The sequence below is a fragment of the Flavobacterium sp. GSB-24 genome (assembly GCF_027924665.1).
Taxonomy (GTDB): domain Bacteria; phylum Bacteroidota; class Bacteroidia; order Flavobacteriales; family Flavobacteriaceae; genus Flavobacterium.
In genome coordinates this window covers 3,171,309-3,228,979 of record NZ_AP027043.1, presented here as the reverse complement: position 1 = coordinate 3,228,979, position 57,671 = coordinate 3,171,309, and the positions used below count along the sequence as shown (strand labels likewise).

The window sequence follows — 57,671 nt, the reverse complement described above, 5'->3', positions numbered from 1 at the left end:
CAAAGCTTTTGGCGGGTAAAACAAAAAAATAAAGTTTCAGGTTTCAAGTTTCACGCTCTGCAGCAACTTGAAACCTGAAACCTGAAACAAAAAAAAAACAAAAACATAAAAAAACAAAGCAAATTGAAAAAACTAATCTTCCCTCTCCTATTCCTGCTGGGTTTGTCGGCTTATAAAAGCGTTGAAGAACCAGATTATATTGATGTTCAGGAATTACGAAAAATTTATTCTGGCGGTGATGCTTCAAAATGGCCTGCTGCGGAATTGCATGAAAGTGTCGATAAAACTAAATTTCAGGATATTGGAGTACTTCCTGCGGTTCCTTATCCAGCTTATAATCCATATTCTAAGGAAAAAGAAAGTTTGGGAAAGATTTTATTTTTTGATCCGAGGTTATCCCGAAGCGGACAAATTGCGTGCGCTTCCTGTCATAATCCGGAATTGGGCTGGACGGATAATTTGACGCGTTCTTTCGGGCATGATCGCCAAACGGGAAAACGTAATTCGATGACAATTTTAAATTCGGCGTATGCCACTTCCTTATTTTGGGACGGACGCGCATCCAGTTTAGAAGATCAGGCGCAGTTTCCTGTTTCAGATCCGCTAGAAATGAATGAAAAACTGACGATTGCCGTTGATAAAATTGCGAAGATTAAAGGTTATAATAAACTATTTACTGCCGCTTTTGGAAATAAAAAAGTGACTTTAGAACGAATTCAATATGCGATAGCGACTTTTGAAAGATCAATCAATAGTCCGAAAAGTAAATTTGACCAATTTGTGAGCGGAAAATCAGAGGCTTATACTGATTCTCAGGTTAAAGGAATGCATTTGTTCAGAACTAAGGCACAATGCATCAATTGTCATAATACGCCTTATTTCAGCGATAATCAGTTTCATAATGACGGTCAGACTTTATTCGGAACAAAAAATGAAGATTTTGGCCGTTATAATGTTACCAAAGATGTAAAAGATATTGGCAAATTCAGAACGCCAACATTGCGTGAAGTCGTAAACACAAAACCTTGGATGCATCACGGGCATTTTCCTACTCTTTTAGATGTGGTAGAATTGTATAATGGAGGAAATCCTTCGCCAGTTCAGAAAAAATATCTTGGAACAGCGAGAGATTCCTTAATTCCGAAAGTAGATCCTGCACTTAAAAAACTGAATTTAAATAAAGAAGAAATAAGCGATCTTCTGGCTTTTATTGAAACTTTGAGTACGCCAACAAGAAGAATTATGGTTCCTGAAATGCCGAAATAATTTAGTTAGTTTGTAAATTGTCCTAAATCTGTAAATCTAATCAGCCCATTTTCTTTGGGAAATGGGCTTTTATTTTTTGGTACAAATTAAAACTTCATCTTCTGAATTCTAACAGCATTCAAAATTGCTAGTAAAGCTACTCCAACATCAGCAAAAACAGCTTCCCACATTGTTGCCAGTCCGCCCGCGCCGAGAATTAAAACAAAAGCTTTTACGACGAAAGCTAAAGTGATATTCTGCCAGACGATTTTTTTGGTTTGCTTCCCAATGTTTATGGCCATTGCAATTTTACTCGGTTTATCATCCTGAATGACAATATCAGCAGTTTCAATTGCGGCGTCGCTTCCTAAACCTCCCATTGCAATTCCCACTGTGCTTAAAGCGATTACGGGTGCATCATTTACGCCATCGCCCACAAAAGCAATAGTTTCGTTTCTGGCTTTAATTTCGTTGACTTTGTTGACTTTATCTTCTGGAAGCAAATCCCCAAAAGCTTTTACAATTCCGAGTTTATCAGCTACAAATTGAACCACATTTGTTTTATCGCCGCTCAGCATGGTTAGTTTAACCCCTAAAGTTTTTAGTTTGGTAACCGTTTCTTGGGCATCAACTTTGATTTCGTCGGCAATGGTTAAATAACCTGCAAATTTCTGGTCGTAAGCAATTGCAATTGTAGTGTACACTATTGATGTCGGATCAATGTCGTAAGCAATAGAAAACTTATCCAGAAGCTTAAAATTCCCTACATGCAGTTCTTTTCCATTATATGAAGCTTTTAAACCGTGTCCCGAGATTTCTTCAATATCTTTCAATTCAACTGAAGTATCAATTTGTCCCGCATAATTATGAATTGCAGTTGCAACGGGATGTGTACTTCGGCTTTCTAAAGCATTGACCATCTTCAGGATTTCTTCTTTATCAAATTCAGGTTTTATAATGACTTCCTGCACTTTAAAAACACCTTCGGTCATAGTTCCGGTTTTATCAACAACAACATTCTGAATCGTCGAAATACTGTCTAGAAAATTACTGCCTTTAAACAGAATTCCGTTTTTACTGGCAGCACCGATTCCTCCAAAATAACCCAACGGAATACTGATTACCAAAGCACAAGGACAAGAAATTACCAAAAAGACCAAAGCTCTGTACAGCCAATCGCTGAAAACATAATTATCTACGAAAAGCATGGGAAGCAGACAAATAGCAATCGCCAGATATACTACAATTGGTGTATAAATTTTTGCAAATTTTCTAATGAATAATTCCGCAGGAGCTTTCTTTGTTGCTGCATTCTGCACCAATTCAAGAATTTTAGACAATTTGCTGTCGTTATAAGCAGTTGTTACTTTTACTTCTGCAATAGTGTTTCTATTTATCATTCCTGCCAGAACAGTTTCGCCTTTCTTTTTAGTGTCGGGTTTGCTTTCTCCTGTTAAAGCCGCTGTATTGAACGAAGCCGAATCTGATAATAATTCGCCGTCTAATCCTAGTTTTTCTCCTGCTTTAAGCTGAATAACAGCGCCAATTTGAACGTCTTTGGCTTTGACTTTTACTGACACATTATTTTCTAAAACATGAACCTCATCAGGACGTTGGTCTAATAAACTTTTAATACTAGATTTAGCCCGATTAACTGCCATTCCTTGAAAGGTTTCTCCAATCGTATAAAATAACATCACGGCAACACCTTCTGGATATTCTCCTATAGCAAACGCACCAATTGTGGCAATACACATTAAGAAAAATTCTGAAAAAACATCTCCTTTTACGATACTTTCATAAGCTTCTTTCAAAACAGGAAGCCCAACTGGAAGATAAGCAATGGCGTACCAAATAGTTCTCACATATCCTGTAAACCAACTTTGTGGAAAGTAATTATCAAAGGCAATTCCGATCAATAATATAACGAATGAAACTATGGCAGGTAAAAACAATTTAAACCAGCTGCCTTCTACATTATGTTCATGATCGTGTCCGTCGTGGTCGTGGTCGTGCCCATCATTATCAGAATGCTCGGGTTCGTCATGCGAACAACAGCAGGTAGTTTTGGGTTTACTTTTTATATTTTTAACTTCTTTATCTTGATGCATCATGGGAAAGTTTCAAGTTTATTTGTTTCAGGCTGCAAGTTTAACCTTTGAATAAATTAATGTTCTAAATTTAAGCATTTTGTTTGTTGCCACAAAGGCGCTAAGGCACTAAGTTTTATATTTTGAATTGCCTCCATCTAAAGCTGTAGGCAATTCAATTTAATTATTAAATGAAAAATTGGAGAATCTGCTACTTTGCTACCAAATCTCAGCATTAAAAAAACTTAGCATCTCAGAATCTTAGCACCTCAGAATCTTAAAACAATCAATGCTCATGCTCGCCTCCGCCTTTCATTGCTGACAGCAGATAAAAAGCACCTTTGGTAACGATTTTAGCATCAGACGCGATTTTGTCTACAAATTTCACTTCTGTAAAACCTAAATCTGTTGTTCCTGGCATTACTTCAACTGCTTTAAAATGAATTTCTTTTTCATGAGATTCTTCTTTTTCGCCTTCGGTATGCTTGTGTTTTTCTTCAGTATGCGATTCTTCTTGTACAAAAACAAAATACTTATCTGCATTTCGAACTACAGCATCTTTTGGTAATGCAGGAACGGTTGCATTTGTAATATTGATATTGGCAGAAACATACATTCCAGGAATCAAACCTTTGGCATCGGCAGGATCGATTTTGGCGTGAACGGCAACGGTTTTACTTTCGTTAGAAAAAGATTTATTGATTCCGAAAATCTTTCCTTTAATGGATTTATTGGACTGATTCGTTAATACAAAATCAATTACCTGCCCTACCGAAATAGAACCCAAATCTTTCTCGTAAACATTCAAATCCAAATGCATCTGGCTGTTGTCAACCACTTCAAAAAGCGAAACTCCAGTATTGGCAAAAGCGCCTTTCGCAATATTAATTTTCCCAACGTAACCATTTATCGGAGCTACAATTGGAACTAGAGACGAACTTCCTTTTATGGAAACATGTAAAGCTTCTAATTTGTTTTTGGCTGCCTGCGCACGCGCTCTTTCGGCTGCTAATTTTGCTTTTACTTCCTGAAATACTTTTCTCGGATTTACATTTTCATCGCTCAAGGTTTTCTGGCGGTTGTATTCTAACTGCAAATATTCGACATTGGCAGAAGCCGAATGATAATCTTCCTGCATTTCAATTACTTCAAGATTTTGAATGGTTGCTAAAACTTTTCCTTTGTTGACGAATGTTCCTTCCAAAACATAAATATCTTTTACCGTTCCCCCAATTAAAGTCGAAACTTCAGCGGAATTTTGCGGTGGAACTGTCGTGTAGCCATTGGCTTTGATGATTTTATTCAGGTTTCTGTTTTCTACAAATCCTGTTTCAATACCTACAGTTTTATATTGAGATTCGGTTAAAGCAACTTCCGTTTGTGATTTTTCTTCTTCGTGTATTTCCTCTGTCTTTTTTTCATTGCAAGAATTTAAAATTCCGCAGTAAGCTATAAGCAGTAAGCTGTAGGCTAACTTTCTTTGCGGACTCTGCGATAAAATCTCTGCGATCTTTGCGGTTAAATTTATTTTCATTTTAATTGTTTTTGATGGTTGGAAATTGGAGTTCGATGGCGCTTTGATTATAGCTGTGAGTCGCTTCTGCAAATTGTTTTTTAATATCAATCGCCTGATTTAAAAAACTGATATACGACCAATAACTCATATCGCCATTGGCATAACTTTTTTGTGCTGTATCAATAATCTGATTGGCATACTGCAAACCTTCATTTTGATAATAAGCTAAGTTTTTCTGGTGCTTTTTAAAATTATTCTGTAATTCTTCTTTTTGCAGATTTAAAATCATTTTATTTTTATCCAAAGCCATTTGGGACTGCGAAATACTGATTTCAGCCGCTTTCGCTTTGGTTGTGTTAACACCTCCAAACAACGGAATCTGTAATCCTGCTGTAAAACCTTGAAACAACGATTCTGTATTAATGGTTTGCGCAAAATATCCTAAACCTACTTTCGGAGTTCGCAAAGCTTTAAAAGTCCCAGCTTCTTTTTGATAAACCGAAATTTGCTGTTGATAGAAATCGGTCATCAGAAGTTCTGCTTTCGAGGTTTCTTGATTTTCTACGAAAGTATATTGCAAAGCTGTATTTTCATCTGGAATAATGTTTTTATTGGTCTGAACAAAAAACTGAAGCTGTTTCTGGTAAATAGCCAAGTCGTATTCTAGCTGTGCTTTTTGGGTTTCTATTTCTTTTACTTTGGCTTTGGCGCTAATCACTTCGATATTACCGCTTTCTCCCGTTTTAAAACGGAGTTCGGCGTTTTTTAAAAATTTGGTGTAAATTTCATTTAATTCTGAGTTTAATTTCTGAATTGAAACTCCATACAAATATTGATAATACGCCAGAGTTACTGCTTTTTCGACTTCATAAGAAGATAAAGCTTTTCGTTTTTCAGCCAATTTTGCGAGTTCTTCCTGTAATTGCCTATTGGCTTTGGTAATGTTTCCCAACGGAAAAAACTGCTGTACAGAAACATTATGATCAAAATCAACGCTATTGAATTGCCCGCCCTGATACTGCACTTGTAACGGATCTGGCTGAAAAGCAGTTTTCTTTAAAACGGTTTGTTTTTCTATTTCTTTATCAGCAATTTTTAAGTCGATGTTGTTTGATTTGGCAAGTTCTATTGCTTTTTCTAAAGATATTTTGGTTTGCGCTGATATTAGCGTGCTTGCTAACAGGAATGCAATTAACCGCAAAGATCGCAAGGGATGCGCGAAGTTCGCAAAGGTTGTTTTTCTTAGATTGTATGGTAATTTTTTCATTTCTTTAAAATTTTTCTTTGTGTGCTTTGCGTAAACCTTAGTGTTCTTTGCGTTTAAAACCACTTTCCAGCATTAAATACAAAATCGGCAAAACGATTAATGTCAATATTGTTGCTGAGAATAAGCCGCCGATTACTACTGTTGCTAAAGGTTTCTGCACTTCTGCCCCGCCGCTTGTCGATAATGCCATTGGCAGAAATCCTAAAGAAGCTACAGCAGCTGTCATTAAAACGGGACGTAATCTTGTTTTGGTTCCGATAAAAACTCTTTGAAGCGGATCTAAAATTCCCTCTGATTTCAATTGATTGAAATACGAAATCAATACGATTCCGTTCAGCACTGCGATTCCGAATAAGGCGATGAATCCAATTCCTGCCGAAATACTAAAAGGCATTCCTCTCAGCGAAAGCGCAAAAACACCTCCTATTGCAGACAACGGAATTGCGGTAAAAATTAAAAGGGCTTGTTTGATACTTTTGAATGTAAAATAAAGCAATACCAAAATCAGCCCTAGCGCAATTGGCAAAGCAACAGAAAGCCTTTGTGTGGCTTCGATTAAATTCTCAAACTGTCCGCCATACGTTACGTAATATCCTACTGGAAGCTTGAAGTTTTTATCGAGTTTTGCTTGAATTTCTTCAACTACACTTTTAATATCTCTTCCGCGAACATTTAAGCCAACCGTAATTCTTCTTTTTCCGTCTTCGCGGATGACCTGTACAGGACCTTGCTCATATTCAACTGAAGCGACTTGAGAAAGCGGTACCTGCTGGCCGTTTGGAAGCGGAATAAACAAATTGCTGACATCTGTAATATCGGCTCGGTTGTTTTCATCCATTCTCACCACGACATCAAATCTTTTACTTTCGTCGTAGATTTTTCCAGCACTTTCTCCCGCAAAAGAAGAACGAATGATTTGATTGATATCTGAAATATTGAGTCCGTAAAGCGCAATTTTGTCATAATCGTATTTAACGGTAATCTGAGGCAGTCCTGTAACTTTATCGGCCTTTAAATCTCCTATTCCCTCAATACTTTTTATTTTCGAAATTAATTCTGCCGCTTTCGCGTCTAGAATCTCTAAATCGTCGCCAAAAATCTTGATGGCGATATCAGATCGGCTTCCGGTCATTAATTCGTTAAAACGCATCTGAATGGGCTGAGAAATTTCAATATTCGCTCCGGGAATCACTTCCATTTCTTCTTTCATCGCATTTGCCAATTCCTCCCAATTACGATATTTGCTTCTCCATTCTTTTTTGTCTTTCAAAACAATAATCAAATCACCGCTTTCAATCGGCATAGGGTCGGTTGGGATTTCACCGCTTCCAATTTTGGTTACGATGGTTTTTATTTCAGGAAATTTTGCTTTTAGTAGCTGTTCATATTTGGTTGCAGTTTCTACCATCTGCGTCAGCGAACTTCCTGTCATAATCGTAGCATTTATTGCTAGATCACCTTCTTCAATTGTCGGGATAAATTCGCCTCCCATATTTTGGAAAATAATAAATGCTAAAGCAAATAATGCCACTGCAGTTGTAAGAACAACTCTTTTAAATTTTAAAGCCTTATTAAGCAAAGGCGTATAACTATTTTCGAGCCACGCAATCATTCTATCACTAAAATTGGATTTGTGCTCTGTTTTTTTAGACAGAAATAAAGCACTCATCATCGGGATGTAAGTCAATGAAAGTATAAAAGCTCCAATGATGGCAAAACTAACCGTCATTGCCATTGGTTTAAACATTTTTCCTTCAGTTCCAATCAAGGCTAGAATAGGTAGATAAACAATCAAAATAATGATTTCTCCAAAAGCAGCGCTATTCCTGATTTTTGAAGCCGAATTATACACTTCATCATCCATTTCTTCCTGCGTCAATTCCTTTTTATTTTTGATTTTCTGAAGATGATGCATGGTTGCTTCTACAATAATAACGGCACCATCGACAATGATTCCGAAATCTATTGCCCCCAAACTCATTAAATTCCCGCTTACGCCAAAGGCATTCATTAAAATCACCGCAAATAACATTGCCAGCGGAATTACAGATGCTACAATAAGTCCTGCGCGAAGATTTCCTAAAAATAAAATCAGCACAAAAATTACGATTAAAGCACCTTCTAGCAAATTCTTTGCAACTGTTTTAATAGAATTATCAACGAGTTTTCCTCGGTCGATAAAGGCTTCTGCAACAACTCCTTCGGGAAGACTTTCATTAATTTGAGCCATTTTGTCGTGAATCCTGTTGACAACAGCGCTTGAGTTTTCTCCTTTTAGCATTAATACCAAACCCGAAACGATTTCGCCTTTTCCGTCTTTTGTAGAAGCGCCGTAGCGCAATGCAACACCTTCGCGAACCTGAGCCACATTACGCACCAAAACTGGTGAACCGTTTCGGTTTTTCACTACAACATTTTCAAGGTCTTTAACACCTTTTGCCATTCCAACGCCACGGATGAAATAAGTATATTGATCTTTCTCAATATAAGCCCCGCCGGTATTTTGATTATTCTTTTCTAATGCCTCAAAAATTTCAGTAATCGTAACTCCTAAACTATTCAGCATGTTAGGGTTAACGGCAATTTCGTATTGTTTTAGTTTTCCGCCCCAGGCACTTACTTCAGCAACACCACGGACTCCCTGTAATTGCGGAATAATAATCCAATCCTGAATGGTTCTTAATTCGACGGCGCTGTATTTGTTTTCATACCCTTTTTTAGCGTAAACATCATATTGGTAAATTTCTCCCAAACCAGTTGAAATTGGTGCTAATTCTGGAGAATCTACATAATCTGGAATATTTTCTTCGGCTTGTTTTAAACGCTGGAAAATTTGTTCGCGTGCCCAGTAAATATCAACATCGTCTTCAAACACAACGGTTACAACAGATAGTCCAAAACGGGAAATACTGCGGAGTTCGATAATATCCGGAACGGTTTTGACAGCTCGTTCTAACGGATACGTAATTAACTGCTCCACTTCCTGACTTGCCAAAGTTGGGGCTGTTGTAATAATCTGCACTTGATTATTGGTTACATCGGGCAAAGCATCGAGCGGTAAATTTTTAAGTGAATAGCTTCCCCAAGCTATTAAAACAAGGGTAAATAATAGTATAACGAATTTGTTTCGTATACTAAATTGAATGATTTTATCTAGCATTTGAATAAAATAATAACATGAGAAATGAGACAAGAATATGTCTTATAAACCTGTGGTAGTCCACAACTCTCTAACCCGAATTCCGAATTTTCGGAAACAGGCATCACTATGCTATTTGAGGGGGCTGCCATATGCTTCCGTAGAAATTAGAAGCAAAAACAGAACGATAATTGGGTAAAGGAATAGAAATAAGATTGTATGCGGCAGGAAATTCAAGACTTAAAACTGATTGATAGCTTAAAACTTGTGCACTGCAGCAATTGCAGGTGCAAAATGGAGAACATAAATCATTGTGTTTGTCATGAGAATGATTATCCTCAGATGAAAACTGAGCTGTTTTATGCATAGCGCTGTTTACTTCCATATCTGCGCAGGGCATATTTGAAAGTGCCATCAAATAAATTGACATTACAATTGCTATCCATCTCATGAGTGTAAAAATAATACTTTATTTAATTCAGTTTTGAAAAAAAACATAATCAATTGACTTTTAATCATATTTCTTTAAATTTTATTTTCGGCAAAAGAAAATTTAGTTAACTTTAACATGAAATAACATATTTTTTATTCAAAAATCTACGCCAAAAACAAACAAAAGTAAAATTACAGCCCAAATTATATTTTAAGAATACACAAGTCATATTTTATTTTACGCAGTTTTATTAATTATCTAATACCCCTAATAAATGAAATGTAAAAGATTAATATCAGCCTTTTTCTTATTATCAAGTATTCAATTTTTTGGTCAGGTTTATACCGACAAAATCGTAGGAGAGAAAAACCAACAGCTTAAAGACAGTCTTAAAGTAGTGGAATATCCTTATTCTTTACCAATTTGGGGTCAGAAGGTGGCCCAAAAAGGTTATAATTTACCTTACTCTGCCGGATTATCTGTAAATTACTTTTGGCAGGATTCTGAAATCGTCATAAAAAATCTGGAGGTTGGGTTCAATAACGGTCCACTTTACAACTTAGACGAAATTGTTCGCTTTGATAAATCTTCTGTAGAAGCAGGTGCTATAACTATTAGACCAGATATTTGGCTGCTTCCTTTCTTAAATATTTACGGAATTTTTGGTAAAGCAAAACCAACAACTAAAATCAATGCTGGAATTTGGATTCCTGACGCTGATAATAACTGGTCTCAGATTGCAAGTTTTAATACAAAAGCAAATTTTGACGCTACCACATTTGGAATTGGTATGACTCCAACCATTGGTATTGGCGGAGGCTGGCTGGCACTGGATATGAATATGTCCTGGAGCGATGTGGATGCGCTGGACAAACCGGCTTTCTCTTACATATTTGGTCCAAGATTAGGTAAAACTTTTAAACTTCGTAAACCCGAAAGAAATATCGCTGTATGGGTTGGCGGTTTTAGAGTTCATATTGAAGGAGGAACAAAAGGAAATATAGCTTTATCGGATATTTTTGATCTTAGCAATGCTCAGACCAAAGTTGATGACGGTTTGACAAAAGTATCTGAAAACCAAACAAAAGTGGATAATTGGTGGAATGGCTTAACTCCGGCCCAACAGGCAAATCCAGTAAATGTTGCTAAACATAATACGGCAAACCGTGCATTAGAAAGAGCAGGTACTTTTTTAACTACTCTAGACGGAGCTTTAAGTACTGCAGATTCTTCGACAATTCAATATTCACTCCAAAAGTCACCAAAAGATATGTGGAATTTTATTGTTGGAACGCAGTTTCAGTATAACAAACATATAATGCTTAGACTTGAAACAGGATTTTTAGGAAGTCGTACACAGGTTTTAGGAGGTCTTCAATACCGTTTTGGACTTTAATCTTAGAATATGAAAAAAGGTTTATTATTGCTTTTTATGCTTTTCTCCATTGCTCAAGCGCGGTCTCAAGTTTTAATTTCCTTAATTTTTGGAGATAAACTAAATTCGCCTTTTTTAGAATTTGGTCTAGAAGGCGGAATCAACCTTTCTGATATTTCTGGGCTCGAAAGTTCTGGAACTAATCCTGGTTTTAATCTGGGTTTTTATTTTGATTTTAGATCGAAAAAAAATCCCGCATGGATGATTAATACAGGTGTTATTGTTAAATCGCCAATGGGTGCGCACCACCTTCCTGTTTACTCTTTAGATGATATTAACTTGGATAATACTTTTGAAGGTGGAAGTGTCAATCGTGAAATACGCTATTTTAATGTGCCGATTTTAATTAAATACCAATTTAAGAACAGGATCTATGTCAAAACCGGACCTCAATTTGGACTTCTGGCTTCGGCTTTTGATGAGTTTACCAACGAGATTAATAAAAACGATGTTACTTATAAGAAAAAAATCAGAGACGAGATTCGTGTTATAGATGCTGGAATAGCTTTGGGAACCGGCTATCATATGAATGTTGGCAACGGATTAAATATAACAATTCAATATTACTATGGATTGGTTCCTGTTATGAAAGGTGACGGACCAAATGTCTACAACAGATCTTTGTACCTGACAGCTGGAATCCCTATTGGAAAAGGAAAAGCAGCACAAAGAAGAGCAGAAAAAAATGCCGAAATGAATAAGGTTATACTGCCGGAAGACAAAAACTAAAGTTTATTTATTTGTTTTATGAATTCTAAGATTTCTTCGGTACTTAAAACAAAATCTGGCGTTGTGTGTAAAATGGCGTTGTTAGGCATAAAAGGCATATCTGCAGACAACGGGTTTTGAATCACAATTTTACCGCCCGCCGCCTGAATGGCTTTTAATCCAACAGTTCCATCAGAATTTGAACCAGAAAGCAGTATTCCGATTAAATCTGGGCCATATATTTCGGCTGCAGATTCAAAAGAAACATCAATACTTGGTCTGCTGTAATTTATTTTTTCTGAAGTATCTAACGAAAGAGTTTCGTCTTTTTCAAACAACAAATGATAATTTGAAGGTGCAATGTAAATGAATCCAGTTCTTAATTTTACCTTGTCCTCTACTTCTTTTACTTTTATTTTGGATCTCAAAGCAATTAAATCTTCCAAGGTTTGCTCGTCTGTACTTTTTCTATGTACAACGATTACCAAGGCAAAAGAAATAGAATCTTCGATAAATGGCAAAATCTGTAATAGTGCTTGTAAACTTCCTGCAGAGCCTCCAATTATAACTACTTTATAATGATTTATTATTTTATTTTCCTCCATATTTTCTCTTTATCAAATTGTTTGTATTTGGTTTGAGAGATAGAATATTTGATTGTTTCTTTTGTCCCGAGTGCCAGAAAACCTAGTGGAGCCAGACTATCATCAAAAAGGCTTATAACTCTTTTCTGTAGATTATTATCAAAATAAATTAAAACATTTCTGCATAAAATAAGGTCAAACTCATTAAAAGAAGTGTCTGACACTAAATTATGCTGAGAGAAAACCATTTTTTCAGAAAGGTTTTCATTAAACTTCGCAAAACCATAATTTGCAATATAATAATCCGAAAAATCTTCCTGCCCTCCAGAATCTCGATAATTATCGGCGTAGTCTTTTATCATTCTCAACGGAAAAATACCGCTTTTTGCTGTTTCTAAAACGGTTGCATTGATGTCTGTTGCATACAATATTGATTTATGCAGTAAACCTGCTTCTTTCAACATAATAGCCATAGAATACACTTCTTCGCCTGTAGAACATCCTGCATGCCATATTCTTATAAACGGCTTAGTTCCTAAGAGCGGGAGAACTTCTTTTCGAAGTGCCATATAGAAAGACGGATCACGAAACATTTCTGTAACATTAACCGTTATTTCATCAATCATTCTTTTACAATACTCCGGATCTCTTCGAACTTTTGACAAAAATTCATGAAAATGTTTAAAGCCATCCAAATAAAAAACCCTGTTTACGCGTCTTTTAAGTGAGGCTCTGGAATAACTTCCAAAATCAAAACCATAATATTCGTAAATTTCATTTATAAGAGTTTCTAATTCAATATCTTCAATCATAATTTCATTTAAATTTCACCCAAGATTTGAAGTAATTTATCAACATCTACGGGTTTTGAGATGTAGGCATCAGCTCCAGCCTCTAAACATTTTTCTCTATCTCCATTCATTGCCTGGGCAGTTACTGCCACGACAAAAGTAGATTCTTGTGACGGAATTGCTTTTATCAGCGGAATCGCTTCATAACCATCCATTTCTGGCATCATCATATCCATCAAAACGGCATCTATAGAATTGTCATTTGATAATATTTTTAAAGCTTCTTCTGCGCTTAAACAAGACAAACAGTCAAAAGATTTTGCTTTTAAAGTATTCACTAAAGCAAAAATATTTCTAGAATCGTCATCTACAATTAATACTTTTTTCTTTTCCATTTACAGTATTTTTAAAGATTAGATTTTATCATATAACCAAACTCGAAGCAGTGATAACAGCTGATCTACATCGACAGGTTTTGTAATGTAATCTGAAGCTCCCGCTTTGATACATTTTTCTCTATCGCCGGTCATTGCTTTGGCTGTTACAGCTATTACTGCTAAGTTAAGAAATTTAGGGTTACTTCTTATCTTTTCTGCTGTTTCATAACCATCCATATTTGGCATCATCATATCTAATAATACAACATCTGTATCTGGATTCTCATCTAAAATTTTAATAGCCTCTTTTCCATCAAAAGCTGTAATAACATTCATTCTAAAAGCTTCTAAAGCCTTAGAAAGTGAATAGATATTACGAACATCATCATCAACAATTAATACTTTCTTTTCATATAAAATATTGTTTAATGAATTCAGTTTTTTAGCACTTTCTTTTTTATCACTTCCTTCTTTTTTCTTGCTTTCTACTAGATGAAGGAAAAGCGAAACCTCATCAAGCATTCTTTGATATGAATGTGCGGTTTTTACAATAATTGAATCGGCATATTTTCTAATTTTCAATTCTTCTTTGATCGACAAACTTTTCCCTGTAAAAACAATTACCGGAAGATTTTCTAAACCTGGGTTTTTCTTCACTCCGTCTAGAATTTCGTAAGCTTGTTTATCTGGAATTCCCATATCTAGAATTACACAGTCAACATCTTCTTTGTTTAAAATAGTTAATCCTTCAGAAACATCACTTTTAATTTCGGAATTGATATTATATGTCTCTAAGAAATAAGCTAGTGCTTTGGCATGTTGTGGATTATCTTCAATAATTAAAACTTTTTGCGATTCGTTATTGATGATATGTTCAATACGCATAAAAACTTCTGGAATTCTGTCAAAAGCAACTGGTTTGTCTAAGAAGTCTACAGCTCCTTTTAACAAACTTTCTTGTTTTAGTTTGTGAGAAGACATGATGTGTACCGAAATGTGTTTGGTATGAGAATGATTTTTCAATTCTTCTAAAACTTCCCAGCCGCTCTTAATTGGAAGTTCAATATCCAATAAAATTCCGATTGGTCGGTAAATTAAAGCAAAATTCAAGGCATAATCTCCTCTTACGGCAACAACTCCTTTATATCCTTTTTTCTGTGTGAAAGCCAATAATGATTTTGCAAAATTGATATCGTCTTCTACAATTAGAATTACTTTATCACCTTCAACAATAGAATCACGGTCGTCTTCAATTTCTGCAGGAACAACTTCACTAATATATCTTGGTTTTGGCTCTTGATCTTCTGTTTCTTCTTCTATTAATTCAGCCTCTGGAATTTTGTTGACAGAAACTTTATTAATTGCAAAACCTAATACCGGAAGGCATAGTGTAAATGTACTTCCTTCATTTACTTTACTATGCAGAATAATTTCTCCTCTTAATAATTTGGCTAATTCTCGGCTGATTGATAATCCTAGACCAGTTCCGCCATATTTACGTTTTGTTGAACCATCGGCTTGCTGGAAAGCTTCAAAAATTAATGGTTGTTTTTCTAACGGAATTCCGATTCCGGTATCTTTTACAATAAAGCAAATAATTTTATCATCATCGCTGTCTACTTTAATTTCAAGAGAAACTGTTCCTTTTTCGGTAAACTTAATAGCGTTAGAAATAAGGTTTTTCAGGATTTGTTCTAAACGCATTTTGTCAGTTTTAATAACAATTGGTGCGTCTTTGTCTATAATCTCAAAATTAATTCCTTTTTCTTTGGCAACCAGATAGAATAAATTATGCAGGTTATCTGTAATTTCTTTTGTTGAAACCTCTAAAAATTCTAAATCCATTTTTCCTGCCTCAATCTTAGATAAATCAAGGATTTCGTCAATTAATCCCAATAAGCTGTTTCCAGAACTCTGAATTACCTGTGCAAATTCGATTTCTTCTTTGTTCATTGTTTTGTTGTTATTTTCAGACAACAAGCGGCTCAACAATAAAATAGAATTTAGAGGAGTTCTTAATTCGTGCGACATATTGGCCAAAAACTCCGATTTGTAACGTGTCGTTAATTCTAAAGCTTCTGATTTTTTCTGAATTTCAGTATTTTTTTCTTCCAATAAAACGCTTCTTTCAGATAATTCTTCATTGGTTTGTTCTAATTCTTCCTGCTGCACGCGAAGTTCTTCTTCAGAAGCTTGTAATTTTTCAGTCTGTGCTTCCAATTCTGCATTAATAGCTTCCAATTCGCTATGCTGAATTTGAAGTTCTTCAGACTGCGATTTGGTTTCTTCCAAGAGTTCCATAACTCTTTTGCGATTCTGAGTTGCTTTTAAAGCGATTCCAATGTTATTAGAAACCAAATTTAAGAATTCCAATTGCAGTAAAGAAAAACCATAAATACTGGCTAATTCTACTGCTCCTTCAACTTTAAAATCCATTAATGGAACAGCAACAACATGCGTTGGCTTAATTTCACCTAAAGCATAATTGATCTGAATATCCTCTGGAGATAAAGATTTTAATTCCAGCATTTTGCCTGAAACGATGGCCTGGCCAATTAAACCTTCTCCTTTTTTAATTCTTTCGCGATTTTTACTCGGAATATAACTGTAACCACCAGTTACTGTTAATTCTTCACCATCAATAACATACAAAACCCCAGCAATGCTGTTGGTATATTGGCATAAAAATTCGATGACATCTTTTGATAGTTTCTGAATCGTTTTTTCGCCCAGCATTTTATCATTTAATGATGCAATACCAGACTGCAGCCATTCTTTCTGAGATAATAATTCGAAAGAACCTTTTAACGAGTCTTTCATTTCGTGAAGTGATGCACCTAATGCTCCTAAAGTATCCGATTTTCTATCATCTATCTGCACATCATAATTTCCATTAGAAATTTGTGTAGCAATACTGCTTATAACTTCAAGTCTTTCAGCCGTTTCAATATCTTTACGCTCTAATTCTTTCTGCAGTAAGGCTCTTTCATTATGGTCTCTTAAAATTCTTGCAAAGAATACAACAGTAATAATCATTGCAATTATAAATGCTGTAATAATTAAAATAAAACTATAGTTTCCGTATCGTTCAGAATTTCCGATTCGTTCTCTTAGAAGGGCCTGCTCCGTATTTTCTACGCTTTTAAATTTACTGCGAAGTTCATCCATCATCTTTTTACCTTCTTCAAGATCAAAAGTGGCATTTTTACCTCCAAGCTGTTTTTTCACAACTTGGTTGTGGAGATATTTAAAAAAGTTAGAACGAAGCGGTTTTAATTCGTTCAATCTTTTTTGCTGTGTGGGATTGTCGACAGTTAATTCATCCAGCTTTTCAAAATAAACAGCAGATTCTTTTTCTGCGTCATAATGTTCCTGCAGGAAATCTTTGTTTCCGGTTATTAAATAGCCGCGCATACTGGTTTGGGCATCTGTAATAACAGATGAAGCGGTATTTAGGTTATAAATAACATCCTGTGTATGATTAACCCAGGCATTACTGTCGAGAAGACTTTTAATACTTAAAAAAGATGCAGTCGAACTAATCATTAAAATCAGCAGGGAAATTGACGAACTGATTAGTAAATTTCTTTTAAAATTACTGTCCATAGAGATTCTGTACTATTTTGTTTATTTGGTTATTTACTAGTTAAAGGAAGTATAATTATAAAACTTGCCCCCTCGCCTTGTTTACTTTTAGCGGTAATTAATCCGTTATGCTTTTCAATAATTTTCTTGGCGATTGCCAGTCCAATTCCAGTTCCTTCGTAGGTTTGGCGGTCATTTAAACTTTGAAAGATAATAAAAATTCTATCTAAATAAATTTCATCAAACCCAATTCCGTTGTCTTTTACCGTGATTCTGCAAAAATTTCCATCTGGCGAGGTTACACTGTCAAATGATTTTTCGAGTATTATTTCTGAGGTAATTTCGATTACTGGTTTTTGCTCACTTCCAGAAAATTTCAAGGCATTTCCAATCAAATTTTGAAAAACCTGTCGCATCTGGCTTGGAATACTATCTACAGTAGGAAGTTCGTTTGTTTTTATTTCAGCATTTTTGTTTTCTATCAGATAATCAAAATCTGAAAGTACTTCTTGTAAAACCTCATTGAGATCTGTTTTTTCTGGTTTTACCTGAGCTGAAAGTCTGGAGTATGCCAAAAGATCTGTAATCAAAGTCTGCATCCTTTCGGCCGATTTTATTGTTCGATTTACATAATCGATTGCTTTATCGTCGGTTTTTAGATAAAGGTCTTTTATAATTTTAATAAAAATCTGGATCTTGCGAATAGGTTCGTTTAAATCATGTGAAACAACCCATGAAAACTGTTGTAATTCGTGATTACGAAGTTCTAATTCTTCATTTTTTTGAACCAATTCTTTTGTTCTTTCTGCAATTTTAATTTCAAGATTGTCCTGCGCCTCTTTTCTAATTTTAATTTCTTTAGAGAGAAGGTCTTTTATGGCTTTAAGTTCATTTTGCTGCTCATAGATTTTAATAAAAGTTTTTACTTTTAAAATCAATAAATCAGAATCAACTGGCTTTGTAATATATTCTACAGCTCCCGTTTCATATCCTTTGAAAATATATTTTTTCTCGGTATTAAGTGCCGAAAGAAATATAACAGGAATATCTTTTGTGCGTTTATTTCCAGAGAGAATTTTAACCACTTCAAAGCCGTCGAGTCCCGGCATTTGAACGTCCATAATAATCAGACAATAATCTGTTTTTAATATTTTCTTTAAAGCTTCTTCTCCAGATTCGGCACTATCGACATCGATATTATGCAGCTCTAATGTTTTCTTTAAGGCAATGATATTGGCCCTTATATCGTCTACAATTAATACCATTCCGTTTTGAAGCTAAATTTATTGTGAATCACAATTGTTGAATTTAAAATGAAATTTAAAAATTTTCTTATTTTTTTATTGAATTGCACAACTAACTATTAAAATTTATGTGTAAAATCTCAAATGTATAAAAAAAAATATGAGATGGTTTTTTATCTAAATCGAAATTAGTTACAAAATTCCCACCTTTGATTCTATTGTTTCCGTTTCACTATGATCTTTAAGCCCTTATAAATGCTATATTTTTCAAATATTGAAAATGAATGAACGTATTTTCATACAAGATCACGTTATTTTATCTTTTGGGGCAAACAAAATTTCTTTTAAGACAAAGGAAATTGTAACACTGCACTACTTTTAATAAGCAAAAAAACAGCCTAAAAAAAAGAAGAATCATGAAAAAGACAAAAACATTCCCTGAACAAAAACAAAATCTTCCTGGTAATGAACACATGATGAAACCTGAACCAGAAATAATTAGAGAAAATTATGTTGGAAGCGGTAAATTGCTAGGTAAAACTGCTTTTATTACTGGCGGTGACAGCGGTATCGGCCGAAGTGTTGCTGTACATTTTGCCAGAGAAGGTGCTAATATTGCCATAGTTTATTTAAAGGAAGATAAAGATGCACGTGAAACTAAAGAAATGGTTGAAAAGGAAGGACAACAATGCCTTTTGATAAGCGGTGATTTGAAAGATGAAAAATTTTGCAAAGCAGCCATTAAAAAATGCCAGACTACTTTTAAGGATATTAATATTATAGTAAATAATGCTGCAGTACAATTTCCTCAAAATGAATTGGAAAAGATAACTGCATCTCAGCTGCATAAAACTTTTGAAACCAATATTTACCCTTATTTTTATATTACAAAAGCAGCTCTTCCGTTCTTAAAAGAAGGAGATACCATAATTAATACCACATCTGTAACGGCTTTCCGCGGCAGCGAACATCTGGCAGATTACGCGAGTACAAAAGGTGCAATTGTAAGTTTTACGAGATCACTTTCGAGCATGCTGGCCAAAAAGAAAATACGTGTCAACGGCGTTGCGCCTGGTCCTATTTGGACGCCTTTAATCGTCGCCAGTTTTGATAAATTATCCGATTTTGGAAAAGACAATCCGATGGAAAGAGCCGGACAACCTTCTGAAGTTGCGCCTGCTTATGTATTCTTAGCCTGCGAAGACAGCAGTTATATTACAGGCCAGTTTATCCATATCAATGGAGGTGAATTGGTAGGAGGATAATCTGCCTTTAGAAGATCATTAATCATACAAAGTTTTTACGTGGGATTTGTTTTAATCTCGGAAAAACAAGAAGTCACCAAGTTCTAATTGTTTTTCAATTAAAAAAAACTTAGAACCTCAGCAACTTAGAACCTCAGAATCTTAAAAAAAAATGAACTACGTAGACATCATCGGTCTTTTTGCTGGAACTTGCGTAACTATAGCAACCATTCCGCAGATTTTAAAAGTTTGGAAAACTAAAAAAGTAAAAGAAATTTCGCTTAAAATGTTTGGTACACTTACTTTTGGAATCGCGGTATGGGTCGTTTATGGTATTTTGAAAAACGATTTAGCAATTATTATTACCAATAGCGTTTCGCTGATCCTGAATCTAATTATGGTTTATTTTATTATATACTATGAAAAAGAATAAGATTTTATAAAAGAAAAAAACAGCTCGACAAAGCTGTTTTTTTGAGAGTGAAGAATATGGTATGCTTACTAGCTAGCTAATTTTTGGTTGTATGGTTTGAATGTCAAATGGTATCTTTCTTTTAAAGTTCGAGGCTGCAGGTTTCTTTTGAAAAATAATACAGGCGCCATAATTGTTTTCAAATTTGACAATTTTTTAATTTCGCTTAATTGTTTAACGGCAAAGTTCAAAATAGGCTGAAACGTAGTTAAATAATTGTAACTATGCTGCGCTATCTCTAGTTCTAAAACTTCACGCAAAATACTCTTCATTAATAAATAACGAACTGTGCCTTGCTGTGGAATCGTTTTAAGTTCTTGGAACTTCTCGCCTATCTTTTGATTTTCTGGACCTATGTAAATATAATTTCCAGATTCATGAGTAAATATTTTTCTTACCTGCGATGTAAAATCGAAATCGGTTACTTTACTTTCTATATTGGTTGGCATTCCAATCAATGAAAATTGAATGTGCTGGTGGCTTTTAAAATACAACACGCTGTTAATTACTGAGGAATTACTCATAATACCAGACTGTTGTTTCTTTAAAGATCTAATTTCTCCATTTGCACCAAAACTATGCACTACATTTCCTTTTTCACAATACACAAAAAATACCGGTGATAACGGATTTGATTCTATACTTAAATTGACATCGTGATTGAACATTAAGTCAAAATTTAAGTACGTCATTTCTTTTTCAAAACGAACTCCTGAAATGCTTCCTGTTGCCCATTTCGATTTGAATGTTAATTTATATTCGTTTGCGCTGATCAATAGATCACCGCCAAAACTATCTTTAAGATTGTTAAAGACATCGTCAAATCCTCCAGTATTTATGTAAAGTTTTTTCATTATAATATTTTGGTTAAATAAAACGGTTAGTAGTTATTTACGTACAAAAACTAACTTTGGTTTTTATCTTATTTCTATAATCCAAATTTCGTTTATATTGTCTGTCAAATCTTTATACAATTTTGGAGAGATATTTCATAATTATTATTTGAGAGGGACAAAGGTTTAAAGTTGCAAAGGTTCAGAGATTTCTTTTAGAGGGACAAAGGTTCAAAGTCGCAAAGGTTCAGAGGTTTTTTTTATAGGCTAAAAGGTTTACTTTGCCCCTTACTACAATTTGTCTCTTTAAATATAACCTTTGCCCCTCTGAACCTCGAAACTTTTGAACCTCAAAAAAAAAAAGCAGCTGCCCCAAATAAATTTGGAACAACTGCTCATCAGCAAAATAAAAATACCAATCTATTTTTACTTTTTATGTCAATTCGCTTATATCAGCATTTTTAGAATAATTAGCTTTCGGAATATCTTTAAAAAATTCAGCTTCTTCTAAGTCAGCTGTTGGTCCGTATCCTAATAAATGGGTTCCTTTTCTGTTGTCTTTTGTTTCAATAACATACAAGATAGACATATCATCTGGATCGCTCATACCTTCATAACGATGGTGGGCTACAATAAAAATATCTTCTGGTTTGTATGCTGTTTTAGTTTCTGAATCTATTAATTGATCATTTTCAAATAAATAATTCACTGTATATCCTTCTTCTTGATATCTTTTAATATAATCGGTTTCGTGTTTTGAATCTTCTCTTTTCATGGCTTTTTTATTTTTAATCTCTTTATCAAATTTCCGTATTGAAACCAGATAAAATTAACTCAAACGATTTTAATCTTGCCTCATTCAAAAATGAGACTTTTTGAATATTTATTTTTTATTAATTTTAACGAAGCCTAACTTTAGGCAAGAATTACTACATTTAAAAATTAATAAAACTCTGTTTATTAATAAGAGAATAAATACCACATTTAATGAACACTAACAATTATGAATTTCTGGCCAATGGAGGAGAAATGGGACAGCTTACCCGTGCCAAAGATTGGAGTAAAACTGAGGTTGGACCAGAAGCATCTTGGCCGCAAAGTCTTCGTACTACTTTAGGAATTTTATTAAACTCCAAATTCCCCATGTTTTTATTTTGGGGGCCAAATCATATTTGTTTTTATAATGATGCCTATCGTCCTAGTCTAGGAAACGATGGTAAACATCCCTCAATCCTTGGTGAAAAAGGCGCCGATTCATGGCCGGAAATCTGGCATTTTATTAAACCTTTACTGGATCAAGTACTTATTGAAGGAGAAGCTACCTGGCATGAAGATCAGCTGCTTCCGATTTACAGAAATGGCAAAATCGAAGATGTTTACTGGACATTCAGTTATAGCCCTGTGAAAAATGATGAAGGAATAATAAATGGAGTTCTTGTAATTTGCAACGAAACTACCGATAAAGTAAACATTCGTAAAAGGCTTGAAGAAAGCAACGAACGCTATTTAAGTAACATTCTTCAAGCTCCAAATGCGATGTGTATTTTTAGAGGTGAAGATTATACAATAGAAATTGCCAATAAATTGATGCTGGAAATTTGGGAGCGAAAAGAAGAAGAGGTTCTTCATAAACCTGTTTTTAAGGCACTTCCCGAAGTGACCAATCAGGGTTTAGAAGAAATTCTGAAAAATGTTTATACTACTGGTGAAAAATTTACCGCCAACGAACTTCCTGTAAGTCTAAACCGAAAAGGAAAACCGGTAATTAATTTTATAAATGTTACTTATGAAGCTTTAAAAGAAGCCGATGGTACTATTTCTGGTATTCTGGCTATTGCCAATGATGTAACGCTGCAGGTCCTTTCCCGCACTGCTGTTGAGGAGAGCGAAAAGCGTTTTAGAAATATTGTAAAACAGCTTCCGCTCGGGATTGGAATTTTTAAAGGGAAAGATCTCGTTGTAGAAATGGCGAATGATACTTATCTGCATATTATTGATAAAAATGAAGAAGATATATTAGGCAGGCCAATTTTTGATTCTGTTCCTGAAGCAAAAGAGACTGTTTTTCCACTACTAAAAAACGTTTTTGAAACAGGTGTTCCTTACTATACAGACGAACTTCCTGTTACTTTAAATCGTTACAACAAACAGGAGTTAGGTTATTTTAATCTTGTATTTTATCCCTTAAAAGAAGAAAATGCGATTACAGGTGTTATTATTGTTGCCTACGAAGTTACAGAAGAGGTAAAAGCGAGACATTTATTAACGGAAAGCGAAAAAGCATTTCGAAATATTGTAATGGATTCTCCAATTGCAATGGCAATATTTAGAGGTAAAGATCATATTATCGAAATGGCCAATATTTCGATGATGCGCAATATCTGGCAGAAAGAAGAAAAGGATACAATTGGAAAGCCTTTATTGGAAGTTTTCCCAGAATTGGAAAATCAAAAATATCCCGAATTGTTAAATGAAGTTATTGCTAATGGAAAAACGATTCAAGAGAACGAAGCGATTGCTTATGTTGATATTAAAGGGAAACTAAAGAAATTCTACTTGGATTATGAGTATACTTCGCTTCTTGAAAAAAATGGGCAGGCTTCTGGCGTTATGGTTACTGTTAACGATGTAACGTCTAAAGTTAAAGCAAGAAAAAAAGTAGAAACTGCCGAAGAAAGAGCAAGATTAGCAGCCGAAATTGGAGAAATTGCGACTTGGGATCTTGATCTTCAGAATAAAAAATTAATTTATAGTGATAAAATCCTGGATATTTTTGGATTTGAAAAAAAAACAAAAATAGTACATCAGGATATTCGAAGCCGAGTGCTTCCCGAAGACGAGCATATCTTAGTAGAAGCTTTTGCAAAGGCACTTTTAACAGGTATTTATAAATACGAAGCACGTATTCAAAAATTAGATGATTCTATCAGCTGGATAAAAGTCCACGGCAGGATATTTTTTGATGAAAATAAAGACCCTTCAAAGATGATCGGGACTTTGATGGATATTACTGACGAGAAAAACAGCCAGCAGGTATTGATGAAGAATGAAGCAAAATTTAGACTTCTGGCCGATTCTATGCCTCAGCTTATTTGGACAAGTGATACTTTGGGAAATCTAAATTATTTTAATGAAACTTTTTACAAGTATTCTGGATTATCTAAAGAAGAAATCGATAAAAATGGATGGCTGCAAATTGTACATCCTGACGATCGGGAAGAAAATGTTAAACTCTGGATGCATTCTGTAAAAACAGGTAATGATTTTTTATTCATTCACCGTTTTAAACGTTATGATGGTGAATACAGATGGCAGTTGAGCCGTGCTATTGCACAATTGGACGAACAGGAAAATATTCAAATGTGGGTGGGTTCAAGTACAGATATTGAAGATCAAAAAAACTTCACCAATCAGCTTGAAGAGCAGATTATTGAACGTACTACTCAGCTGGAACTTAAAAACAGAGATCTTGTTAACATGAATATCGAACTACAGTCGTTTGCTTATATTTCGAGCCATGACCTTCAGGAACCTTTGCGAAAAATACAAACGTTTGCCAGCCGTTTATCTGATTTAGATGAACAAAACATATCGGCAAATGCTAAAACATATCTAGCCAGAATTGAGATTTCTGCCAAAAGGATGCAGAATTTAATACAAGACCTGCTCGCCTATTCTAGAGCTAATTCTGCAGAACGCGTTTTTACAACGGTTAATATTGACGAAATTGCAGAAGAAGTCATCAGTGATTTCTCTGATCGAATTGAAGAAAAAAATGCAGTAGTAGAATATCATAATTTAGGAGAAGCTACCTTGATTCAGTTCCAATTTAGACAGCTGCTTCATAATTTGGTAGAAAATGCGCTTAAATTTTCTAGAAAAGGAGTTCCTCCAAGAGTAGAAATATCGTCAGAATTGGTAAAAGGAAGTTCTCTGCCAAATGCTGAGTTTAAAGATAAAATGTATCATCATCTGCAAGTTGCTGATAATGGAATTGGCTTTGATCTTGTCTATAAAGAAAAAATCTTTGAAGTTTTTCAGCGCCTGAATACAGAAAGTGAATATAGAGGAACAGGAATTGGTCTTGCCATCGTGAAAAAAATCGTTGAAAACCATAAAGGTATCATTACCGTTTCCAGCGAAAAAGACAAAGGTTCTGTGTTTAATATTTATATACCTGATATGTCTTAAAATCAATATTTGAAAACAAAATTGGTTTTATTTGGCACAAACTGCTTCCAATTTATACTTATCGCGTGCTCTATTGATTTTATAATATCACTCATTAAAACGGGCTTGGTTATAAAACAATTCGCTCCAAGATTTCGGCATTTCTCGATAATGCTGGGCTCACTTGATGTAGAATAAATTACTACTGGGATATCTTTTTTATCCTCGGAACTTCTAATTTCTTCTAAAACTTCAAAACCGTTTTTTCCAGGCATATTTAAATCCAGAAAAACAACGTGCGGTGTTGGCGGCGGATTAAAAATAGCATCCAATAATTTTTCTCCTCCAGTATAAGTCTGAAGTGTGATTTTTTGCTTTATTGACTCTACTGCATCAGCAAAAATGCTTAAATCATCTTCGTCATCATCAGTATAAAAGATAGTATAGTTTGTCATTATTTTTCGAGTATGATTTTAATACTCAAATATAAGCATTTTTGCAAAACAATCAATATGAGTATTTATTCTTACAAAAATATAAATTGAAATCTCATAATTTATAAGTTTAATTATATAAGCCTAAAAAGATAAAAATAACCAATTTTACTAGTATGAAATTAAACAAATACAAACTTAAAATATAACGTTATGGGCGATCATAAAGACCTTACAGATGAATTTGCAGTAGATAAAATAAAAGATCTTGCAGAGAATATTAAAACATGCATGTTTTGTACTTACAATGAATACCGACTGCAGTCGAGACCTATGTCTGTTCAAAAAATTGATGATTCAGGAAACCTTTGGTTTTTATCAGATCGAAACAGCAGTCATAATGCTGAAATTTCTTTAAATCCAATGGTGGAATTATTTTTTGCTGAACCGCATGATAAATTTTTAACCCTTCATGGAACAGCAACGATCCAGTATGATAGAGAAACTATTAAAGAATTGTACGACCCAATTGTTAAAGTCTGGATGCCAGGCGGCGAAGATGATCCGAATTTAAGTGTAATTAAAGTAGTTCCTGAAGATGGATACTACTGGAATAATAAAAACGGTAAAATCGTAGCTATTGCTAAAATGACTGCAGCGTTTGTAACTGGAAAAACAATGGATGATGGAATTGAAGGAACTTTGAAACTATAGTTTTCTATTCTATTTCATACAAAAAAAATTTAGCCACAGAGCAAAGATTACTAGGATTTCAAAAATCTATAATTCTTTACTCTGTGGCTAATTTTTTTATAATTAATATCTAAGTATTCATTCGTTTTAATTCTAATGCATTTAATATACCTGCTTCACTCGCAGTATTATTAAAATAAACAAATCCTTTTTTCGAATCTAATTTATTACTTACTGCTTCTAATTCTTCTGTCGAATAACTGGAATAAAACATTTTAGGAACACCATGAAATCGTACATAAACCAATGGAAAATCCTTGAAAATTGTTTTAGGAAGATCCGGATGATTAACGCTGCAAAACGTAATTTTGTTTTCTTTGAACGAATTCCATACTTCTTCATTCCACCAGCTTTCGTGACGAAATTCGATCACATTTTCAAATTCATAATTTAGACTGCCTATTATATTTTCTAATTTCTCTTTGCTATAAGCATAACTGGGAGGAAATTGGAATAAAATAACAGCGAGTTTCTCTTTCATACCAGATTTACAAACATTGTAAAAATCATTTAAAAGACCTTCACAATCCTGTAACTTTTTGATGTGCGTAATTTCTTTTGGAACTTTAATAGAAAACAAAAAAGATTCTGGGGTTTTATCGTACCAGTTTTGAAAAATTCTAAGAGTAGGAAATTTATAAAAACTACCATTAAATTCGTATGTGTTAAAATGCTGGCAATAAAAATCAAACCAATTTTTGGATGGCAGATTTTGCGGATAAAAAATGTTCTTCCAAAAGCTGTTATAAAAACTGGAACATCCTATTAATACTTTATTTTTCATGTATATTTTTTTTGACAATTAGTGCAGAAAAAACTTCTTCGTTTTCGTTCTCCTGTCTGTTTTTTATGAAATGGAAGATTACATCTTAAACAAACTGATTTTGTATAAGCTTCCCAATGTTTTTTGAGTTCAAATTTCTTTTTCCAGTATAAAAATTCAAAGCTGTATGTTGAGCATTCAGCAATAATCTGACTCATTTCTTCTGGTGGAATTTTTCCAACAATTGATTCTGGATGAATGTAGCAGCGATATAAAACTTCATTTTTTATAATATTACCAACTCCAGAAAAAATGTCTTGGTCTAGAATAACATCGCAGATCATTTTGTCTGACATTTTTTCTAGACTAATTTGTGCCTTCTTCGGATTCCAGTCATCATTCATCACATCTACACTCCAATCGTAATGAGAGTTGATATTTCCTTCTAATATTTTTACCGAACAGGTATAAAAATTTATTTCGCCATCATCAAAACCTAAACTCAATCTGGGCTGTGATACTTTACGTTCGTTGATTCTGTATGTTCCGAACATCAGTAAATGAATCTTAACCGTAAAAGAGTCAAAACATATTAAAAAATGCTTTCCCCAAGTTTTAAAATCATTAATGGTTTTATCCTTTAGGCGAGAAATATCTATACTGGTATTTCCAGAAACAGAAATTACTTTTTTTCCTGTAAATTGCTGTACCTCTTCTTTTAAAATTACTATAGACGGACCTTCGGGCATAAAATTTATTTTTAATTAAACTAAAAAGTGCAGTCCGAAAACTGCACTTTGAGTACATTCTTATTGCTTATTCAATTTCTGCTGCTTCAAGATTTACAGCATTTACAGCGACTTCCGTCAGTATTTTATCTGCTCCTTTTTCTTCATCAAGAGTTTGTTCCAGCAAAGTTGCCGCTTCTGGCAGACCAAGTGTTTCTGCAAACTGTCTTAAAGTACCATAAGTTGCAATTTCGTAATGCTCAATTTTTTGACTCGCGGCAATAATTGCCGCATCTCGCACTACTCCAATTTCGGTTTCTTCAAGCAATCCTTTTGCTTCTTCGATCAAACCTTCCATAGCGTCGCATTTTTTTGCTGTGGCTTTTTTACCTATAATTTTAAAAACTTCTTCTAAACGTGAAATTTGTTCTTCTGTTTCTGTTAAATGGTTGTCAATAGCATCTTTCAATTCAACAGACGATGCATTTTTAAGCATAACTGGCAAGGCTTTAGTTAAAGCTTTTTCAGCCCAATAAATGTCTTTTAAACTGTCTTCAAATAATTCAGTTAATCCAGAAGCTGCGTTTGATTTTGGTTTTGTTACTCCTCTTTCGATTGTCTCTTTTTTAGAGGTATTGTTTTTACTATCTGTAGTTTTCATGGTAATGATTTTTTATAATTAATAACATCATAAAAGTACTGCCTGCAGAATCAGACTGGTTATACTATTTTAAATATAAATTTCATTCTAAGCATCTGTTAATTATACAATTACATTAAATAATCCTATAAAACAAGGCAGGGCAATAGGCGTTAGATTTGTATATATAAATTACTAAAATTCAATATCATGAATACTACAGATAAAACAAACGGTACTTTTCCTCGAGATCCAGGAAACCCTAATAGTTCAGACAGAAATACTGTAATGAATGAGGAACTTTATGACTTAAATACAAAAGAAACTCAGAAAAGCCGAGCAGAAGATGCAGAACGCGGTTATACAGTTAGAGATGGATATAACCCAGACAGACCAAATCCAGATCAAGCATATGATGACGATTTAGACGATCTTAATGATGATTTTCATACCGATAGAGATCTTGAAGACAATGATGATGTCTTTGAAGTTATTTTAGAAGATGAAAATGATTTAGATGAAGAAGATGAGGACGAATATGTTGAAGAAGATCTTGATGAAGAAGTAGAAAATGACGAATTCGATAATCCTGCCGATACTTTTGAAAACGACTTTAATGAAACCGAAGACGATTTGGAAGATATTGACGATGAAGACGAAGACGATGAAGACAACGATTATATTGAAGATGATGTTCAGGAAGAAGAACCAGAATATCCGCAAAACGATCCACGCCGATTGTAAATTTCTCTGCTTCTAAAAAAATAAAAACCGTTAATTACTTAACGGTTTTTTTGAGTTTAAAATTCAACTAATCTCCAATAATTTTCAATACTGGAATATCATCCATTTTAGCCAGACGTTCTGCTAGTCCAGCTCTCGCTTCATTGAGTTCTTCTTCAGCTTTACCCAATTCTTTATACCATTTTTCTTTTTCAATTGTCGAATGTTCCAATTTTCTTAAAATTTCATAGATTTCTCCCTCTGCTTCCATCACTTTTAATCTTTTGTAATAAGTGAGACTTTCGGTCATGTGTGCAAGTGCAATCATGGCCGTTAAAAAAGGATGATTATTGGTAACATTGACATCTTTAATTTTGCCATGTTCCAATTCTACTTTTAAGGCAAAAGCAAATTCTTCCATGTTAAAAGCTTCGTATTTGCTATTCGGATCCAAATAGGCTTTTATGGCATGCACATTATTCATAGTCGAAAGATCTACGTCAGTTTGTGTGCTGTCACTTAAATCTTTATAAACTACATTTGCAATTGCTCTGGCCTCTGCAACCGTAGGATCATTTTCCGGATTATCAAAATCTCGAACCGACCAATCCCAATTTTCAGGATGAACCGGTTTTATATATTTTTCACAAAAATCTGTAACATCATTTTTCAAACTTACCATTACATCTTCTCTTTTAATATAGACATCTTGGTAAGCGCCGCTTTTTGTTCCCATGACTGTTATTTTTTTTTGAAACTGCAAAAAACGACACATTATAAAAATAACTGTGTCGTTTTTTTGTTCTTTTATTTACTGATATTTTTATTAAACTCTCGTTCTTCCGCTGATTAATGAAATAACGAATAAGACTAAAAATATAAAGAATAAAATTTTAGCGATACTTGCGGCTCCAGCGGCGATTCCACCAAAACCAAATATTCCCGCCACTATGGCTAGAATAATAAATGTGACTGTCCAACGTAACATAATAATAGTTTTTTAGTTAATAATGATTTTGTTTGTTTTTCAAACTTTTCAGCTTTTAAGAGATACTGTAACTCTATTTTTTAACTGCATGACGATTCTAAATTAATCTCATAATTTTGGATTAACTCAGAAAATGCAATTTCTGATTTCGTAAAATACTTTCTCGTACTTCGGCTTTTTTTAGCTAAATCAAAATACTTTTGAATCGAGCCATCTTCATAAGTCGAAATTAAAAGCGGATGAACGTAATAATCTTTACAGACTTTTCTAGTGTTTCCTAATGCTTCTGCCGTTAAATCAAATGCGGTAACCACATTTTTTTTAGCTTCTTTTTCATCAGAAGTAACGCCGATTTCCATTAAGCTTTCAAAGAAAATAATTGACGCTGCCCATGTTCTAAAGTCTTTTGCACTAAAATATTCACCTGAAATATTATGCAGATATTCGTTTACCATATGGCTGTCAAGTACTTTTCTTTCTCCGTTTTTATCGTAATATTTAAAAACTTCCCAGCCTGGAATTTCTTCGCATCGGCTTACCAGTTTTATCAATTGTTTGTTTCTGGTTGTAATCGTATGCTGCTTGCCTTTTTTGCCGACAAATTCAAATCGAAGCGAATTTCTATTGATGTTAATATGACGTTTTCTTAAAGTTGAAAGCCCATATGATTTATTGTCTTTGGCATATTTTTCATTTCCAATTCTAATATGAGTCTCTTCCATCAAACGAATGACCAAAGCAATAACTTTTTCTTTCGACCATTCTTTATTTTCTAAATCAATATCAACTTGTTTTCTAATAGCTGGAAGTTTAGCTCCAAACTCAGCAATTTTGTAAAATTTAGTTTGGTTTCTAAGCAGATTCCATTTTGGATGATAGCGATATTGTTTTCTATTTTTAAGGTCTATTCCAACAGCCTGTAAATGTCCGTTTGTAACATCTGTAATTCGAACATTTTCCCATGCCGGCGGAAGCACCAAACTATTAATTCTTTTTATTTCGTTTTTATTTTTTAGAGATCTTCCATTTTTTTTGTAAACGAAATTTTCTCCTTCACGACATCGAACAATTGTCAGCTGATGATCATTAATATATTCCAAATCTAATTTTTCAATCACTAAATGTGGAGTCTTAATTAACTGATTCATTAAAACTTCTTTTTTGGCCGCTGCATTCATGGTATTTAATTATTTATCACTGGGATCGTTTTAATCAATTTTTAATTATTTCGTAAAGAATCAATTAGACTTTTTTTATTCATATAAGATCTTCCTTCTATGCCAACTTTACTGGCTTGTTTTTGAAGTTCTTCTTTCGTCCATTCTTCATAAGGTTTTGCTTCACCACCTTTTTTTCCTGCATGAGGCATATTGGCAATTCTAGCAGATTTTTCTTTGCTATATCCCTTTTTTACAAGCGCCTCATATTGTTCTTCATTTTTAATTCGTGCATCTGGCATGACTATATATTTTTAAGGTTTAACATTTTCTAAATCTCATAATTCAAAGTTCTTTTAAAAGTTAAAGAAATTCGTTATAGAATTTTGGTTAGAAATTTCATAATTAAGGTTATGGATAATTGTGAATTATTAATTATAAGCTGTTAATTGTTGGATTTGATTTAATTTTCAAAAAAAAAAATCCCAATTCTTGGAATTTCTAACATTTTCATAATTCTTCTTTCCTTTTAGACTTATCCTAATACAATTATGACTTTAAAAGAAATAATACGATTTGCATACAGTTTAAATTTGCAATTAAATCATTTCTTAAAATAAGTCCAATGAATTCAATAAAAAATCCAAAAGTTGGAGATCTATTTTATACTCAAATAAATAGAAAGTTTTTCTTTATGCAAATAATTCATATAACAACCAACTTACCATCTCCATATAATAATGGGCAATATAATTATGGCTATTTCATGGCAGTATTTGAAAAATCTTTTTCTAAACTCCCACAAACAATTGAGGAATTAGATTTAAATAGAGTGTATCAGATAAAATCTAAGCCTAAAAAAGCTATTTTATATGTAAGCCATTGGAATGAAATTCCAGAAATCAAAGTAAAAGATGGACGAATAGATTCCGCCAAACATAAAAAATATAAATTCGTTTATTTTGGAAACACATATGTTACAAATAAATTTGAGCCCGTAATTCTTCGAGAGTTTACCTTGCCTTCTCGAAATATATCTGATGAAAAAGGTTTTACAATCTCTCATTCGCCTGACGATATAAATTGGATTTACAGCAGACTTATTCAGGATGAAGAGAAACAAAATGAAAAGACGAAAGAAATACTCCCAAAATATTTTAATGAATGGCTTGAATATGTTGAAGCTGATGCAATTATAAAAACAGAGAAAATTTTAACCTCTTTTGAACTAGATAGTCAAACAAAAGATACTCGAAAGGCATTAAAGAAATGTATTGTCGCACTTAATAAGTTAAATGAAAAACTGCAGTTTATAACAACTATTGAAGCTGAAAGTTTGGTTGATCAAATAGTAAAATTATCAATAAGCTTTGGACTGAATGATTTAGAATCAAATGAAATAATTGATAAGAATCGAGATTGGTAAAATATAATTGTTTTCATTCAAAAAATACTCAGCATCCAAATCATATAACAATCTCTAAAAATCCTGTAAGACATTGCTGTAACTTCTCAATAATTTTACATTATAACATTAAACTATTAAAATCATGAAAAAGTTACTATTAGCCGGAAAAGCCATTTTAGGAGCAGGATTAATTATTTTATTCCTTCAATCTTGTAAAAACGAAACTAAACAAGAAGATCCAAAAGAAGTTGCTGAGGATGCAAACGAGGCTAAATTTGATTCTATTGATAGCAAAGAAGATGATTCTGAGTTCTTAGTAGATCAAGCGGAAATTAATCTAGCTGAAATCGAAATAGGTAAACTGGCACAAACTAAAAGTACTAACGCAGAAGTGAAAAAATTTGGTAAAATGCTTGTTGATGAGCACACTAAATCTGCTTCTGAAGTAAGTGCATTAGCAAAAGCTAAAAACTTTACATTACCAACTTCTTTGACTGAAGAAGGTCAAGAAGAATACAATAAATTGAATGAAAAAACAGGAGTTGACTTTGACAAAAAATTCGCAGACATGATGATCGATGGTCACGAAAAAGCGATTAAAAAACTTCAAGACGCTACTAAAGATGCTCACGACGAAGATGTAAAAACTTGGGCATCTAACAATATTGCGGGTTTAACTGCACATTTAGAACATGCTAAATTGTTGAAACAAAACCTAGACAAAAAGTAAAATAAATTTAATTGGTTATTATTTATTTTTAAAAAACCCCTTAAGAGTTGAATTGCTTAAGGGGTTTTGCGTTTTATTTAAGTTGCTAAGAGACTAAGATTCTAAGGTTCTAAGAAAAAAACTTAGCGCCTTAGAATCTTAGAACCTTAGCAACTTATTTATTTTAAAGAAGCCATATCAATCACAAAACGATATTTAATATCTCCTTTTAGTAATCTTTCGTAAGCGTCATTTACTTCGTTTACACCAATTAATTCGATATCTGCAGTAATATTATGTTCTGCACAGAAATCAAGCATTTCCTGAGTTTCAGCGATACCGCCAATATTTGAACCTGCGAAACTTCTTCTTCCTAAAAGAAGACTGAAAGAAGTTACAGGAAGCGGCTCCATAGGCGCACCAACCAAAGTAAGCGTTCCATCAACTTTAAGTAAACTTAAGTAAGCATCGATATTATGTTCTGCAGAAACGCAGTCTAAAATAAAGTTTAAGCTTTTCGCATGCTGCGCCATTTGTTCTTCGTCTGTAGACAAAACAACCTCATCTGCTCCAAGACGTTTTGCATCTTCAGTTTTAGATAATGAAGTAGTGAAAACAACCACATGAGCGCCCATAGCTTTTGCCAATTTGATTCCCATATGTCCTAAACCGCCAATACCAACGATTCCTACTTTTTGGCCTGGACCAACTTTCCAGTGTTTTAAAGGAGAATAAGTTGTGATTCCAGCGCATAGTAAAGGTGCAACACCAGCAAGATCTAATTTATCTGAAATATGCAATACATAATTTTCATCGACAACAATACTTTGAGAATAACCTCCAAAAGTTTGTCCGCCTAAATGAACGTCAGGAGAATTAAAAGTCAATGTATTTCCTGGCTCGCAAAATTGCTCTAAACCTTCTTTACAATGTTCGCATTCTCTGCAAGAATCAACCATACAGCCTACTCCAGCCAATTGACCGACTTTAAAATTCTTTACGTGATCACCAACCTTAGTTACACGACCAACAATTTCGTGACCTGGAACAATTGGATAAATAGTTCCGTGCCATTCGTTTCTAGCAGAATGTAAGTCTGAATGACAGATTCCGCAGTATAAAATTTCAATTTCTACATCGTGGGCAAGTACTTCACGGCGTTTAATATCAAGTGTCTGCAATGGTTCTTCAGCAGCCTCAGTACCAAAGGCTTTTATATTTTTTGTTTCCATATTTTTTTATTTGTTTTGTTTCAAGTTTGAAGTTTCAGGTTTCAGGTTTACACGTAAAGAGCTCTAAGATTTACGCAAAGTACACAAGGGAAATTTTCTTTATTAAGATAAAAAACTTATACTATCAGTATCTCAGAACCTTAGCCCCTTAACCTAGTGACTGCTTAAAAGAAAATACTCTCCATCAGTTACTTTTTCTAACCATACTCCGTGGCCTTTATCCACTTCTGTGATGATCGCAACATAAGAGAACTTTTCAAACGGAGTTGCTCCGTACCAATGTTCTATTCCTGGTAAAATTGTAACTACTTCGTCTTTTTGAAGTTTACGAACGGCACTTCCTCTTTCTTGGTAATAGCCTGTACCTTCTTTTGCAATTAGCATTTGCAGACCTGCATTACTATGCCAATTACTTCTAGCACAAGACTCAAAAGTAACTTCCTTAATAACAGTATTTTCAGGATGAATATCACTGCTCTGTTTTTTATAGGAAACGTCACCCGTCATATATGTGCTCGGGACTTTTCCTTCTTCGATAACGGCTGCATAATTTGTTGACATAAATTTAGTTATTTTTTGAGATTAATTTTATTGATAACTGTTATATTCTTCATCTGTAACGGGTTCCTGCCAGTCTACAATTCCTTTTGCAGTATTGGTGCTGATGGCGATATGTGTAAATTCACTTTCGGGAGACGCGCCGTGCCAGTGTTTTATTTCGGGCTGAATGTTTACAACGTCTCCAACCTGCAATAACTGAATTGGTTTTCCAATTTCCTGATAATATCCTGTTCCGTGTGTGACAATAAGAATTTGTCCGCCGGGATGTGTGTGCCAATTGTTTCTTGCACCGGCTTCAAAAACAACATTTCCAACGGCAGTATTTAAAACTTCATCGTTTGGAACAAGCATTTTAACCCATGCGTTTCCTGTAAAATATTCTGAAGGTGCTAAATCTCCTTTAGGGAAAATGGCGTCATTATATGGATTATCTGATGTTTTCATAAATTTCTTTGTTTTGGAATTATCAGAATCAGGAAACTAAATTTTGGAAAGCTAGAAGGCGCTTTATGAAGTATTTATTTAGTCGTTAAAACTGATAAATGATTAATACTGTAATTTCAAGGGCAAAATTAGGATAATAATGCTTCTTAGAAATAACAATATTCAAACAAAAAATTATGAAATTGAAACAATTTACATTCGAAGTGATTTCGGAACTGTTCCTGTAAGCCTTTTAAAGTAATTATTAAAATAACTCGGATATTCAAATCCAAGTGAGTAACCAATGTCTGAAATACTCCAGTCTGTATGCTGTAATAATGCCTTTGCTTCGTTTATAATTCTTTCGGTAATATGGGCTGTTGTCGGTTTTCCTGTAACTTCTTTTACCGAACGATTTAAATGATTAACATGCACAGCAAGACTTTGCGCATAATCCTGCGGTGTTTTTAATGCTAAAGGTTCGTTTTTTGTTTCTATCGGAAATTGTCTTTCTAACAATTCTAAAAACAAAGAGGTTATTCTGGAAGAAGCATTTTTATGTTTAAAGAAATTATCTGAAGGCTGCATTTTCATCGATTCGTGAATAATCAAATTAATATAACTGCGCATCAAATCGTCTTTAAAAACATAATCTGTTTCATATTCCTTGATCATTTTTTGGAATAAAGAATCTATAAACACCTTTTGTTCAGCATTTAAAGAAAAAATCGGGGTTCCTCCTATTTTAAATAACGGTGATTCGTGTAGTGTCTCTGAACGGTCTTTTGCTTTCAAAAATTCTTCTGTAAAAACGCAGGCGTAACCTTCATATCCCTCTGAAACTGTTTCCCATGAATATGGAATAATCGGATTTCCAAAAAACAGAATCGTTCCGTCGGTTTCTATACCACGGTCAGCATATTGTATGATGCTTTTACTAGTATTGATGCAGATTTTATAAAAATCCCTGCGACTGTAAACGGGAATTTTACTTTGATCTCCATTTATCTGATATACTTTAAAACCTTTTAGTTTTAAATCTGAAGTAAAATCGCAATTCTGAGTTTCTGTCTGATTATTCATTTTGCAAAGTTATGAAAATCAAACAATATTATTTTATTATTTTTTTTTGTTTCAGGTTTCAAGTTTCAGGTTTCAGGTTTAAACACAAGAGTCGCTAAGTTATTTTTGCTCGCAGATTAAGCAGATTTAATTTTTAATAATCTGTGTCATCTGCAAAATCTGCGAGAGAATTTATTTTAGATTCAAACTCCCTGCTCGTAAATCTTTCGCGGAAGCGGTTAAAATAACTTCTTTTGCATTTTCGTCATTTTGGATAATGATTTGTGCATATCCGTTGAAAAGCTTTCTTTCCCAAGGTGCTGCTGGCGTAATTACTTGAATAATTCCAGGATCTGTGTTCATAACGTCCCAGTCTTTTACTTTTTGTAACGGTGTTGCAGCAATATGGATTGTGTTTTTACCTTCTTTCAAAATAGCTGTATTCAAAGTATATTTTTGAGGATCTTCTGTACTTGGTTCTACTTTTTTTCCATTAACAAAAACTACTGTCTCTACTCCTATTTTCTTGTAAAAGAAACTCACAACATTTGAAGATGCATTATTTTTCAATTCAAATTCTCCTTTATAAATATACGATGGTGCCTGTTTTTTATAATCACGTTCTTTAAAAGCTTCTGTCCATTTACTTTCGTCATAGTTGGTCATTTCCTTAGGAAGAGATGAACTTTCAACTTTTTGTTCCATAAAATTAGTTATTGCAGAAAAAGAAATGTCATCAATAAATTGATCGCTTTCTAAAGAAGTTGGATCACCGTTTCCTACACCCAAAATTTTTCCGCCTTTTATAGAAAAACTGAATTCATCATTTGCTGTTGGAATATGTAAACCGTTTTTATCTGTAACTTCAACAGTTACAACAGATACATTTCCTTTCAAAACGTTTTCTTTATCTAAAGACAATTTTACATTTTCTGCCTTTCCAGTGGTTTTTTGGATTTCAGTTAATAGTTTTTTTCCATTTTTATAACCTATTGCTTCCAGAGTTCCAGGCGTATATTTTACTTTCCATTCCAGATGTCCATTTTGCTCCATTTTCTTTTTGCCGAGACTTTTTTTGTTTAGAAAAAGTTCTACCTCATCGCAATTTGAATATGCCCAGACATCAATTTCTTTTCCTTCCATCCCAGTCCAATTCCAATGCGGTAATAGATGTAAAACAGGTTCTTTCCTCCACCAGGATTTCAGATAAAAAACATTATCTTTTGGAAAACCACAGACATCCATCATTCCGAAATACGAGGTTACAGACGGCCAGCCATAAGGTGTTGGTTCGCCACGGTAATCAAAACCCGTCCAAAAAAATACTCCAGCCAAATAAGGTCGCTCGGCATAAAATTTCCAGCCTTCTTCAATACTGTAAAAAGTCGGACGCGGTTTTTTATCATAAGCACTTTGATAGTGTTTGGCATCATCTGTAAAATAAATTCCTCGGGTTGCAAAAGTAGAACCTTCCTCCGTTCCCATTCCAGGCTGTTGTTTAAACTGATTTCTGTGCGCGTCAATATCTCCATTTCCGAGATAATTATAACCCATAATTTCTACTACAGAAGAAATACCGCTTTTAAAACCGCTGCTTATTCCCACCGTCACTGGTCTTGTAGGATCGATACTTTTGGCAAAACTCTGCATCACATTTGTTATTCTTTCCCCAACTATACCGCCTTCAATATTCCATTCTTCATTTCCAACCGACCAGCAAAAAATACTCGGATGATTGCGGTCACGTTCTATCATTCGCTGTAAATCATTCAAATGATAATCGTTGATTCCCATTAAACGAGTTTCATCAATAACCAGCATTCCCAATTCGTCACAGGCTTTCAGTAATTCAGGAGTTGGCGGATGATGCGAACAACGATACGCATTAGAGCCCATTTCTTTCAGTTTTTTAATTCTATAATACTGAATTTCATCTGGAAGCGCCGTCCCTATTCCCGCATGATCTTGATGATTGTTTGTTCCTTTTAATTTTAAAGGTTTTCCATTTAGAAAAAATCCACTTTCTGCATTAAATTCAATAGTTCTGATTCCAAAAGGCGTTTCATAACTATCTATAATTTTTCCATCTTGTTTGATTTGAGTTACCAAACGATATAAATTGGGAGAATCAATATCCCACAAAAGCGGATTTTCGACATGAAGTTTTGTGCTATGTGTTATTGTTTTATAAAATTCAGGAGCCAATATACTTTCAGTAAAAGTAGCAGCCTGTTTATTTTTTTTATCAAAGATTGTTTGAGAAATTTCAATTGATCCTTTATAATTTCCTTTATTTTCAATTGCAACATCTGCACTAACCGAGGCATTGTTATTTTTGAGTTCAGAAGTTATGTAAGTTCCGTTTGTAACTACATGAACCGGATTTGTTTTCTGCAGATAAACGTGTCTATAAATTCCTGCACCTTCATAAAACCAGCCTTCTTCCATTGAAGCATCTGCTCGAACCACAATCGTATTCTCTCCACCATAATTAACATAAGCCGTTACATCATACTCAAAACCATTGTAACCACTTTGTTCTGTTCCTAAATAAAATCCATTAAAAAATACTTTTGAGTTTCTAAAAACACCATCAAACTTTAATGAAATAGTTCGTCCGAGATCTTCGTTTGGAATGGTGATTTTTTTCCTGTACCAGCCGATACTTTTTTCAGGGAAATTTTTACCTGCCGCTTTAAATCCATGACTGAAACTCGCGCTTTCGCTAAAAGGCTGCTCCACCGCCCAATCGTGAGGTAAATCGAGTTTTCTCCAAGCACGATCATCAAAATCTTTTGCAGCAGGACCATCGCCAAATCCTGTTTTGGTTAAATAGGAAAAGTAGCCTTCTGCATGTCCGAAATCTTTTTTTGTATCGTATAAATGTCCAAACGAAAACTTCCATTCTTTATCTATTAAAATTAATTCCCTTCCTGTTTTATTTTGTGCCAAAGCATGAAAAGAGATTAAAAACATACAATAAATCAGGATTCCTCTTATAGAAATAGTTTTCATAAATAATGTGGTTAGTAAGAATGGTTAGCAAATAGCTATAAAAATATTCTTTTTAAAGCGATTAAAATAATAGTATTTTATCAAAATATAATCGTTTATAATTACTTACAGATAATTAACTCTACTTAAAAAGTAGATCATAAAAATTTAGAATCATTCTATTGACATTACTCTGTTAAATTTCTCTCTTTTGATGTAATTTTATATTTGAATTCAATAAAAACTGTACTATTATGAGTGTTATTAAAGATGAAAAATTGCTGCATAGTACCATTAAAAACATCGATCAGAAGATAGATAAATTAAATGATCAAAAGATAATTGCTTTTTTTGATGCACTTGGATTAACTGAAAGAGCTGACGTACCAAAGGATTTTCTAAAATGGGAAACTATATTGGTTGTTGTGCCAGACAGACATATTTCGCACGAACTAAAATATTATAAATATTCTATTTCAAGACTTTCTTTTGTTACCAATCCGAATGCACGCGAAATTCATATTTTTGATTTTAATGAATGGAAAAATGTTACGCGTAACAAGACACAATTTCAAATTAGAGAATTTTTGAAAACGAATTATGGCGGAGTGAGGCATCATATGGACAGACTAAATTAATTGTTTTATAAAATAATGCTTTATACTTTTTAAATGAAATGGATCACTAGGGAAAGACCTAAAATTGACCGAATTGCCTGTCCTTGGCTGATCTTGAATTTTGTTGATCCAGAAGCCGAGTTTATCTATGTCCCGTTTGATCAAGTTTTGCATAAAGCAAAAGAAATAAACGCCATTCCGTTTGATATCCCGAATGTAGAATTCACGCATTATAATGAAGAATGTACTTTTGATTATATTATAAAAAAGTATAAAATTGCTGATCCAGCGGTTTTAATTATGGCAAAAATTGTTCGTGGCGCCGATACAGATCGTCACGATCTTGCTAAAGAAGCAGCTGGACTTTGGGCAATTTCAGCTGGACTTTCGCATAACATTACTAATGATATTGAATTACTCCAAACTGGATTAAAACTTTACGATGCTCTATACAGCTGGGCGAAATATCTGTATAAACAAAATCATCTGCAAAATAGTCCGTTCGAAAATTTACTGCACGAAGTTTATAATAAATTTTTGATTGAGAAAAAATCGAATCAAAAAACACCTGCATGGGTTAAAGAATTAAAAAATATTATTCAAGATCAAATAGATGCACAGTTTACTTTTGACTTAAAGAAAATTTCTAGTGATTTAGAATTGAATCCATCTTATTTATCAAGAGAGTTTTCTAAGTATTTTGAAGACTTAAATTTCGGTGAATATGTTCGAAAATTACGAATTGAAAAAGCCATAAACCTGATTCAAAATACAACTTATACTTTAACCGAAATAGCTTACATGACTGGATTTTCAGACCAAAGTCATTTCACCAGAATATTCAAGTTACAAACTGGAAAAAACCCTTCTTCTTATAGAAAAAATGCACTAAAAAGTAATCCAGATACAAAAGGTAAATAGTGTTCTATTTATAGATTTTCATTGTCAATAGTTTTGTTTTTTAATTAATAAAACTATTATGATTTCATTGAGACATCTTTTCGCAATCACTTTATTCGCTTTAAGTTTGAATATATTTTCTCAAACTACTTATCCAAAAATCACAGGTTATTTTGGAATTCTTCACCCCATCGTGACCTTTAGCAGTGAACAAACAAACGTAAATTTTAGAGATTATTATGCTGTTGGATTTCCAACTGGAATTAATATCTGGAAAAATCAGAAAATTGGTTTTTCTTTTGAAGTTGTACCTAATATTAGAGTGCAGGGAAATAGTGATAAAGTGACGAACTTATTATTTCATCCAGGTGTTTTAGTCGCACTAGGAAACGGCTATACATTTGCAGGAAGAGCAGCTTTTGAAAGCAGCGGACGATATGGTATTACTCCAGTAATAAACAAAACTATTATAAAAAGTGAAAATTGCAGTTATTTTGCGGCTATTCCTGTTCCTATTCGATTTGGCAACGATCATCCCGCATCTTTAACTGTTGGTTTTCAATTCGGAATTGCTTTTTAAAATCGCTTAAAAAAAAATGAAACGTCACATGTTTTATTTAATTTCAAATATCCGAATAAATTTTTCTTCTAATTTTTTCCTTTTCCTCTCTTCTTTCCATCTGGAATAGAAAGCCATAAAAAGTAAAAATAAGTTAACGATTGTAGAGGCACGTCTGAGTCCTTTTGCAAAAAAAAGAAAAAATATATTAATTGCCAGTATCAGAACAATTGGAGCATATTTCACCCAAGATGAATGAAGCTTACTGATGGGTTCAACATTGTAATTTAGTTGAAGTCTATTGTTAATATTCTCGTAGTTTCCTTTTACAACAAAAACTGCTGAAGACTTTGCTGAATTTACTGTTAAACTAAAACTTCTATCATCAAAAAATCCATAAAAGGGCTTTATTGGTCCAAATAAAGGAAATATTCTCGATTGTCCTAAAAGTTCTTTTGGAGAACCAATTTCTGTATTGTCTTTTAATCTTGTTCGGAATTCAGCGATATTTAATTTTGATTCCATTAATTCCGATTTGAAGTTTGATTGGCAAACTTTTTTGTTATTAGCTTAAAATACTTTTTTAAATTTTTCGAATAAGTTCCTTTACCCGAGCAAAAACATAATTGGCCTCTTCATCATAAATAACCATATCAAAATCTCTGGTTCCTTCGGTAAAAATACCCTGCTTTTTGGTGTCAGTATATAATTGCTGAAAATATTGGTCGCGCTTTTTGAGCCAGTCTAACTGCTCTTTTTTTAACTTAGACTGTTCTTTCGGACTTATTTTATTTTTTAAATTCTTATACACAATATTTAGCAAACTATCTGACTGGTTGTAATAGGCGTAAGAACAATTGCTCATCGCACTGCCTTTATCTAAACATTTCTGATACTCTGATTTTAGTTTTGAAACTGTTTCTAATGTTTGCGAATTAGATTTCAATGCAATCAAAACAAACAATATTACAAGTGCTTTTTGAATCATAATTTATATGTTTTTTTGTTTCAGGTTTTCTTTGTTTCAAGTTTCAAGTTACAATGTATTGGTTTATCGCACAGCATAAAACGTGAAACCTGAAACGTGAAACAAAATCATTTATTATTCAACAATACTTTTTACCATATCTTCAAGGGCTTTTCCATGAATATTTTTGGCTAAAATAATTCCGTTTTTATCTACTAAAAAATTCAAGGGAACAGATTGAAGCATATAATCTCCTACAACTGGAGAAGTCCAATATTTTAAATCACTTACTTGTGTCCACGGTAATTTTCCTTTTGCTATTGCTCCCAGCCAAAGCGGTTTTTTAGTATCCATAGAAACGCTGTAGATTGTAAATTTATCAGGATAAGCATTATACAATTTTAATAATGTTGGCTGTTCTTTAATACAGGGTCCGCACCAAGAAGCCCAAAAATCTACTAAAACCAATTCTCCTCTTAAGGAAGAAAGTGCAATGTTATTTCCTTTCGTATCAGGAAGATCTATTTCTGGAGCAATATCGCCTACATCAACTCCAACAACCTGAGCTTTTGTACTAGTTATAACACAACATAAGAATCCTAAAATAAGTAATATTTTCTTCATAATTGATTAAGTTTTTGTTTTTGGGGCTGTTTTTTAATCTCCAAACAAATATAAATACTTCTTCATAAATCTTCTCCTCCATCATAAAATTATCCTAAATAAATTATACTTAATTGGTATATCGGGAAAAGTCGATATATTTGCAGCATGGAAACGATAGAAATATTTAAAGCTTTGTCAAACAAGTCCAGACTGCAAATGCTGGAATGGCTTAAAGAACCCGAAATCAATTTTCCTGATCAATTGCAGCATGCTGGATTTGAACATGGTGTTTGTGTTGGTCAGATTCAAGCCAAGGCTGGTTTGACACAATCTACAGTATCTGAATATTTGTCTATTTTACAGCGCGCCGGCTTTATCGAGTCTAAACGTGTTGGACAATGGACTTACTATAAACGCAACGAAGGTGCCTTTGAAGCACTCAGTAAATTAATTCAATCTAATTTGTAAAATTACTATGAGTACAAACAACCTATTTTCTCCATTTAACTTAAAAACGTTAAATCTGAAAAACCGAATCGTAATGGCGCCAATGACGCGCTCATTTTCTCCAAACGGAGTTCCAACTGACGAAGTAGCCGCCTACTACCAAAAAAGAGCTGAAGGCGAAGTTGGTTTAATATTATCTGAAGGAACTGTAATTGACAGACCTTCATCATCAAACGATGCTAATGTGCCGCATTTTTACGGAGATTTAGCTTTAAACGGATGGAAAAAAGTTATAGACGAAGTTCACGCAGCTGGAGGTTCTATGGGACCGCAGATCTGGCATATGGGAATTATGGATAATCATCAATCAGGATGGGTGCCACCAGTTCCTTTTGAAGGTCCGTCTGGATTAAATCGTCCTGATTTTAGAAACGGAGTTTCTATGACTGAAAAAGATATCGAAGATACTATTCTAGCTTTCGGTAAAGCAGCAGCTGACGCTAAAAGACTAGGTTTTGACACTATCGAAATTCACGGTGCGCACGGTTATTTAATCGATCAATTCTTTAGAGCTGAAACCAATTTACGTGAAGATATTTATGGTGGAAAAACACTTCCTGAACGTAACCGTTTTGCTATTGAAGTTGTAAAAGAAGTGAGAAAACAAGTTGGAAACGACTTTGCTGTTATCATGCGTTTTTCTCAATTTAAACCTTCTGATTACAATTATAAACTGGCTAAAAACCCACAGGAATTAGAAGCTTGGCTTACTCCTCTTGTAGATGCTGGTGTTGATATTATTCACGCTTCACAACGCCGTTTCTGGGAACCTGAATTCGAAGATTCTGATTTGAATTTTGCTGGATGGGCTAAAAAAGTAACGGGAGCGCCAACTATTACTGTTGGTTCTGTTGGTCTTTCTGGTGATTTCTTTGGTGCTTTTGCTGGGGAAAGTTCACAGCCAACTTCTTTGGAAGAACTAAACAGACGTTTCGACAGAGGCGATTTTGATTTAGTTGCTGTTGGAAGACCTCTTTTATCTGATCCGAATTGGGTTGCTAAAATTAAAGCTGGAAAAACAGATCAATTAAAAGGTTTTAGTAAAGAAGCTTTGGGACAATTGGTTTTAGAATAAGTTTTTTTTTAAAGGTACATAGTTACAAAGGTTCAAAGGGGCAGAGTTTTCCCTTTGAGCCTTTTTTTATTTTGGTTCCTTATGCAAAGGCTCAAAGGGACAAAGTTTTTCCTTTTTACCTTTTTTATTTTGGTTTCTTATAAAGACAAAAGGGATAAACAATTAAGTTTATCCCTTTTTTGAATGTCATAACTAACAAAATTAAGAGATTCAATATTTTTATTTAAGGCTCAGAGAAACAAAGGTCTAAAGGGACAAAGTTTTTCCTTTGAGCCTTTGTCCCTTTGCCTCTTTGCCACTCTAAAAAACTTTTTTCTTTTGGAATTTATTCTGAAGCCACATTCTAACAGGTTCGTCGTATAATTTCAAACATACAAATGCCATGACAATACTAGCGATTAAAACTCCAATACCCTCTAAATATCCATTTTCCATTGAAACTTTGTTATCTACAACCCATGCTGTAAACCAATAAATTAACGGATAATGTGTAATGTAAATTGGGTACGAAATATCACCAAGAAGTTTGCAGATTTTAAGCGAAAAGTCATTTTTAATTTCGCCTCCTGCGCCAATGGCAACGATAATTGGAAAAACTAAAATGATACAGAAAGATTCATATAACCCATTTATCCAAAGGCTGTTTTCGTCTCCAAATCTTGGTAAAGCCAAAACAATGGTTATTAGAATACTGCAAACCCAAAAAGCATTTTTTACATGAATTAATTTTCCTAAACGGCACAACAAAACTCCAGCAAAAAACGGATAAAGCAAACGTGTAAAACCTACATTAATCTGCTCCAGATTTAGTGACCAGCCACCGATTACGTCGCCTTTTGGCCCGAAAACAGTGTAATTAATTAACAGTCCGGCAAATATCAATACAAAAACTGATAGTACTTTATTCGAAAATTTACGAAAGATTAAGGCGTACAAGATATTTGCAATATATTCGAAAAAAAGTGACCATGCCGGACCATTTAAAGGATGCATTTCTCCCCAGCCTCTAATTTCTAACGAAGGTGGGATTGGTAATAATGTAAAACCGATTATCATCGTTAAAATAACTTTCCAAACGGCCATATCTCCAATCATTGGAAACAGTATATCAGATGCTTGAAAATAGTAAAATATAGCGCCTATAATCATCCCCATAATTACCATTGGCTGGAGACGGATTAATCTGCGTTTGTAAAATTCCCATTGTCCCATTTTTCCCCAGCGATCATCATATGCATACGCTACAACAAATCCTGATAAAAGAAAAAAGAAGTCAACAGCCAAATAACCGTGATTGATAATTTGTACAAAACGGTTTCCACCGCTAAAAGCTTCAAAAATATGAAAAGCAACTACCAAAATAGCTGCGACACCACGCAATCCATCAAGAATTTCGTAATGTTTTTTAGGTTTTATATTCATTTGGTTAGGGGGTCATGAGTTAGAGGTTAGAAGTTAGGAGTTAGGAGTTAGAAGTTAAGGGTTAAGGGTTGGGCGTGGGAATATGAATTGTTGGTAAGTTTGTTTTCAAGTTTATAGAAATTATTTGCGTTTATAATGTAGCAACAGTTTAAACTTGCAACAATTATTTTATAACTTATAACTCCTAACTTCTAACTCCTAACCCATAACTAAAATCTACTGGTGATTTTTAAGCCACTCTGTTCTTCTTTGATCTGGTAAATGCTTTACAGAGAAGTTCTCAAATTTGGCTTCAAAACCTTTTCCGTCTGGAGAAGCGGCCATCAAACCAACCATAACTGGCGTATTGTCCTGTAATGGCGCATTTCTAGTCATGATATAATTTTTATCATCAAAAGAATAGAATATTTCGACAGCATCTAATCGTCGTACGGCTTTAATCCAAATGAAAGGAGGCACTTTTTCTAAAGTTGTTACACTCCAATCGCTTTTGTCGTGCGTAACCACAGTACTGATATTAAATTTTCCGTCGACAAATTCAACTCCAGTTTTGATGTAGTTTTTTTCATCAACTCGGATCATTAATCCCATTTGGTCAAAACGGGCAATGTAATTTCCAGTTAGTTTTACTTTGGCTTCAAATTCACCTCCATAATTAGCATAATAAAAAGGTGCATCGTCAACAGTAAATCCGTAATGCGAAATTCTCCAGTAATCGCTGTTTGCTGTTACGTTCATTATTAATGCATTGTTTTTAATTTCCCATTTTTCAGGTTCATTAAACCATTGCATTTTATTTAAAGTCTGCGCTGAAAGGTTCTGAAACAATACAAAACCAATCGTTAATAATAATATTCGTTTCATTTATAATTTGATTATTTATTTAAAAAAAAAGCAAAACTTCTAACGTTTCACATTTATTATTTTTACATCTAACTTTTTAAGACAAAAGCAAAGCTGCAAATTTTGACACTTGCAGCTTTACAAACCAACCAATTTTTAGAAATAAAAAACTTATTTAAGTGAGAAATTCACTTTAGATTTTATGTCTGTTGATGAAGCTCCAATGATTGCCTCAAAATCACCAGGTTCAGCCACCCAGTCATGCTTTTTATCATCGAAGAAACTCAAAGCTGTTTTATCAATTGTAAAAGTTACTGTTTTTTCTTCACCTGCTTTAAGCAATACTTTTTCAAAGCCTTTTAACTCTTTTATCGGACGTGCTAAAGAAGATTTTACATCTGTAATGTACAATTGTACTACTTCTGCTCCTTCTCTGCTTCCTGTGTTTTTCACATTAACAGAGAATGTAATTTTGTCTCCTGCGTTAACTTGCTTTTTGTCAGCTGTCACTTTTCCGTAAGCAAAAGTGGTGTAGCTTAAACCGTGGCCAAAAGAGAATAAAGGTTTAATTTTATTCTTATCAACCCAGCGGTATCCAACAAAAATACCTTCATTATATTTTACCTCATCACCGCCAGGAAATTCTCCTAAAGCGTGCGCTCCATTGTCAGCTAATTTTACAGGAAAAGTGAAAGAAAGTTTTCCAGACGGATTTACATCTCCAACCAAAACATTTGCTAAGGCATTTCCAGCCTCAGTTCCTAAAAACCAACCTTGAACAACTCCTGGAACTTCTTTAATCCAAGGCATTGCAACAGCATTTCCAGAGATATTTACGAAAACAATGTTTTTATTTACTTTCGCTAATTCGCTGATCAATTTATCTTGACCATAAGGCAATTCTAAATGTTTACGATCGTGTCCTTCATCATCTTGATTTTCACTTTTATTTAAACCTCCAATAAAAAGAACAATATCAGCATCCTTAGCTACTTTTAAAGCCTCTGCAGTTAATTCTGCCTGCGGGCGTTTTTCTTCTAAACTAACTTTAGCTACAACACCGTTATAATTACTAGTAGGATCACCAACATAACCTCTTGCGTAAACAATTTCAGCTTGGTTGCCAATTCTTTTCTTTAATCCTTCAAGAGGAGTAATTTCATATCTTGCTTTAAGTGAAGAACTTCCTCCACCAACGGTCATCATTTTGATGGCATTTTCTCCAATTACAGCAATCTTTTTTGTTTTAGAAAGATTAATTGGCAGAATGTTATTTGTGTTTTGCAATAATACAATTCCTTCCTCAGCGATTTTACGTCCCGCTAAAGCATGTTCTTCTGTTCCAAAAGATCCAAAAGGACGATTTCTATCCATTGTAGTCAAGAAAGACAAACGAAGAATACGACGTACTTTTTCGTCTAATTCTTTAGTTCCAATTTCACCTTTTCTGATCATTTCAGAATATGGTTTTGCTAGATAATAATTGTCATAAGCATTACTAGTTCCCCAAGAAAGTCCGTTTGTCCAAGAACCAAATTCCATGTCTAAACCATTATGAATTGCTTGTTTGGTATCATGAACTCCTCCCCAGTCTGAAACTACAACTCCTTTGAAGCCCCATTCTCCGCGAAGAATATCATTTAATAGATATTCATTGTGGCAGCACTGTTGTCCTTTGTATTTATTATAAGATCCCATAATTGCCCATGCATCACCATCTTGAACTGCCGCTTTAAAAGCTGGAAGATAGATTTCATATAATGCACGATCGTCTACAACTACGTTTACAGAATTACGATTTGTTTCTTGATTATTTAAAGCGAAATGTTTTACACAAGCGGCAACTCCGTTCGATTGAACTCCTTTAATATAAGGGACAACCATTTTAGAAGCTAAAAACGGATCTTCTCCCATATATTCGAAGTTACGACCGTTTAATGGGCTTCTGTAGATATTTACACCTGGGCCTAATAAAACATTTTTGTTACGGAAACGTGCTTCTTCTCCAATTGATTTTCCATATAAAGAAGCCAATTCTTTGTTCCATGTCGATGAAAGTGCTGTAAGAGCTGGGAAAGCAATACAAGAATCGTTTGTCCATCCGGCCTGATCCCATTCGTCCCATTTTACTTCTGTACGAATTCCGTGTGGTCCGTCAGTCATCCAGTTTTCTGGAATTCCAAGTCTTTTTACACCTGGAGAACTAAATTTAGACTGCGCATGAATCATGGCAATTTTCTCTTCAGTTGTCATTCTTTTAAGTGCATCTTCTACACGCTCATTAATTGGCTTTTTATCATCAAGATAAACTGGCACTTTGTTTTGGGCATTCATTCCCAAAGAACTTAGTAAAAGTAAAACAACAATTGTTTTAACGTTTTTAAACATAACAGTATTTATTAAAGCATTAGTTTATAATATAAAAGTAACTTCATATAAAAGTACTTTATTTATCATATGGTAAAACTAAAACGTTATCGTACATGTTACATTTTTGGATACAAAAAAGTAGTAAATTAAAAAATTAAAATATTGATTTGCAGTATATTAATAAAAAATACACATCAAAAAAAGTAGTAGATTTAAAATAAATATCTATACTTTCAATGATATTGAACCAATTTTCATGACCATTTCTTCGAAATCATTTCGCGAAACTGCCGCTTTATTTCGAGCTCGGGTTCTGTAGTTGTAAATTGTACTTAAAGAGTAACGAAGAAATGCTGCAATTTTTACACTATCGGTGATTCCGAGTCTTATAAGTGCAAAAATTCGAAGCTCTGTATTTAATAATTCGTTTTGTTTGAGAACAATCTGCTCTTCTGGAATTAATAACGCATTAAAATCTTTTACAAATGTTGGATATAGGTTTAGGAAAATAATATCGAAATTCTTGTACAATTCTTCTAACTCATTATCAACCAAAGTAGTTGACTTTAAAATTTTATAAATTTCATCAAACTGTTTCGCAGTTGCTTTTTTGTTTAAAATAATGCGATAATTTTCCAGTTTATTGATGTAAGTCGAACAAAGATTAAAGAAATGTGCAATATATTCTTCTTTAACTAAATTAGATTCAGACAATTGCAGATTACTTTCCTGAAGCTGACTGTTTGTTTCTGTAATATCTTTATTTAGTTCTGCTAATTTTTGACTGGTTTCGTAAAGTTCTGTTCGAATTCTCGAAACTTTTTTCATTTGTTTGTAAACGTAAATAATGGCAACCAGCAGAAATAACGAAAGTAGACTTATACAAAGCAGATAGATTTGTAATTCGCTTTTTCGCTGTGCCTCACGCTCTAAATAAACAGTATTGATGATTGAATAAACTTCTGACATTAAGAGCGTTCTAAATTGAACATTACAATAAAGCGCATCTTCAATGGCAGATTGTGTCAATTTGTACGCCATATCAACATCTCCAATTTCATAAAAAACCAATGCTAATTCCTGCATTGAAGCATTGTCTTTATTGGCGTTTTTAATATCCGAGGTAGCAGAAAGCGCATAGTATTTTTTTCTTTCTTCTAATTGATGGGTTGCTTCTGAAATTTTACCCAGCAAATAGGTAATCATCGCATATTTTGGATCTTCTTCTTTTATTTTATTCAATAAAGCAAGCAGTTCCTTTTTGGGCTTATCGAATTTTTTATGAATAAAAATATCTTGTTGAATCCTATTAATTTGATATTCAAGTGTATTTGGATTTAAAATACTTAATAGTGAATCTCGATATTTTCCTATTTGTTTTCTGTATTCTCGATTATCACTATTCGCTGCATAATGTTCAAAAAACTCCCGATACGAAATATAGTAATTGGGAAGCAATGAAACTGCCAGATTCTTTTTGTTTATACTTTTTAGAAGAGCTTCAGATTCGCGGTATTTTCCTGATGAAGAATAAAGCGTTACCAATTGCAGCTGTGCTAAATTAAAAAGTTCTTTGTTTTGCAGTTGTTCTGCTATTCTTAGATTCTTTTTAACGTATCGAATAGCCGAATCTGAGTTTAATTTTTGGTATTCGAGATATAAGGTTTTGTTGTAATTATATTCTTGTTCGGGCGTAAGATTATCCGATTTTATTTTCTTAAAATTCAGAATTCTTTCTTCTTTAAGTTTTACATACTGCTGCTTATTTTTTATCGCATTATTTAATTCTTTTAAAATAACATCAGTACTTTCCAATGCAAAAACTGGAAAGTTTACTATAAGAATTAAGAGAAATAAAAAATAATTTTTCAAGCTGATTTTATATAAAGGGAATTACAAATATAGAAAAGCAAAAATATATAATGCGAATTATTTACTAGGGTAAAAAATGTACACAATATGAGGGGTGTTTTATTTTTGCTATAAAAAATAAAATAATATTTAGCTTTATCTATAAATAAATTGATTTCATTTAGATAACTAAAAAGCTTTGTCTGAATTTAAATCATGACAAAGCTTTTTTATTTTATACTGCAATCGGCGCAGCTAAACAGCTTTCAGGAATATCAAATGCATTTACTAAAGCTACTGCATCTGGACGAATGTCCCAACAAAGCTGATTAACCATTTTACGTACTGCTTTGGTTTTTACCGCTTCCATATAACCGTCTTCTAAATACCAAGCTTTATTTTTTTCGATCTGCGAAAGTGCGTACAATTGATTCAATCTCGTTAAAATTGTTTTAGATTCCTCATCTTCAATTTCTTTTATTGCAAGTTGAAATTGTTCTAAAACTACTCTTTCTAAATAGGCTTGAGCAACATCAATCATTTGGTGCTGTACGACATTAAAAGCATCATACGCTTCTAATCCGCCATCAACCAATTTTTTAATACGTCTGGCTGCCGAAGCTAGAATTGTTTTTTCTCGGTGAACAAAAGCTTGCAAATGAAATTCGCTGTCTAATAAATGTTCGTCGTCTGTTTTTCTTGTTGCAATTGGATTCTTTTCTGTAATTGCAGTTTTAGCATTTTCATACACATAATTAATAATGCCTAAAGAACCCATTTCTCCAAACGATTTTCTGAATTCAGACAAACGATTTTTGGCCACCAATTGCATTAAAACTGTATTATCACCTTCAAAAGTCGTATAGATTTCGGTGTCATTTTTTAAAGCATCAATTCTGTTTTCAGACAAATAACCTTTTCCACCGCAGGCTTCACGGCATTCTTGCAGAATATCTCTTGTACTCCAAGTAGAATACGATTTCATTCCCGCTGCTAAAGCTTCAATTTCCTGCATTTCGGCTTCTGTTCTATTTAAAAATCTATTGGTCAGATATTGAAGTGCAAAATGAACTGCATAGGTTTTAGCCAAATGGGGTAACAATCTGCGTTGATGCATTCTATAATTTAAAATTGGAACTTCAGATCCGCCTTCTGGTCCAAATTGTCTTCTTTGATCGCTGTAGCGAATGGCAATTGTTAATCCAGATTTAGCTGCCGCCAACGCCGAACGCGGAATTCCGATCCTTCCTCCAACTAAAGTTCCTAACATGGTAAAAAATCTTCTGTTATCACTCGGAATCGGACTTTCAAATTCTCCATTTTCATTTACCGAGGCAAAACGATCGAGCATATTTTCTTTCGGAATCACAACTTGATCAAAACTAATGGTACCGTTATCAACTCCGTTTAATCCCATTTTATGACCGCAGTCGCCAATCGTAACACCTTCTACAACATTTCCATTAGGATCACGTAACGGAACTACAAATGCGTTGACACCATAATCATGATCGTCAATAATTAATTTTGCAAAAACAGTTGCCATTTGGCCATGAACTGCTGCATTGCCAATGTATTCTTTTTGGGCATGTTTATTTGGTGTATGAATAGTAAAAGTCTGATCGTTATGATTGTAAGTTGCCGTCGTTTCCAATCCTTTTACATTTGATCCGTGATGTGTTTCGGTCATGGCAAAACATCCTGGAAGTTTTAGCGAGCCAATATCTTTTAAATATTTAGCGTAATGTTTTTCTGTTCCTAAAGATTGAACACTCATTCCCCACAATCCAAACTGAACGCCAAATTTTATTACCAAACTTAAATCGTGGTAACTCAGCGTTTCCATAATCGCAAAATAATCGGCTATGTTTTCTCCTCCTCCATATTGTTTTGGATAAGCCATATTTCCAAGATTTTCATCGGCTAGAACTTTGCACCATTTGTAAACAGTCTCCCTAAAAACATTGATATCGGTAGAAGTTTCATAAGCAAATTCAGGTCTGGAAATGACCGATTTTACTTTTTCAATTATTGCTGCTTCTTTTCCGTTTAAAATTTTGGTAATTTTCTGGATATCGAAAGAGGCATTGGTATGTGAATTTACCGTGTAAGAACCTGCTTTTGTTTTAAAATTTTGAAGCGCTTCTTCTCCTAAAATTCCTAAATCATTTTCTAATTTTTTGAAATCTGATTCTATTGGTGTTAAATCCAAATCATTTCCTGAAAGTGCTTTTGCAATATCAAAAATCGATTTGATAGAAGATTTATCTTGAATACTTTTTTCAATATCCAATTTCCATTGTGTGAGTTCATTTCGCGAAGGCGGATTTGAAATATCTACTTTAGAACGCAAATATTCTTTTTCTTCTTCAGATAAAGCATTCAGGGAATTTATAAACTCTTTTAATGTTCCAAATTCTTTTTGTGTCAATAAATCATCTGACCACACTAAATAAAATAACGGAGTAAAGGCTTGAAGTTTGGTATTTTTCATATAAAATAATATTCGGTTTTATTTTTTTCTTTGCCACGAATTACACAAATTTCCTCTAATTTCTTTTCCTAATTAATAGCGAATTAAAAAATAATTACAATTCGTGAAAATTTGTGTAATTCGTGGCAACTCTTTTTTTTTTACACTTTATCGCATAAAAAAAACAGGAATGAAAAATAATCATTCCTGTTTAAACATCCTGTTAAGATTCTGGTAATTTTCGATTTTAAACCAATAAAAAATATGAAAACTACTATTGAGAACCTTTGGATATTGCGGCTCTTTTTTGCTTGGCTGCAAAAATATGATGTGAATTGAAAACTACAACTGCGGCAAAAATAATTCCGTATGCAGCAATCTGTATGAATCCGAATTTTTCCTTATATAAAAACATTGCTAATAAAAAAGCAATCATTGGGTTAATATTTAAAAGCATTCCGACTGTCGATGAATTTATTCCCGAAAGGGCATATAAATTAAGAAACAATGGAAAAATGGTAAACAAAATGGCAATGGTTTCGATACAGAAATAAAATTTAAATTCTGTTGGAACTGTTCCACTGTAAAATGGATAAAAAGGCAATAAACATAAGGCTGCTACTGTGATGTGAAACGTTAGAATTATAAATTTATCAAAGCCTTTATTGACACGCTGACTTACTAAATAAGAGGCGTATGTAAACCCAATTATAATACTAAAAAGCATATCCATAATATTTGCATAAGACAACAGAATACATCCTGAAATGCTTAATCCAACCGCAATCCATTGTGTTTTATTTAGTTTTTCATGCAAAATAAAATAAGCCAGCAGCGTGGTTAAAATAGGACAAACCAAGTAAGCCAAAGAAGTCGCTTTTACACTAACATGGTTCATGACATAAATAAAAGTAAACCAGTTCGCCATTAGAAAAACGCTTCCGCCAATATTTAATAGAATTGTTTTACGTTTCTCAAAAGCCGGCATTGATTTAAAAGTTTGTACAGCTTCTTTCATTCTTTTTCTCTTGAAAGAAAATGCAATAAGAAGCATTAAAATACTACAGCTAAAAACACGATAGAATAAAATATCTAAAGAAGGATAGTCATGTATTGGTCTTAAAACCAAACTGAAAAATCCCCAGATTACAAAACATGTAATAGCAGCGATGTAGTATTTTGTTGTTTTCACGAGATGTTGTTTATTGTTTAGTTTTCTATTTAAGCAAATTTCTAAAAAATAAAACAGCAATACAGATACAGTTTTTGTAAATTGCACCATAACAGTTTTATTTTTTTATGAAAAATTCTAATTACTTATATCTTCAATTTGCTGACCGTATCGAAAAACAAATTAAGTCTGGCGTCTTGAGCGTTGGCGATAAACTGCCTTCTATTCGAGAAGTTTGTGCAGAAACGGGTTACAGCATGAGCACTGTAAGTAAGGCTTATTATGAAGCCGAAAGCCGTTCTTTGATTGAAGCTAGACCACAGTCGGGATATTATGTGAGTAATATTTCAGCAAGAACGATTCCAGAACCATCACCCAGCAGTCCGATTTTAAAATGTGCCAATATTGACCGCGAAGATTTGATCGATCAGGTTTACGGCAATATGACAGATCCAAATATTACGATGCTTTCTTTGGGGTTTCCGTCAAACGAACTTCTTCCTATTGCTAAATTAAATAAGGGAATGGTTCAGGCGATGCGCCAACTTCCAAACAGCGGAACGAGTTATGAGCAAGTAAAAGGTAATCTTAATTTAAGAAGAGAAATTGCCAGATGGTCTTTTACATGGGGAGGATCGTTAACAGAAGAAGATATTATTACAATGCCTGGCTGTACAAGTGCTATATCACATTGTTTGATGACGTTAACTCAGCCCGGCGATACCATAATTACAGAAAGTCCTGCTTATTTTGGCATCTTGCAGTTGGCCAAATCTTTAGGATTGTATATCATGGAACTGCCTACAAACATGACAACTGGAATAGAATTAGAAGCACTCAAAAAATCGCTTTCTTCTAAAAAAGTAAAACTATGTTTACTGATGAGTAATTTTAGCAATCCTTCTGGAAGTATGATGCCGGCAGAGCATAAAATAGAAGTGGTGAAATTGATGGAATTCTACAACATTCCATTGATTGAAGATGATATTCACGGCGATTTGTACTTTGGTTCGAGCCGACCAACAAATTGCAAAACTTATGATGAAAGCGGAATTGTACTTTGCTGCAGCTCTGTATCCAAAACATTGGCTCCCGGTTATCGCGTAGGATGGGTTTCGCCTGGGAAATTCAAAAAACAAATCTTAAGAAACAAAATTTATCATTCGCTCTCCTCGCCTACTATTACGCACGAAGTCGTGGGGGATTTTTTAAAAAACGGACGTTATGAAAATCATCTTCGAAAAATACGCCAAATATTAAATCATAATTGCAACAATTATATTAATACAGTTCTGGAATCTTTTCCGAAAGGAACAAAAGTAAGTCAGCCTCAAGGTGGATTTTTTCTGTGGATTGAGTTGGATAAAAAAATTGATACTGCTGCTTTTTATCATTTAGCGATGAAACACAATATCAGTATTGCTCCAGGCAGGATTTTTTCGTTTCAAGATCAATTTTCAAATTGTATGCGATTGAGTTTTGGTCTACCATGGTCAAATGAGTTAAGAACTGCTATTCAAACGCTTGGGAGACTGGCTCAAACACAATTGTAGAGCAAGTTTTTGTCATTCTAGGAACTAGCAATTATATAAAGATATTCGCTAATCTTTATGGATTTGCGAGTGTGATTTTTCGTTCATCGAAATGACAAACTACACCTATAAAAAATAAAAAAACTGGACAGCGCAACTACACACTGTCCAGCCAACAATTAAAAGAAGACCAAAATTAAAAAGTTATAAGACGAAATAAACGTCTTTTTCGACTTTCTTAGGTTCGTTGTTCAATTCAAATTCATTCAGAATATCAAATTCACTTTGATATTCATTAAGCATTTGCTTGATATTTTTTTCAATTGTATTTGCAATCGTCGTTACAGGCGTATCTGTAGGTCGGTTTTCGAATGGATCCTGCAAATGAATCGCCATTCTTTCGATCAAAAAGAAAGCTCCGCCAATAGCAGTAATCAACGGAATTGCAAACCAGCTTAAAACACTTGTTAACCCGAAAGGCAGTAACAAAATAAACAAACACAATGTCAGCCTGATGTACATACTGTATGTTGTTGGAAATATGGTGTTTTTAATTCTTTCGCACTTTCCCATTTCATCACATAATCTTGACAATGTATTGTCGATTTCAACCTGCTGATACATGTTGATTTTCTTTTCGTTCTTAGCATTTCTAAGATCGCGGGCGTGCAGCATCAAAATAGCATTTGGAACGTTTTGATGATTCTTAATGTATTTTATTTCTTCTTCACTCATCAAACCTTCAAGTGGTTTTATGGCATCTTTATTTCTAAGTGACTGCCCTAAACTATAACACCATGCAATTTGTCTTTTAGCAAAATTCTCTTTGAATTCGCTGGCTTCAACAGAAAAATCAGGATCTTTATAAAACGTCAAAACCTGACGAATTAATGTTCTGGAATCGTTTACAACTGCGCCCCAAACAATTCTGGCTTCCCACCATCTGTCATAAGCCTGATTGGACTTAAAGGCTAATAATAAGGAAATAATGGTTCCAATCATGGTTGGAATCGCAATTGGAATATCTACAGGAAGGGTAACAAAATAGTGGTGAAATATTTCAAATAGTA

The 57,671-nt window shown here is 33.7% G+C and carries 51 protein-coding genes (1 of these 51 only partly in view); 16 read left to right on the top strand and 35 right to left on the bottom strand.

Going from position 1 to position 57,671, the window contains the following annotated elements:
• Nucleotides 1-123 precede the first annotated feature (123 nt).
• Nucleotides 124-1,266 (top strand): cytochrome c peroxidase, encoded by a 1,143-nt coding sequence (locus QMG60_RS13970; protein ID WP_281865319.1) that lies wholly within the window; start codon nucleotides 124-126, stop codon nucleotides 1,264-1,266.
• A gap of 86 nt (nucleotides 1,267-1,352) precedes the next feature.
• On the opposite strand, the gene QMG60_RS13965 is transcribed toward QMG60_RS13970, so the two are convergent.
• From QMG60_RS13965 to QMG60_RS13945, 5 genes are all read right to left on the bottom strand, one after another.
• Entirely contained in the window at nucleotides 1,353-3,359 is a 2,007-nt protein-coding gene (locus tag QMG60_RS13965; RefSeq protein WP_281865318.1) for a heavy metal translocating P-type ATPase, read from the bottom strand.
• Between the two features lie 262 nt (nucleotides 3,360-3,621).
• On the bottom strand, nucleotides 3,622-4,869 hold the full coding sequence (locus tag QMG60_RS13960; RefSeq protein ID WP_281865317.1) for an efflux RND transporter periplasmic adaptor subunit: 1,248 nt from the start codon (nucleotides 4,867-4,869) through the stop codon (nucleotides 3,622-3,624).
• Between the two features lies 1 nt (nucleotide 4,870).
• Nucleotides 4,871-6,118 carry a TolC family protein gene (locus tag QMG60_RS13955; RefSeq protein WP_281865316.1) on the bottom strand — a complete coding sequence of 416 codons (1,248 nt, stop codon included), beginning with the start codon at nucleotides 6,116-6,118 and terminating at the stop codon, nucleotides 4,871-4,873.
• Between the two features lie 37 nt (nucleotides 6,119-6,155).
• Nucleotides 6,156-9,278 carry a CusA/CzcA family heavy metal efflux RND transporter gene (locus QMG60_RS13950; protein WP_281865315.1) on the bottom strand — a complete coding sequence of 1,041 codons (3,123 nt, stop codon included), beginning with the start codon at nucleotides 9,276-9,278 and terminating at the stop codon, nucleotides 6,156-6,158.
• Nucleotides 9,279-9,384: 106 nt separating this feature from the next.
• Entirely contained in the window at nucleotides 9,385-9,708 is a 324-nt protein-coding gene (locus QMG60_RS13945) for a DUF6660 family protein (RefSeq protein ID WP_241774389.1), read from the bottom strand.
• 256 nt (nucleotides 9,709-9,964) lie between these two features.
• On the opposite strand from QMG60_RS13945, the gene QMG60_RS13940 reads away from it, so the two are divergent.
• Together QMG60_RS13940 and QMG60_RS13935 are read left to right on the top strand one after the other, a co-directional pair.
• Entirely contained in the window at nucleotides 9,965-11,086 is a 1,122-nt protein-coding gene (locus tag QMG60_RS13940) for a hypothetical protein (protein WP_057118349.1), read from the top strand.
• 9 nt (nucleotides 11,087-11,095) lie between these two features.
• Entirely contained in the window at nucleotides 11,096-11,854 is a 759-nt protein-coding gene (locus QMG60_RS13935) for a porin family protein (protein ID WP_281865314.1), read from the top strand.
• On the opposite strand, the gene QMG60_RS13930 is transcribed toward QMG60_RS13935, so the two are convergent.
• Genes QMG60_RS13930 through QMG60_RS13910 form a run of 5 tightly spaced genes read right to left on the bottom strand, consistent with a single transcriptional unit; the run spans nucleotide 11,851 to nucleotide 18,435 of the window.
• Nucleotides 11,851-12,438: a chemotaxis protein CheB gene (locus QMG60_RS13930; RefSeq protein WP_057118351.1), complete on the bottom strand. Its 588-nt coding sequence runs from the start codon at nucleotides 12,436-12,438 to the stop codon at nucleotides 11,851-11,853. The two genes, QMG60_RS13935 and QMG60_RS13930, sit on opposite strands and share 4 nt — an antisense overlap.
• The gene (locus QMG60_RS13925; protein ID WP_057118352.1) at nucleotides 12,420-13,229 is read right to left on the bottom strand and encodes a protein-glutamate O-methyltransferase CheR; all 810 of its coding nucleotides are present in this window, start codon (nucleotides 13,227-13,229) and stop codon (nucleotides 12,420-12,422) included. The genes QMG60_RS13930 and QMG60_RS13925 overlap by 19 nt, the downstream gene beginning before the upstream one ends.
• A gap of 8 nt (nucleotides 13,230-13,237) precedes the next feature.
• Nucleotides 13,238-13,603, bottom strand: a complete 366-nt coding sequence (locus tag QMG60_RS13920; RefSeq protein WP_057118353.1) for a response regulator — start codon at nucleotides 13,601-13,603, stop codon at nucleotides 13,238-13,240.
• An 18-nt stretch (nucleotides 13,604-13,621) separates the two neighbouring features.
• Nucleotides 13,622-17,191, bottom strand: a complete 3,570-nt coding sequence (locus tag QMG60_RS13915; RefSeq protein ID WP_281865313.1) for a response regulator — start codon at nucleotides 17,189-17,191, stop codon at nucleotides 13,622-13,624.
• Between the two features lie 29 nt (nucleotides 17,192-17,220).
• Nucleotides 17,221-18,435, bottom strand: coding sequence for a response regulator (locus QMG60_RS13910; protein WP_057118355.1), 1,215 nt, complete (start codon nucleotides 18,433-18,435; stop codon nucleotides 17,221-17,223).
• 395 nt (nucleotides 18,436-18,830) lie between these two features.
• Between QMG60_RS13910 and QMG60_RS13905 the strand changes: the two genes are divergently transcribed.
• Both QMG60_RS13905 and QMG60_RS13900 read left to right on the top strand, forming a co-directional pair.
• On the top strand, nucleotides 18,831-19,679 hold the full coding sequence (locus QMG60_RS13905; RefSeq protein WP_134141685.1) for an SDR family oxidoreductase: 849 nt from the start codon (nucleotides 18,831-18,833) through the stop codon (nucleotides 19,677-19,679).
• 151 nt (nucleotides 19,680-19,830) lie between these two features.
• Entirely contained in the window at nucleotides 19,831-20,091 is a 261-nt protein-coding gene (locus QMG60_RS13900; RefSeq protein ID WP_057118357.1) for a SemiSWEET transporter, read from the top strand.
• A 68-nt stretch (nucleotides 20,092-20,159) separates the two neighbouring features.
• On the opposite strand, the gene QMG60_RS13895 is transcribed toward QMG60_RS13900, so the two are convergent.
• The gene (locus tag QMG60_RS13895; protein ID WP_281865312.1) at nucleotides 20,160-20,984 is read right to left on the bottom strand and encodes a hypothetical protein; all 825 of its coding nucleotides are present in this window, start codon (nucleotides 20,982-20,984) and stop codon (nucleotides 20,160-20,162) included.
• A 412-nt stretch (nucleotides 20,985-21,396) separates the two neighbouring features.
• Nucleotides 21,397-21,738 (bottom strand): hypothetical protein, encoded by a 342-nt coding sequence (locus tag QMG60_RS13890; RefSeq protein WP_057118359.1) that lies wholly within the window; start codon nucleotides 21,736-21,738, stop codon nucleotides 21,397-21,399.
• A gap of 212 nt (nucleotides 21,739-21,950) precedes the next feature.
• Here QMG60_RS13890 and QMG60_RS13885 point away from each other — a divergent pair, with 212 nt between their 5' ends.
• Nucleotides 21,951-25,154 carry a PAS domain S-box protein gene (locus QMG60_RS13885; RefSeq protein ID WP_281865311.1) on the top strand — a complete coding sequence of 1,068 codons (3,204 nt, stop codon included), beginning with the start codon at nucleotides 21,951-21,953 and terminating at the stop codon, nucleotides 25,152-25,154.
• A 2-nt stretch (nucleotides 25,155-25,156) separates the two neighbouring features.
• Here the strand turns inward: QMG60_RS13885 and QMG60_RS13880 are convergent, their stop codons facing one another.
• On the bottom strand, nucleotides 25,157-25,588 hold the full coding sequence (locus tag QMG60_RS13880; protein ID WP_057118361.1) for a response regulator: 432 nt from the start codon (nucleotides 25,586-25,588) through the stop codon (nucleotides 25,157-25,159).
• Between the two features lie 192 nt (nucleotides 25,589-25,780).
• On the opposite strand from QMG60_RS13880, the gene QMG60_RS13875 reads away from it, so the two are divergent.
• Nucleotides 25,781-26,281, top strand: coding sequence for a pyridoxamine 5'-phosphate oxidase family protein (locus QMG60_RS13875; protein ID WP_057118362.1), 501 nt, complete (start codon nucleotides 25,781-25,783; stop codon nucleotides 26,279-26,281).
• 109 nt (nucleotides 26,282-26,390) lie between these two features.
• Here the strand turns inward: QMG60_RS13875 and QMG60_RS13870 are convergent, their stop codons facing one another.
• The 3 genes from QMG60_RS13870 to QMG60_RS13860 form a co-directional block, all read right to left on the bottom strand.
• Nucleotides 26,391-27,104 (bottom strand): DUF72 domain-containing protein, encoded by a 714-nt coding sequence (locus QMG60_RS13870; protein ID WP_281865310.1) that lies wholly within the window; start codon nucleotides 27,102-27,104, stop codon nucleotides 26,391-26,393.
• On the bottom strand, nucleotides 27,101-27,832 hold the full coding sequence (locus QMG60_RS13865) for a DNA-formamidopyrimidine glycosylase family protein (protein ID WP_281865309.1): 732 nt from the start codon (nucleotides 27,830-27,832) through the stop codon (nucleotides 27,101-27,103). The genes QMG60_RS13870 and QMG60_RS13865 overlap by 4 nt, the downstream gene beginning before the upstream one ends.
• A gap of 67 nt (nucleotides 27,833-27,899) precedes the next feature.
• Nucleotides 27,900-28,472 carry a ferritin-like domain-containing protein gene (locus tag QMG60_RS13860; RefSeq protein WP_057118365.1) on the bottom strand — a complete coding sequence of 191 codons (573 nt, stop codon included), beginning with the start codon at nucleotides 28,470-28,472 and terminating at the stop codon, nucleotides 27,900-27,902.
• Nucleotides 28,473-28,661: 189 nt separating this feature from the next.
• Between QMG60_RS13860 and QMG60_RS13855 the strand changes: the two genes are divergently transcribed.
• Entirely contained in the window at nucleotides 28,662-29,195 is a 534-nt protein-coding gene (locus QMG60_RS13855; RefSeq protein ID WP_281865308.1) for a hypothetical protein, read from the top strand.
• 67 nt (nucleotides 29,196-29,262) lie between these two features.
• Here QMG60_RS13855 and QMG60_RS13850 read toward each other — a convergent pair whose 3' ends face one another.
• From QMG60_RS13850 to QMG60_RS13835, 4 genes are all read right to left on the bottom strand, one after another.
• Entirely contained in the window at nucleotides 29,263-29,910 is a 648-nt protein-coding gene (locus QMG60_RS13850; RefSeq protein WP_281865307.1) for a DUF5661 family protein, read from the bottom strand.
• A 90-nt stretch (nucleotides 29,911-30,000) separates the two neighbouring features.
• Nucleotides 30,001-30,162: a DUF1328 domain-containing protein gene (locus QMG60_RS13845; RefSeq protein ID WP_082586828.1), complete on the bottom strand. Its 162-nt coding sequence runs from the start codon at nucleotides 30,160-30,162 to the stop codon at nucleotides 30,001-30,003.
• Nucleotides 30,163-30,242: 80 nt separating this feature from the next.
• Complete coding sequence (locus QMG60_RS13840; RefSeq protein ID WP_134141698.1) at nucleotides 30,243-31,340, bottom strand: DNA topoisomerase IB; 1,098 nt, start codon at nucleotides 31,338-31,340, stop codon at nucleotides 30,243-30,245.
• Between the two features lie 41 nt (nucleotides 31,341-31,381).
• Nucleotides 31,382-31,621, bottom strand: coding sequence for a Rho termination factor (locus tag QMG60_RS13835; protein WP_281865306.1), 240 nt, complete (start codon nucleotides 31,619-31,621; stop codon nucleotides 31,382-31,384).
• Between the two features lie 323 nt (nucleotides 31,622-31,944).
• Here QMG60_RS13835 and QMG60_RS13830 point away from each other — a divergent pair, with 323 nt between their 5' ends.
• Nucleotides 31,945-32,745: a hypothetical protein gene (locus tag QMG60_RS13830; RefSeq protein WP_281865305.1), complete on the top strand. Its 801-nt coding sequence runs from the start codon at nucleotides 31,945-31,947 to the stop codon at nucleotides 32,743-32,745.
• A 124-nt stretch (nucleotides 32,746-32,869) separates the two neighbouring features.
• Nucleotides 32,870-33,457, top strand: coding sequence for a DUF4142 domain-containing protein (locus QMG60_RS13825; RefSeq protein WP_057118371.1), 588 nt, complete (start codon nucleotides 32,870-32,872; stop codon nucleotides 33,455-33,457).
• A 158-nt stretch (nucleotides 33,458-33,615) separates the two neighbouring features.
• On the opposite strand, the gene QMG60_RS13820 is transcribed toward QMG60_RS13825, so the two are convergent.
• The 5 genes from QMG60_RS13820 to galA all read right to left on the bottom strand — a co-directional run bounded on the left by QMG60_RS13820 (nucleotide 33,616) and on the right by galA (nucleotide 39,729).
• Nucleotides 33,616-34,668, bottom strand: a complete 1,053-nt coding sequence (locus QMG60_RS13820) for an NAD(P)-dependent alcohol dehydrogenase (RefSeq protein WP_281865304.1) — start codon at nucleotides 34,666-34,668, stop codon at nucleotides 33,616-33,618.
• Nucleotides 34,669-34,821: 153 nt separating this feature from the next.
• Nucleotides 34,822-35,229, bottom strand: coding sequence for a cupin domain-containing protein (locus QMG60_RS13815; protein WP_281865303.1), 408 nt, complete (start codon nucleotides 35,227-35,229; stop codon nucleotides 34,822-34,824).
• 27 nt (nucleotides 35,230-35,256) lie between these two features.
• Entirely contained in the window at nucleotides 35,257-35,673 is a 417-nt protein-coding gene (locus QMG60_RS13810) for a cupin domain-containing protein (RefSeq protein ID WP_281865302.1), read from the bottom strand.
• 192 nt (nucleotides 35,674-35,865) lie between these two features.
• A complete protein-coding gene (locus QMG60_RS13805; RefSeq protein WP_281865301.1) occupies nucleotides 35,866-36,735 on the bottom strand; it encodes a helix-turn-helix domain-containing protein in 870 nt (289 codons plus the stop codon).
• Nucleotides 36,736-36,906: 171 nt separating this feature from the next.
• Nucleotides 36,907-39,729, bottom strand: a complete 2,823-nt coding sequence (galA, locus tag QMG60_RS13800) for a beta-galactosidase GalA (protein ID WP_281865300.1) — start codon at nucleotides 39,727-39,729, stop codon at nucleotides 36,907-36,909.
• A 233-nt stretch (nucleotides 39,730-39,962) separates the two neighbouring features.
• Between galA and QMG60_RS13795 the strand changes: the two genes are divergently transcribed.
• The 3 genes from QMG60_RS13795 to QMG60_RS13785 are packed head-to-tail and all read left to right on the top strand — an operon-like array spanning nucleotide 39,963 to nucleotide 41,805.
• The gene (locus QMG60_RS13795; RefSeq protein ID WP_134141706.1) at nucleotides 39,963-40,346 is read left to right on the top strand and encodes a hypothetical protein; all 384 of its coding nucleotides are present in this window, start codon (nucleotides 39,963-39,965) and stop codon (nucleotides 40,344-40,346) included.
• Nucleotides 40,347-40,379: 33 nt separating this feature from the next.
• Nucleotides 40,380-41,246, top strand: a complete 867-nt coding sequence (locus tag QMG60_RS13790; RefSeq protein ID WP_281865299.1) for a chromate resistance protein ChrB domain-containing protein — start codon at nucleotides 40,380-40,382, stop codon at nucleotides 41,244-41,246.
• Nucleotides 41,247-41,304: 58 nt separating this feature from the next.
• Entirely contained in the window at nucleotides 41,305-41,805 is a 501-nt protein-coding gene (locus QMG60_RS13785) for a hypothetical protein (protein ID WP_281865298.1), read from the top strand.
• 33 nt (nucleotides 41,806-41,838) lie between these two features.
• Here QMG60_RS13785 and QMG60_RS13780 read toward each other — a convergent pair whose 3' ends face one another.
• The 3 genes from QMG60_RS13780 to QMG60_RS13770 all read right to left on the bottom strand — a co-directional run bounded on the left by QMG60_RS13780 (nucleotide 41,839) and on the right by QMG60_RS13770 (nucleotide 43,375).
• Nucleotides 41,839-42,309, bottom strand: a complete 471-nt coding sequence (locus QMG60_RS13780) for a hypothetical protein (protein WP_281865297.1) — start codon at nucleotides 42,307-42,309, stop codon at nucleotides 41,839-41,841.
• A gap of 58 nt (nucleotides 42,310-42,367) precedes the next feature.
• Nucleotides 42,368-42,772 carry a lysozyme inhibitor LprI family protein gene (locus QMG60_RS13775; RefSeq protein ID WP_281865296.1) on the bottom strand — a complete coding sequence of 135 codons (405 nt, stop codon included), beginning with the start codon at nucleotides 42,770-42,772 and terminating at the stop codon, nucleotides 42,368-42,370.
• A 114-nt stretch (nucleotides 42,773-42,886) separates the two neighbouring features.
• Nucleotides 42,887-43,375: a TlpA disulfide reductase family protein gene (locus QMG60_RS13770; protein ID WP_281865295.1), complete on the bottom strand. Its 489-nt coding sequence runs from the start codon at nucleotides 43,373-43,375 to the stop codon at nucleotides 42,887-42,889.
• Nucleotides 43,376-43,522: 147 nt separating this feature from the next.
• On the opposite strand from QMG60_RS13770, the gene QMG60_RS13765 reads away from it, so the two are divergent.
• Nucleotides 43,523-43,825: a metalloregulator ArsR/SmtB family transcription factor gene (locus tag QMG60_RS13765; protein ID WP_057118383.1), complete on the top strand. Its 303-nt coding sequence runs from the start codon at nucleotides 43,523-43,525 to the stop codon at nucleotides 43,823-43,825.
• Between the two features lie 7 nt (nucleotides 43,826-43,832).
• Nucleotides 43,833-44,939 carry an NADH:flavin oxidoreductase gene (locus QMG60_RS13760; protein WP_281865294.1) on the top strand — a complete coding sequence of 369 codons (1,107 nt, stop codon included), beginning with the start codon at nucleotides 43,833-43,835 and terminating at the stop codon, nucleotides 44,937-44,939.
• A 300-nt stretch (nucleotides 44,940-45,239) separates the two neighbouring features.
• Here QMG60_RS13760 and QMG60_RS13755 read toward each other — a convergent pair whose 3' ends face one another.
• The 6 genes from QMG60_RS13755 to QMG60_RS13730 form a co-directional block, all read right to left on the bottom strand.
• The gene (locus QMG60_RS13755) at nucleotides 45,240-46,361 is read right to left on the bottom strand and encodes an acyltransferase (RefSeq protein WP_281865293.1); all 1,122 of its coding nucleotides are present in this window, start codon (nucleotides 46,359-46,361) and stop codon (nucleotides 45,240-45,242) included.
• A 216-nt stretch (nucleotides 46,362-46,577) separates the two neighbouring features.
• Nucleotides 46,578-47,225 (bottom strand): DUF1349 domain-containing protein, encoded by a 648-nt coding sequence (locus QMG60_RS13750; RefSeq protein WP_281865292.1) that lies wholly within the window; start codon nucleotides 47,223-47,225, stop codon nucleotides 46,578-46,580.
• A gap of 150 nt (nucleotides 47,226-47,375) precedes the next feature.
• Nucleotides 47,376-49,592: a glycoside hydrolase family 3 C-terminal domain-containing protein gene (locus QMG60_RS13745; protein ID WP_281865291.1), complete on the bottom strand. Its 2,217-nt coding sequence runs from the start codon at nucleotides 49,590-49,592 to the stop codon at nucleotides 47,376-47,378.
• 207 nt (nucleotides 49,593-49,799) lie between these two features.
• The gene (locus QMG60_RS13740; protein ID WP_281865290.1) at nucleotides 49,800-51,446 is read right to left on the bottom strand and encodes a DUF6377 domain-containing protein; all 1,647 of its coding nucleotides are present in this window, start codon (nucleotides 51,444-51,446) and stop codon (nucleotides 49,800-49,802) included.
• Between the two features lie 214 nt (nucleotides 51,447-51,660).
• On the bottom strand, nucleotides 51,661-53,919 hold the full coding sequence (locus QMG60_RS13735; protein WP_281865289.1) for an acyl-CoA dehydrogenase: 2,259 nt from the start codon (nucleotides 53,917-53,919) through the stop codon (nucleotides 51,661-51,663).
• Between the two features lie 253 nt (nucleotides 53,920-54,172).
• Nucleotides 54,173-55,090: an EamA family transporter gene (locus QMG60_RS13730; RefSeq protein WP_281865288.1), complete on the bottom strand. Its 918-nt coding sequence runs from the start codon at nucleotides 55,088-55,090 to the stop codon at nucleotides 54,173-54,175.
• Between the two features lie 107 nt (nucleotides 55,091-55,197).
• On the opposite strand from QMG60_RS13730, the gene QMG60_RS13725 reads away from it, so the two are divergent.
• On the top strand, nucleotides 55,198-56,622 hold the full coding sequence (locus QMG60_RS13725; protein ID WP_281865287.1) for a PLP-dependent aminotransferase family protein: 1,425 nt from the start codon (nucleotides 55,198-55,200) through the stop codon (nucleotides 56,620-56,622).
• 183 nt (nucleotides 56,623-56,805) lie between these two features.
• Here the strand turns inward: QMG60_RS13725 and QMG60_RS13720 are convergent, their stop codons facing one another.
• A protein-coding gene (locus QMG60_RS13720) for a bestrophin family ion channel (protein ID WP_348773895.1) crosses the window boundary here: on the bottom strand, nucleotides 56,806-57,671 show its 3' portion. Its footprint extends 82 nt past the window's final position; only the last 866 of its 948 coding nucleotides appear in the window; the start codon falls outside the window, past its right edge — the gene reads right to left on this strand; its stop codon occupies nucleotides 56,806-56,808.

Excerpts from the sequence above, each read along its gene's own strand:
- QMG60_RS13965 (WP_281865318.1), bottom strand. The coding sequence starts at position 3,359 with ATGATGCATCAAGATAAAGAAGTTAAAAATATAAAAAGTAAACCCAAA.
- QMG60_RS13960 (WP_281865317.1), bottom strand. The coding sequence starts at position 4,869 with ATGAAAATAAATTTAACCGCAAAGATCGCAGAGATTTTATCGCAGAGT.
- QMG60_RS13955 (WP_281865316.1), bottom strand. The coding sequence starts at position 6,118 with ATGAAAAAATTACCATACAATCTAAGAAAAACAACCTTTGCGAACTTC.
- QMG60_RS13950 (WP_281865315.1), bottom strand. The coding sequence starts at position 9,278 with ATGCTAGATAAAATCATTCAATTTAGTATACGAAACAAATTCGTTATA.
- QMG60_RS13945 (WP_241774389.1), bottom strand. The coding sequence starts at position 9,708 with ATGAGATGGATAGCAATTGTAATGTCAATTTATTTGATGGCACTTTCA.
- QMG60_RS13940 (WP_057118349.1), top strand. The coding sequence starts at position 9,965 with ATGAAATGTAAAAGATTAATATCAGCCTTTTTCTTATTATCAAGTATT.
- QMG60_RS13935 (WP_281865314.1), top strand. The coding sequence starts at position 11,096 with ATGAAAAAAGGTTTATTATTGCTTTTTATGCTTTTCTCCATTGCTCAA.
- QMG60_RS13930 (WP_057118351.1), bottom strand. The coding sequence starts at position 12,438 with ATGGAGGAAAATAAAATAATAAATCATTATAAAGTAGTTATAATTGGA.
- QMG60_RS13925 (WP_057118352.1), bottom strand. The coding sequence starts at position 13,229 with ATGATTGAAGATATTGAATTAGAAACTCTTATAAATGAAATTTACGAA.
- QMG60_RS13920 (WP_057118353.1), bottom strand. The coding sequence starts at position 13,603 with ATGGAAAAGAAAAAAGTATTAATTGTAGATGACGATTCTAGAAATATT.
- QMG60_RS13915 (WP_281865313.1), bottom strand. The coding sequence starts at position 17,191 with ATGGACAGTAATTTTAAAAGAAATTTACTAATCAGTTCGTCAATTTCC.
- QMG60_RS13910 (WP_057118355.1), bottom strand. The coding sequence starts at position 18,435 with ATGGTATTAATTGTAGACGATATAAGGGCCAATATCATTGCCTTAAAG.
- QMG60_RS13905 (WP_134141685.1), top strand. The coding sequence starts at position 18,831 with ATGAAAAAGACAAAAACATTCCCTGAACAAAAACAAAATCTTCCTGGT.
- QMG60_RS13900 (WP_057118357.1), top strand. The coding sequence starts at position 19,831 with ATGAACTACGTAGACATCATCGGTCTTTTTGCTGGAACTTGCGTAACT.
- QMG60_RS13895 (WP_281865312.1), bottom strand. The coding sequence starts at position 20,984 with ATGAAAAAACTTTACATAAATACTGGAGGATTTGACGATGTCTTTAAC.
- QMG60_RS13890 (WP_057118359.1), bottom strand. The coding sequence starts at position 21,738 with ATGAAAAGAGAAGATTCAAAACACGAAACCGATTATATTAAAAGATAT.
- QMG60_RS13885 (WP_281865311.1), top strand. The coding sequence starts at position 21,951 with ATGAACACTAACAATTATGAATTTCTGGCCAATGGAGGAGAAATGGGA.
- QMG60_RS13880 (WP_057118361.1), bottom strand. The coding sequence starts at position 25,588 with ATGACAAACTATACTATCTTTTATACTGATGATGACGAAGATGATTTA.
- QMG60_RS13875 (WP_057118362.1), top strand. The coding sequence starts at position 25,781 with ATGGGCGATCATAAAGACCTTACAGATGAATTTGCAGTAGATAAAATA.
- QMG60_RS13870 (WP_281865310.1), bottom strand. The coding sequence starts at position 27,104 with ATGAAAAATAAAGTATTAATAGGATGTTCCAGTTTTTATAACAGCTTT.
- QMG60_RS13865 (WP_281865309.1), bottom strand. The coding sequence starts at position 27,832 with ATGCCCGAAGGTCCGTCTATAGTAATTTTAAAAGAAGAGGTACAGCAA.
- QMG60_RS13860 (WP_057118365.1), bottom strand. The coding sequence starts at position 28,472 with ATGAAAACTACAGATAGTAAAAACAATACCTCTAAAAAAGAGACAATC.
- QMG60_RS13855 (WP_281865308.1), top strand. The coding sequence starts at position 28,662 with ATGAATACTACAGATAAAACAAACGGTACTTTTCCTCGAGATCCAGGA.
- QMG60_RS13850 (WP_281865307.1), bottom strand. The coding sequence starts at position 29,910 with ATGGGAACAAAAAGCGGCGCTTACCAAGATGTCTATATTAAAAGAGAA.
- QMG60_RS13845 (WP_082586828.1), bottom strand. The coding sequence starts at position 30,162 with ATGTTACGTTGGACAGTCACATTTATTATTCTAGCCATAGTGGCGGGA.
- QMG60_RS13840 (WP_134141698.1), bottom strand. The coding sequence starts at position 31,340 with ATGAATGCAGCGGCCAAAAAAGAAGTTTTAATGAATCAGTTAATTAAG.
- QMG60_RS13835 (WP_281865306.1), bottom strand. The coding sequence starts at position 31,621 with ATGCCAGATGCACGAATTAAAAATGAAGAACAATATGAGGCGCTTGTA.
- QMG60_RS13830 (WP_281865305.1), top strand. The coding sequence starts at position 31,945 with ATGAATTCAATAAAAAATCCAAAAGTTGGAGATCTATTTTATACTCAA.
- QMG60_RS13825 (WP_057118371.1), top strand. The coding sequence starts at position 32,870 with ATGAAAAAGTTACTATTAGCCGGAAAAGCCATTTTAGGAGCAGGATTA.
- QMG60_RS13820 (WP_281865304.1), bottom strand. The coding sequence starts at position 34,668 with ATGGAAACAAAAAATATAAAAGCCTTTGGTACTGAGGCTGCTGAAGAA.
- QMG60_RS13815 (WP_281865303.1), bottom strand. The coding sequence starts at position 35,229 with ATGTCAACAAATTATGCAGCCGTTATCGAAGAAGGAAAAGTCCCGAGC.
- QMG60_RS13810 (WP_281865302.1), bottom strand. The coding sequence starts at position 35,673 with ATGAAAACATCAGATAATCCATATAATGACGCCATTTTCCCTAAAGGA.
- QMG60_RS13805 (WP_281865301.1), bottom strand. The coding sequence starts at position 36,735 with ATGAATAATCAGACAGAAACTCAGAATTGCGATTTTACTTCAGATTTA.
- galA (WP_281865300.1), bottom strand. The coding sequence starts at position 39,729 with ATGAAAACTATTTCTATAAGAGGAATCCTGATTTATTGTATGTTTTTA.
- QMG60_RS13795 (WP_134141706.1), top strand. The coding sequence starts at position 39,963 with ATGAGTGTTATTAAAGATGAAAAATTGCTGCATAGTACCATTAAAAAC.
- QMG60_RS13790 (WP_281865299.1), top strand. The coding sequence starts at position 40,380 with ATGAAATGGATCACTAGGGAAAGACCTAAAATTGACCGAATTGCCTGT.
- QMG60_RS13785 (WP_281865298.1), top strand. The coding sequence starts at position 41,305 with ATGATTTCATTGAGACATCTTTTCGCAATCACTTTATTCGCTTTAAGT.
- QMG60_RS13780 (WP_281865297.1), bottom strand. The coding sequence starts at position 42,309 with ATGGAATCAAAATTAAATATCGCTGAATTCCGAACAAGATTAAAAGAC.
- QMG60_RS13775 (WP_281865296.1), bottom strand. The coding sequence starts at position 42,772 with ATGATTCAAAAAGCACTTGTAATATTGTTTGTTTTGATTGCATTGAAA.
- QMG60_RS13770 (WP_281865295.1), bottom strand. The coding sequence starts at position 43,375 with ATGAAGAAAATATTACTTATTTTAGGATTCTTATGTTGTGTTATAACT.
- QMG60_RS13765 (WP_057118383.1), top strand. The coding sequence starts at position 43,523 with ATGGAAACGATAGAAATATTTAAAGCTTTGTCAAACAAGTCCAGACTG.
- QMG60_RS13760 (WP_281865294.1), top strand. The coding sequence starts at position 43,833 with ATGAGTACAAACAACCTATTTTCTCCATTTAACTTAAAAACGTTAAAT.
- QMG60_RS13755 (WP_281865293.1), bottom strand. The coding sequence starts at position 46,361 with ATGAATATAAAACCTAAAAAACATTACGAAATTCTTGATGGATTGCGT.
- QMG60_RS13750 (WP_281865292.1), bottom strand. The coding sequence starts at position 47,225 with ATGAAACGAATATTATTATTAACGATTGGTTTTGTATTGTTTCAGAAC.
- QMG60_RS13745 (WP_281865291.1), bottom strand. The coding sequence starts at position 49,592 with ATGTTTAAAAACGTTAAAACAATTGTTGTTTTACTTTTACTAAGTTCT.
- QMG60_RS13735 (WP_281865289.1), bottom strand. The coding sequence starts at position 53,919 with ATGAAAAATACCAAACTTCAAGCCTTTACTCCGTTATTTTATTTAGTG.
- QMG60_RS13725 (WP_281865287.1), top strand. The coding sequence starts at position 55,198 with ATGAAAAATTCTAATTACTTATATCTTCAATTTGCTGACCGTATCGAA.